The organism is Aureimonas ureilytica DSM 18598 = NBRC 106430, assembly GCF_000382705.1.
GTDB lineage: Bacteria > Pseudomonadota > Alphaproteobacteria > Rhizobiales > Rhizobiaceae > Aureimonas > Aureimonas ureilytica.
This window is the reverse complement of record NZ_ARQE01000005.1, coordinates 114,099-171,217: the sequence shown is the minus strand read 5'-3', so window position 1 is coordinate 171,217 and position 57,119 is coordinate 114,099. Positions and strand designations below refer to the sequence as shown.

Sequence of the window (57,119 nt, the reverse complement as noted above, 5' to 3'; positions counted from 1 at the left end):
GCTCGCCCAGTCCGCCGTCGACGCCTATACGGACGACCAGCGCGTCATCGGCAACACCCAGTTCGCGCAAGCGCGCCAGTTCGGCATCGCCGTGGACAAGGCCTTCTCGGACCTGTCCACGAGCCTGATGCACGAGGCGCAGGAAGCGCGCGCCGGCATTCTCGACCAGTTCGCCTCCGCCGCCCGCGTGTCGGCGCTCGTCACGCTCGCGGCGGTGCTGATCGGCGCGGTGATGACGCTGGTCGTGCTGGCCTCGATCCTGCGCCCCCTGCGCGGCATCGTGGCGGCCGTCACCGCCATCACGCGCGGCGAAACCGACGTCGCGCTGCCGCCGCCCTCGCGCGACGAGCTCGGCCGCGTCACCGAAGCGCTTCAGCTCCTGCGCGAAAGCCTGGCCGAGCGGGCGCGCCTCACCCTCGAGGCGGAGCGGCAGCGCTCCACCCTCTCGGACGCGATCGAGAGCATCGCGCAGGGCTTTGCCCTTTACGGGCCGGACAACCGGCTGCGGGCGACCAATGCGCGCTTCCGCTCCTTCCATCCGGGCTTCGGGGCCATGGCCGCCGCGCACGCCACCTTCGAGGAGGTCGTCGCTCTCGCCGGCCGTGATCTGATCGACACGCAGGACGATCCGGACACCTGGCTCGCCTCGCGCCTGTCCACCCATGGCGCCAAGGAAAGCCGGATCGACCGGTTCCGCGACGGGCGCTGGATGCAGATCACCGAGCGGCCGACCCACGAGGGCGGCTTCACCGTTCTTTATGCCGATATCAGCGAGTTGCGGCAGCGCCAGAGCGAACTGGAGGAAGCGCGCGACGAGGCCGAACGGGCGACGCGCGTGAAGTCCGAATTCCTCGCCAATATGAGCCACGAGCTGCGCACGCCGCTGAACGCCATCATCGGCTACAGCCAGATCCTGCAGGAGGACGCGCGCGACGACGGGCTCGACGCCTTCCTGCCCGATCTCGCCAAGATCGAGTCGGCCGGCAACCATCTTCTCGGCCTCATCAACGGCATTCTCGATCTGTCCAAGATCGAGGCGGGCCGGATGGAGGTCTACGACGAGAGCTTCCCGGTGGAGGCCATGCTGCGCGACGTGGAGTCGCTGATCCGCCCGCTGGCGCGCCAGAACAACAACGAACTCGTGCTGGCGATCGAACCCGATCTCGGCTCGATCGTCTCGGATGCGACCAAGGTCAAGCAGGCGGTCATCAACCTTCTCAGCAACGCCTCGAAGTTCACCAAGGAAGGCACCGTCACGCTTCGCGCCGAGGCGGTGGAGGAGCACGGCAGCCGCTGGCTCCACGTCTCCGTCGCCGATACGGGCATCGGCATGAGCGAGGAGCAGATGGCGCGCCTGTTCCAGGCCTTCAGCCAGGCCGACAATTCCACGACGCGCAAGTTCGGCGGCACGGGGCTCGGCCTTGCGATCAGCCGCTCCTTCGCGCGCATGCTCGGCGGGGACATCACCGTGTCGAGCCGGCCGGGCGAGGGGTCGACCTTCGTCCTGTCCTTGCCCTTCGACCCGGCCGACCGCGACGCCAGGCCCCAGCCGGGCGCCGCGTCCGAGACGACGCGCGCCGGCGGCTCCGGTCTCGTCCTCGTGGTGGACGACGATCCGGCGAGCGCCCACATCATCGGCTCGCATCTGACGCGGGAGGGCTATCGCCTGATCTACGCCTCGGATGGGCGGGAAGCGCTGGAACTCGCCCGGCAGGAGCGGCCCGATATCGTGACGCTCGACATTCTCATGCCGCAGCTCGACGGCTGGAGCACGCTCAGCGCCTTCAAGAACGACCCGGCGCTCGCCGACATTCCCGTCGTGATCGTCAGCGTGTCCAACGAGAAGGCGCTCGGCTTCTCGCTCGGCGCCTCGGCGATGATGACCAAACCCATCGACCGCAACGCGCTCAGCGAAGTGGTGCGCCGGCTGGCGGGACCGAGCGGCGAGGGCACGGTTCTCGTCGTGGAGGACGACGGCGCGACCCGCGAACTGATGGCGCGCGCGGTGGAGCGGCTCGGCCTGTCCGTCGCCCTGACCCTCCACGGCCGCGAGGCGCTGGATTGGCTGGGCGCGCACGAGCCGCCCTCGGCCATTCTCCTCGATCTCCAGATGCCCGAGATGGACGGGTTCGAATTCCTGGCGCGGATGCGCTCCGAGCCGCGCTGGGCGGCGATCCCGGTCGTGGTGGTGACCGCCAAGGAGCTGACGCTGGAGGAGCGCCGCGTGTTGGAAGCGGGCACGCAGCGCATCGTCGCCAAGGGCAAGGCGGCCTATCTGGAACTCACCGACGCACTGCGTCAGGCGCGCTCGGCCGAGGCGCGGGCGCCGGCAGTGGAGGGGGCGGCATGACGCGGATTCTTCTGGTCGAGGACAACGAGCTGAACCGGGACATGCTGTCCCGCCGCCTCCTGCGCGCCGGCTTCGAGGTGACCTTCGCCCATGACGGGCAAGAGGCGGTGGACGGTGTTCCGAAAGACGCGCCGGATCTCGTCCTCATGGATCTCGGCCTGCCGGATTTCGACGGGTGGGAAGCCACGCGCCGCATCCGCGCCGCCGGCTGGACCGGGCCGGTCATCGCGCTCACCGCCCATGCGATGAGCGGCGAGCGCGAGCGGGCGCTGGAGGCGGGCTGCGACGATTTCGACACCAAGCCGGTCGATATCAACCGGCTCCTGGAGAAGATCCGGGCGCTCCTGCCGGGGGCCTAAGGGCTCGTTTCAGCCGCCTCCGATGCGCCGGATCGCGACCATGGTCACGTCGTCGAAGGGCGGCGCGCCGTCGGCAAAGAGCCGTGCCGCGTCCGTCAGTCCTTCCAGCGCCTCCGAAGCCTGCGCGCCCGAAAGCGTTGCGGCGAGCGACAGGATGCGCTCGTTCTCCAGCGCCTCGCCGGCCGGGTTCTGCGTGTCGCCGAGCCCGTCGGTCGCCAGAAGCAGCGTTTCGCCGGGCTCGATCACCATGTCGTGGTCGGCGAAGGGGAAGTCCTCGACGACGCCGAGCGCCGGGTCGGCGGGCGTCACGATCTCCTCCGCCCCGCGCGAGGCGCTGATCCGCAGCGGATAGACATGGCCGGCATTGCAGAAATCGAGCCGGCCGGTTTCCAGATCGAGCAGCCCGACGAAGAGCGTGACGAAGGTCGTGTCCGGGTTGTTCTTGCAAAGCTCTGAATTCAGCAGGCCCGCGATCTGCGAGGGGCGCGGAGGCGCGCCGGCGAGCGCCACATGCTGGAGCAGCCCGGCGCGCAGGAGGCTGCGGGCGCGCGCCATGAAGAGGCCCGCCGGCATGCCCTTGCCGGCGACGTCGCCGATCGCCACGCAGAGCATTCCCGGCCGCACCTCGAAGAGGTCGTAGAGATCGCCGCCGATCTCCAGCGCCGGCTCCATCCGGCCGGCAATGTCCCAGCGCGCGGGGTCGAAATCCGCATGGTCGGGCATCATGCGCAGCTGCAGGATGCGGGCGCGTTCCAGCTCGCCGGTCATGCGCTCGAACTGGCGGCGGTTTTCGGTGCGCAGGTGCCGGCGCTCCAGCGCCGCGCGCACGCGCGCCGCGAGCAGCGCCGGGTTGAAGGGCTTGGGCAGATAGTCCTCCGCGCCAAGCTCGATACATTCCACGACCTTCTCGATCTCGGAGGCGGCCGAGATCATCACCACGGGCATGTCGGCGAGCCGGCCTTCCTCGCGCAAGGCCCGCAGCACCTCGATGCCGCTCATCTCGGGCATCATGACGTCGAGAAGAACGAGGTCGAAACTGTCCTCCCGGATGCGCGCCAGTGCCTCGCGCCCGTCGCCGGCCTCGACCGTGTCGGTGAGCTGCATTCGCTTCAGGCGCCGGATGAGGAGGTCGCGGTTTTCCGCGACGTCGTCCACCACGAGAATGCGGGAAGGGGGAAGGGCCACGGGGACGCTCACATTCTGGCAAGGGCGAAGGCGGGCTTCGGCCGATCGGGTCTTCTCTCGTTATAATGCGCCCGGCGCGGGGGCAAATCGCCCGGTGTCGCGGAATGTCTCAAGAAGCGTCGCCGCGCTCGGCCGCGCGCTCGGGTCCGAGGCGAGACAGCGCGGAAGAATGGCGCCGAGCGGCTCGGGTGCTTGCGTCCAACCCGCCTCGCCCGCGCACCACCCCGCGAGGCGAGCGAGCGACCAGATGTCGGCCGCCGGCCTCGGCGCCGCGCCTGCCCATTGCTCGGGGGAGGCCCAGGCCTCGGCGCCCACCGCCTCGCGCCCAATGATCGGATCGTCCGCCACGAGCCCGGCCGCGCCGAGATCGACCAGCACCGCGCGGGAGCCGCGAAAAAGGATATGGGCGGGCTTCACGTCCTGATGAACGACGCCACGCCCGTGCAGATAGGTCAGGGTCTGCGCGATCCCGGCGAGAAGCGGCACGAGCTTCGCCCAATCCGCGAAGGTTTCGCGCCGGTCGACGAGCGAGGGCGCCAGCCATTCGAACAGGAGCCAATCCTCGCCGCTCGCCAGAAGCGCGGCGAGGCCGGGATGAGCGAGGAGCCGCGCCAAACGCGCTTCGCGCTGGAATCGCAGCCGCGTGAGCGGGTCGGGCGCCGCGCGGTCCAGCCGCTTCAGAAGCGCGACGCGCCCGTCCGAATGCTCGGCGCGGTGAACATGCGTTCCGTTGCGGCTCGACAGGCACGCGCCGACCCGCCAGCCGGGCGGCGGACCGGCGAGATCGGGTGCCGGCCCGTCAGATGGCACCGACGCGGCGCCAGACCGGCAGGTGGTTCGAAAGAAGGATGGCGACGCTGTTCTGCATGCCGGCGCGGACCTCGTCCGGGTCGGTCATCACCTCGCCGTCGCGCCGCAAACTCTCGCCGCGCGCGTGGAGAAGATCGAGGCAGCGCTGCGCCAGCGGTTCGGCTTCAGCGGGCGTGCCGGTCGCCAGCGCCTCGTAGACGAGCATCGGGATGAGGGCGAACTGGACGCCGCTTTCGATGGCGAGCGCGGCGAGCGTGACCGTGGAGCGGCCCTGTTCGATCGCGTTGCGCACGAGGGCGAGGTTCACCGCGCGCACCCGGTCGAGCCCGCTCTGCGTCGGCTGGCGATGCACGGTGACGGCGTTGCGGGTCTCCAGCCCGACTGCCAGAAGCTCCTCGCCGGAGGGGGCGGGCGGGGCGTCCGGTCGGGCGCGAAGCTCGGCGAGCGAGGCGTCGCCCTCGGTCAGGGCCTCTGCCATGAAGGCGTAGAAGGGCGACTTGAACCCGATCTCGCCGCTCGACAGCGTGAGCTTGGGCTGATGCTGCGCTTTCGGCGCGGCGAGCGTCAGGCGCGTGTCGTCCATCATCTGCGCCTTTGCCAGGGGCGCCAGCGCGCGCGCGCCGCGCACGAAGACGTCGCGCCGGAAGATGCGCGGGTTGAAATGGTCCTTCACCATTTCCCGCATGGTCGCCGGGGCGGCGGCGACCAGCGCGCGCTGTTCCTCGCTGAGGAAGATCGGCGGGAAGTTTTCCAGCACCGTCGCGCTGCCGACATAGCTGAGCTTGGCGCGCGCCATGTCGGCGGCGAGATCGGCGTGATAGACCGGCTTCCACGAGCCGTTCAGATATTCGTGCGCGAGATAGGTGAGGCCGCGCTCGCGCTTGGCCATGTTCACCTCCACGAATTCGCCTTCGAGGGCGAGCGAGCCGGCCTTGCGCACGGCATCGGCAAAGCCGAGCGCCTCGAAGACGCGGGCGTCGCTGCGCCCTTCGCGCGTCGCGGCGTAATCGTGCAGGAGGCGCTGAAGCGGCATCTGCCGGCTCCAGCCGGGCTGCGCGTTGTAGGTCACGGCGACGACGCCGCCCGGTCGCAGGAAGCGCGACAGGATATCGACGACTTCGAGCTGATGCTCGCGCGCGATCCAGGTCCAGATACCGTGCAGCGTGATGTAGTCGAATGGCGGCAGCGCGCCTTCGGGAAGGGCCGCGAGTTCCCCGAATGAGCGCTCGGCGAAATGGACGTTGCCAAGACCCGCCCGCCGGGCGGTTTCGCTGGCATAGGCGATATGGGCGGGGTTGAAGTCGAAGGCGTGGACCTCGGCTTCCGGGTGGCAGGCGGCGAGCGTCAGCGCGGTTTCGCCGAGGCCGCAGCCGAGTTCGCAATAGGTGAAGCGCTCGCCCGCGCGGCGCGGCGCGTGGACGCCCTGGATCAGGCAGACGAGATCGAGATGCGCCGGCATCTGCTCGGCATAGAAACCCGGAACATAATCGAGATCGGCGACATAGCCGGAAGCCCAGTCGGTCATTGCGAACCCTTCGCATGGGATAGGAGTGCGGAAGCCGGCGCGATGTCGACGACGCCCGGCGCCCGGCGCGGCCCGCTCGTGCCGATCCAGGTGTTCCAGCCGAGGCGGCTGGCGCCGAGCGCGTTGCGCGGCCCGCCAAGGCGCAGCGGCGGCACGGCGGGCGCCTTCACGGTGAGGCGCTGGACGAAGGAGAGGTCCGGCCCGAGCGAGAAGGCGGCGAGATCGGCGAGGCGCTTCTGCCGCCAGCCGCCGGGGAGAAAACTGTCGAACACGTCGCCGTCGAGCGGGCCGATCAGAAGACGCACGCGGCCCTGCACGCTCCAGCTCTTGCGCCCGACGACGGCGTCGCGGCCGAGGCTGGAAAAGGCGCCGCCGCTAAGACCCGGCCGGCCGAGGCGCGTGCGCTCGGCCGGCACGATCGGCAGCCATTCGCCGACGAACTGCTCCACCCGGATCGGCTGGCCGAAGGCGTTGGAGAGAACCTTCTCCACCGCATGGGCCGAGCGGGTCCGCGGGCCGAGCAGCCCGGCGTGATGGATCATCACGCTGTCGGGCAGGTCGAGCCGCTCGGTGACGGAGCGCATCGCGAGGCCGACCACGGCGCGCATCGCCTCGTCGCTCGTCGCCTTGCCGGTCAGCGGCCGGCGCTCGGCCTCGATCACCGGGCGGTATTTGGCGAAGGCCTCGAACAGAAAGGCGGCGAGCCGGTCGTTGAAGAGGTCGAGAAAGTCGCGAAGCCCGGTGTTGCGCTCGCGCAGCGAGGTCTGCACCATCTCGCTGAAGGCGTGCGGCATCGCCCCGCCCGCCCCGGTGAGGCCGATCACGCCTTGCGTCAGCCGCGCCGGCCCGCCCGGATCGAAACGCACGCGCGTGACTTCCTTGGCGGCGAAGGACAGGCTGGAAGTCGCCTCGATGCGCAGGGCGGCCTCGCGCGGATCGACGCCGCGCCCGACCGCGTCCGGCAGCGCGTGTCCGGCGCGCTCGCGCTCGCGCGCGACGACGCGCTCGGCCAGACGGATCGCCTGAAACAGCTCGAACCCGCCGGGGTCGCGCTCCAGCGCGTCGATCAGAGAAGAACGCGGTCGCCGGCTCGGCTTGGCCATTGGCGCAGAACTCCGGTGCGGCCCTTGATGCGGGCCGTCAGGCGGGAAAAGGAATTGACCGACGTGTAGAGGCCGAGAAAGCGCTCCAGAATGCTGGCCAGGAGAAAGACGCTGGAGCCCGAGAAATTGGCGTCGTCGAAGGTGATCTCGACATCGACGCCCCGGCAGAAGGCGATCTGGTCCGCCCCGCGCAGCCGGGCCGAGCCGAGCCGGGAGGAGACCGAAAGGACGCCGTCGATCAGCGCGCGCGTTTCGGCTGAGTCCTTCACGTCGTAGAGCGTCAGGAGTTCGCGGATGGCGCTCGCGTCCTCGGCTTCCACGAGCGAGAGATGGTTGAGCGCCAGATGCGAGATCAGCCGCCAGCGCCCGGTCTGGCCGAAGAGATTGCGCAAGGTCGGCGTCGGCGGCGTGAGGAGGCGCAGCCGCGCGATGGCGGGCGAGGGTTTGACCATGGACAGGCGCGGCTGCGCCCCGCCGAAGGGCAGCCGCTCGGGCAGGTCCTGGTTGAAGCAGATCGTGTCGACCGAGAGGACCTCGTCGGGCAGGTTCTGCGGATCGAAGAACGGGTCCACCAGCGAGATCTGCGTCTGCGCGCCGGATTGGCCGGCGCCGCGCTCCTGCCGCGAGGCCAGCCACCAGACCTCGTGCGAGCGGTCTTCCGTGCGCCCCTGCGAGGCGTCGGCATGGCTGAGGCTGTAGAAGGGAAAGGCCTCCTGCGGCGCGTCGCGCCCGCCGCCGCTCAGCCACACGCTCTCGACGCTATAGACCTCCATCGCGCCCTGACGCCGGCTGTCGGGCACAACGCGGTACTCGCTCTTGCGATGGTCGAGCCGGATCGGCTCCGCCGGCTGGCGGAAGAGGTTGACGACGGGCGTGCAGCCGAGCGCGAAGGCTTCGGGCGACACGGCGCGCTCGATCGAGGGCGCCGAGCGCTTGAGATACACGAAGACGTCGAGGCGGCGGGCCTCGGGGTCGAGGCGGGCGGCCTCGGGAAGCTCCAGATCCACGAACAGGAACTTCTCGGGAAAGACGAAGAACTCGGTGAGCAGACGATAGCCCGCATGGGCGTTCTCGGGATAAAGCAGCAGCCCTTCGTCCGTGCCGAAACCGACCGGCTGGAGCGCGGAGGCCTCGGCCACGACGGGGGCGGGGTCGCTCGGCCCGTTGGCGAAGGCGACGGCCACCGCGTCGTTCAGGAGAAGCTCGTGCAGCTCGTAGGTCAGCGCCGGCTGGCCACGCAGGAAGACGCGAAGGCGCCCCGGCGCCACCTCGGCGAAGCTGCGCTCGCTGGCGCTCGGCTCCAGCGTCAGGCGCAGGCACGAGACCGCGCCCGCCGCCCCCGGCACGACGGGGGCCTGAAACGGACGGCTTGCTAGGCTCGCGCCCGAGAGGCGGATCGGGTGCAGCTCCACCGGATAGGCCGTGCGGAAGCGGCAGGGCTCGCCTTCCACGGGCTCGGTGTCGAGAAGCGCGCCGGCCTCGACCCGGTAGCTCGCCTGGAGATCGGCCGGCGGCTCGATCTGCAGCACCGACATGGAGGGAACCGGTCGCTGGTAATGGGGATAGAGCATCCCGATCAGCGCGTCGGTCAGTTCGGGAAAGTCGTCATCGAGCTTCTGGCGCACGCGCGCGGTCAGAAAGGCGAAGCTCTCGATCAGCCGGCCGACCGAGGGGTCCTCCACCGCGTCGGCCGAAACGCGCAGCCGCCCGGCGATGCGCGGATGCTCGGCGGCGAAATCGGCCGCCGCGCGGCGGATCGCCAGGAGTTCGCGATTGTAATGCGTCAGGAACGTATCGGACATTTCGCTTCTTCTGCCGCTTACAGGCCGCCGGCTTCGACGCCGGTGATCGACAGGTTGCGCGCCGCCGGATCGACCGCCGTGTCGTAGACGATCGCCTCCGCACCCGCTTCCGTTACCAGAAGGCCCCGGATGCGAAACCGCAAGGTCCGATCGAGCGGATTGTTGGCTTTCGGCATTTCGACGCTCACCTCGCGCAGGCGCGGCTCGAAACGGCGGATCATCTCCTCGAACTGCCGGCGGAAGGTTTCGCGCTGGCTTTCCGAGGCCATGGAGCGGGTCTGCAAATCGCTGAGCCCGTAGGTGAGGAGCGAGGTGCGCAGCTCGTCGAGGCCGGGCGGGGCGGAGACCTGACAGGGGCGGGTGTTGAACAGGGCTTCCAGATCGCGCCGAACGCTGTTGCGCAGCGCCGCGACGCCGGCCGCGCCCTCGCGGCCCGTATCGGGCGTGTCGCCGGCCAGCAGACGGTCGAGCAGCGACAGGCGGATCGGGGGGCGGGAGCGGGTGTTGGACATCGAGGCTCTCAGCGCACGCGCAAGCCGCTCAGCTCCGTGTGGAGGCGGAACGAGGCGACCATCTGGTCGATCTGGAAATGCGGCTTCAGCTGCATCACGCAGGCGAACGAGCCGGGCTTGCCGGGCAGTTCGCGGATTTCCACGCTGGAGCTGTTCAAGGGATATTGCGCCTTCAGCTCGTCCGGCGCGTCGGAATTGCCGGTCACATATTGCTGGAGCCAGCTGCTGAGGCGCGTCTGCAATTCCTCGGCGGTGGTGAAGGCGCCCATCGCGTCGCGCGCGATGACCTTGATGTAATGGGCAAAGCGGCTGACGCAGAGAATGTATTGCAGCATGGCCGAGATGCGCTCGTTGGCGCCGCGCGCATCCGTGCCGCCGCCGGCCGCCGGCGCATGGAGCGAGGGCGCGCCGAGAAAGGCGGAATTCGGCGTGTAGCGGCAGGGGCTGAGCGCCATCAGGCCGATCTCCTCCATCTGCTTCTGCTTGCGGTCGGTCAGCTCCACTTCCAGCGGTCGGCGATAGGCCCGCGCCTCGCCGGTGGAAAAGGGCGCGATCGGCATGTTCTCGACGAGACCCGCGCCGCTTTCGTCCTGCCGTGTGCCGCGAATGTCGGCGAACCAGCTCCAGTCGCGGAAGGCCTGGATCACCACCGCGCCGAAGGCATAGACCGCGTTGCCGAAGAGCCAGTCGTCGATACCGAGGCCGCGCCGGCCTTCCTCGAAGCGGAAGGGCTCGGCCCGCGTGCCGTCCTCGGCATGGCGGCGGCGCATCAGGACGCGCGGCGCGGTGACGGCGAGGAAGCGGCTGTCGTCGCGCGCCTGGAGCGCGCGCCAGCGGGCATAGTCCGCGCCCCGGAAGGGCAGGCCGATATCCTGCGCGAAGGACAGTTCGGAAAAGTCCTCGACGCCGAGAAGCGCCGGGCTCGCTCCGATGATGCAAGGGGCGAAGGCCGCAGCCGCGACGCCGGCGAGCGAGGAGAGCGTGGAAATGTCGTCGGCCGCCGCGCCGCTGCGCGTGCCGTGCCGATGCTGGATCTCGTAGTCGCACAGGACCAGCCCGTAGGGCAGGCCGCCGGGCATGCCGAATTCGTCGCTGTAGAGGCGCTCGAAGAGGAGGCTGCGGTCGAACTCGGCGGCGCGGTTGAAGTCGCGCCCGATCTCGGCCCAGGTGGCCGAGAGGATGCGCACCACGATGCGCTCGTCGGCGCCGGCCGCGTCGAGAAGCTGGTCGAGCCCGAGCCAGGAGGCTTCGAGCGTCTGGAAGTCGGAATGGTGCAGGATCGTCTCGACTTGCGCCGAGAGCATTTCGTCGATCGCCGCGATGTCGCGGTCGATCGAGGCGCGAAGGCCTGCTCCGCCGCGCGTCAGGAGCGGCTCCAGCCGCTCGCCGTACCAGAGCGACAGCGCCTCGGCGGCGTCGTCGCAGGCGAGGAAACGGGCGAGATCGCTCTCGCCCGCCTCATCCGTTTCGAACAGGGCTTCGGTCAACCGAAGCCCCAGAGGCCGCGCGGCGGCGCCGGCTGGCTTCACCTCGCCGGGCGAGGAGGACTGATCCGCCAGCACGCCGCGCCGCCCGTCAGGCCGAAGCCGGGATGCGGGCCACGAGGCGCATGGAGGTGGTGAGTTCCTCCATCTGCAGCCAGGGACGCAGATAGGCGACGGCGTTGTAGGAGCCGGGCGCGCCCGGGACTTCCTTCACGGTCACCTTCGCCTCGGCCAGCGGGAAGCGGGCCTTGGTCTCGGGGCCGGCGGCCGCGTTGCCGTTGACGTAGTTGCCGATCCAGCGGTTCAGCCAGGCCTCGGCGTCGCTCGCTTCCATGAAGGAGCCGACCTTGTCGCGGCCCATGACCTTCAGGTAGTGCGCGATGCGGCCGGTCGCCATGATGTAGGGCAGGCGCGAGGAGATGGCGGCATTGGCCGTCGCCTCGGGCGTGTCGTACTTCTTGGGCTTCTGGGTGGTCTGCGCGCCGAAGAACACGGCATAGTCGGTGTTCTTGTAGTGGCAGAGCGGCAGGAAGCCGAGCTTGGAGAGCTCCGCTTCGCGGCGATCGGTGATGCCGATCTCGGTCGGGCACTGCTGGTCCGTGTCGCCGCTGTCGGAGACGAAGCTAAAGCTCGGCAGGTTCTCGACCTTGCCGCCGCCTTCCGCGCCGCGGATCGCGGTGCACCAGCCGGTCTGGGCGAAGGCGTCGGTGAGGCGCGCGCCGAGCGAGAAGGCGGCGTTCGTCCAGGTGAACTTGTCGGGCGTCATGGCCGTGGTGCGGCCGCTGGCGTCGACGGGAGCTTCCTGGAAGTCGAACTCCTCGACCTGCGTGCCGGCCGCGCCGTAGGGCAGGCGCGACAGGACGCGGGGCATGGCGAGCGTCACGAAGCGGCTGTCCTCGCTTTCGCGGAACGAGCGCCACTTGATGTAGTCGGGCGTCTCGAAGATCTTTTCCAGATCGCGCGGCTTGGAGAGTTCGGTGAAGGATTCCAGGCCGAACATCTGCGGCGAGGCCGCCGCGATGAAGGGCGCGAAAGCCGCCGCCGCGACGTTCGACATGCTCTGCAGCGTGGACAGGTCGTCGGCGCCCGGGCCGAAGTCGTAATTGCCGATCAGCGCGCCGTAGGGCTCGCCGCCCGACAGGCCGAACTCGTTCTCGTAGATCTTCTTGAAGATCATGCTCTGATCGAATTCGGCGGCCTTCGAGAGATCCTTGCCCAGCTCCTTCTTGGAGATGTTGAGCAGGCGGATCTTCAGGTTGGAGCCCGTCTCGGAATTCTTGACGAGGTAGTTCAGCCCGCGCCACGAGCCCTCGAGCTCCTGGAACTCGGGATGATGCATGATCGCCGACAGCTGCTTGGAGATCTTGTCGTCGATCGCCGCGATGGCCTTCTGGAACGTGACGGCGAGGTTCTTGTTGAACGTCACCGTGCCGTTCATGGCCTCCTGCGTCAGGTTGCGCAGAAGGTCCTGGACCTCGTTGGCATCGGTGTTGCGGGTCACGCCGATGGCCTGGTCGAGAAGGCTACCGGAGGTGGCGGTGGCTTCCGCGCCGCCGGCCGACTTCAGCTGGGTCTCGCTCATCACTCGTCTCCCTTGCCCGAATCCGTGCCGAGCTGGCTGGCCAGGGCCTGGATCTGGTCGGTGTTCTTCAGGACTTCCTCGAGCAGGTTCTCCAGCTCTTCGGAGCGGTCGACCTTGGTCATGAGGTCGCGCAGCTTGTTGCGCGCTTCGAGAAGCTTGCGCAGCGGCTCGACCTGCTGAACGATCGCGGCCGGCTCGAAATCGGCCATGGACTTGAACTTCAGGTCCACGGCGAGTTCCGAACCGTCGTCCGACAGCGTGTTGTCGACGCGGAACTGAGCGCCCGGCGTCAGGCGCTGCAGCGTCTCGTCGAAATTGTCGCGGTCGATCTGCGTGAACTTGCGCTCGCGCAGCGGCTTCTGGGGCTCGTAGGACTTGCCGGAGAAGTCGCCGAGCACGCCGACGACGAAGGGCAGTTCCTTGCGGACTTCGGCGCCTTCCGTCTCGACATCGTAGGTGATGTGAACGCGGGGCTTCCGCACCCGGTTCAGTTTATGCTGCAAGCTTTCGGACATAGCCCTCTCCAGTATTGAAGCGATTACCACCCATCGTTCGAGTCCGGCTTGCTTTCGCTATAGCTGCTGCCGCCGCCGCTGTAGGACGGAGCGGCGGAGGCGACCGGTTGAACCTGGGCAATTTCGGTGATGCCGTCGCGGCGCATGCCGGCGGCCAGAATGAAGCGGCTGATATGCGATGCGTCGTTGGAGAGCTCCTCGAGGAGCTCGGGCAACGACATGCGCGCGCGGCGCACCGCCTCGATCAGCGTATAGGAAATCGGCGCCTGCGGCTCGGTGCGCTGGAAATACTCGGCAAGCTGCAGAACGGCGTGCAGCGCCTCCTCGCGATTGGCGAAACCGTTGGTGCGCGGCGCGGCGACGCCGCTCGCCACCACCACCATGCCGGCGGCGGGCGCGTCGCCGGAAGTCACTGTAGGGGGCGGGGCGGCGGCGGCTGCGCTCGCGGCCGAAGCCTTGTCCTGCGCCTTTTCCTGGGCGGCGATCTTCTCGGCGCCGAAATGGCGGATCGAGCCGGCGACATGCTCCAGAAGCTCACGCAGCGGCGTGAAGGACGGCGCGTCGTAGCCGGCCGCCGTGTCGAGCGAGGTGCCAAGCGCGGCCAGCGCCTTCAGCGCCTCCTCGACCGTCTTCAGGAGGTCGTAGAGATCGCGTCCGGGGGTTTCGGCGAGACTCTCGCGGAACTGCTCCAGCGACATTGAACCGCTGGACATCCGCGCCGCCTTGCGGGCCGGATCGGTGATTTTCTCCAGCTCCATCGCCTGATCGTAGTTCCAGATCGAGGCGGTGCGCGTCAGGCCGACGAGCGGCAGGGTGCGAAGGGTCTGGGCGAGCGTGCCGGCCGCGCCCGCGCCGCTGAGCGCCGCGATGGCCGTCAGGCGCCCCTCGTTGCCGTCTTCCTCGTCCGGCAGCGGATGAACCGTCTCCCAGAACCCGTCGACGAGGGCGGTGAGGAGCTGCAACCCGTCGCGCAGGCCGGCAAAGCCCTCGAGGCGCGTCAGCGCCTCGGTGGTCCAGGCAGCGATCTCGAGGTCCTTGGCCTGTTCGGCCAGAAGGTCGAGCCCGCTCTGCTGCACGGTCGCCCAGGTTTCGGGCGGCAGGGCGCCGGCATCCACATTGGCGCGCTCGGCCGCGCGCGAGGCGGAGCGGGCGTCCTTCACGCGGTAGTAGAGCGACTGGCCGGAACTGTCGGCGCGCGGATCGCTCCCCGACGGCGCGTCGTCGCCGAAGGGCCGGGACAGGGTCTCGAGATCGATCACGGCGGGAAGCGACATCAGTTCGGCACTCTGTTGGAGAAGGACCGCGCGCCGCCCGGCTGGCGGCCGTCGCCGCCATTGCCGATATCGACGCCGCGGCGGATCGCATCGCGGAAGAAGCCCTCCGCGCCGGCCGGATCGCCGGCGGCGACCGCAAGGAGGATCGAGGCGGCGACGCCGGTCGGCGCGAGCACGGGGTCGGGCACGACTTCGGGCAGGCCCTCGGGCGCCATGCTGCCGCCCGACCAGAAGGCGGCGAGCGCGGCATAGGCGCCGGGCGTGGCGGACTGCACGCTCTCGGCCGCGCGCAGGCACAGGAAGCGCCGCTCGTCGCTCGTGTCGTAGACCCAGTCCTGCGCCGCCGAATAGGCGGGGTCGGGGTCCGCCGAGGTCGCGCCCGGAATGGCGAGGCCCGTCATGCAGGCCCACCAGACGCCCTCGCGCACCGGCAGCGCGAAGGCCAGAAAGCGAACGGCGTCGGAGAAGTGGCCGCCCCGGTCGAGGAGCGTCAGAAAGCTCTGGGGCGAAAGCGAGGGCGTGAGATAGGCGCAGGCGTCGGCGCTGAGCGCCACGCGTCCGCAGACTTCGGCGGCGGACGCGGCGCTGATCTTGCGAATGGGGGCGAGAGAAAGCGTCATGGTCAGTTGATCTTCACCAGGCCGCCATTGACCTGCGTCATGCCCGAGCCCTTCACGTCGACCATGAGACCGGAGAGCTCGGCCTTGGCGGTGGCCTGCGCCGTGATCATCGGGCCCTTGATGGTCACGCCCTGCGGCGTGACCTCGATCGTGCTCTGCCCGCATTTCAGGGTGATGCCCTGCAACGCCTCGATCGTCACCTTGCCGGCGGTGCAGACCTGCGACAGGTTGCCCGCCTGCAGCTCGACATTCATGTTGCCGCCCTGCAGCGCGATCGAGAGGTTGCCGGACCCCAGTTTCAGACTGTCGTTTCCTTGCGTCAACGTCACGGTTCGATTGCCCTGGCTGATCTCCAGCGTTTCGTTCCCTTGCGAGATCGTTTCGGAGCGATTGCCTTTTGACAAGGTAAACTTATCGTTTCCGTCCGAGATCGTGGTGGTCCGGTCGTTCTTGATCGTGCGGGTCTGGTCGTGACCGACATCGAGCACGTCGTCGTTCTCGACCACGCGCTTGAAGTCCTTCTGGGCGTGGAACAGGACCTGTTCCTTGTCCTTGGTGTCGTCGAAGGACAGTTCGCTGAAGGTCTCGGTGTTGCCCGACTTGGTGGAGCGGGTCCGCAGGCCGCTCTTGTTCATCTCGCCGGGCAGGGCGAAGGGCGGCGTCAGGTCGCCATTGTAGAGCGCGCCGGTGACGAGCGGCTGGTCCGGGTCGCCGTTCAGGAAGTGAACCACGACCTCCATGCCGACACGCGGAACGAACTGCATGCCCCAGCTCTTGCCGGCCCAGCTCTGGGCCACGCGAATGAAGCAGGAGCTCTGCTCGTCCTTCTTGCCGAGCCGGTCCCAATGGAACTGGACGCGCACGCGGCCATGCTTGTCGGTGTAGATTTCCGAATCCGACGGGCCGACCACGGTCGCCGTCTGCGGCCCGTGGGCGCGGGGCTTGGCCGTGTGGATGGCGGGGCGGGCGGTGCGGCCGGCGGGAATGGCGCGGAAGCGGTTGGAATAGGTCGCCTTGCCCTCCTGCTTGGGCCGGCTGTTGAAGAAGGACGGGTCGATCAGGTGATGCTCGACCGAAACGGTGACGAAGCTCTCGCCCGAGAACGCGGCGCCTTCCAGAAGCGTCACGTCGTCATGCGTGTCGCTCTCGATGGAGAACTTCTTTCCCGGAACGAGCGAGGCGGCGGTGGACTGGCCGTCCAGCTCCTCGGTCATCGCGTCGGCGGCGTCCATGTTGCGGCCGCCTTGCGCCTTCTGCTGCGCCTCGACCGCCTCGCCCTCGCCATAGGCGAAATGCTCCCAGCCGCTCCAGGCGCTGGTCAGCGACAGGCTGCTTTCGCTGGAGCCGTCGATCGGCGTCGCGGGGGCGGTGAAGTCGAACTGGCGAAAGGCCCATTTCGTGTCGGCCATCCGGCGGTCGAGCGCGACGGACTGAACGAGGCGCTCGCCCTCGGTGCTGTTCTCCGAATGGCGAAGCGCCGCGCCGGACGCGGCGGCGTATTTCACGGCGCTGTTGGCGACCACCAGCGTGTGGGCGCTCGCCGCGTGCTCGAAATAGAAGAAATAGCCTTCCTCCTCGAAGAGGCGGGAGACGAAGGCGAGGTCGGTTTCGCCGAACTGGACGCAGTAAGGACGCGGCGTCTTGGCGCCGACGATCTCGAAGCGGAAATCGGTGATCTTGCGCTCGCCGAAGATCGCGGTCGCGATGTCGACGACGCTCTGCTCCTGGAAGATGCGGTAGTTCGAGGAATGGCCGAGCACCGAGAGGCTCGGCTCGACATCGATCTCGTAGCGGCGATAGCCGCTGCGCAGGCGCGGGCCGAAGCGCAGGTTTGTCACGATCCCGTGGATGTACCGCGTCTCGGTGGAATAGCGCGCCAGCGTCAGGCCGACGCCCTGGCCCAGAAGATCGGCGGGCGCGAAGGGGCGGCTGCACAGGCCGCGCAGACGGAAGGCGAAGAGCCGCGAAAGAGATTCGCGGCCCTCCATTTCCTCGACCACGAGCACATCCTGGCCGAGCGGCGTTTGAAGCCGCAACCAGCGCTGATCCTGCGACAGGGAAACCGTCGACATGGGGACCTTTCAGGATGACGTCGGGGACGTTGCGAGGACGAAGATCAGGCGCTCTTGCGGGTCGCCATGTCGTAGGTCGTGGTCTGGGCTTCGCCCGTGTTGTCGATCTTGGCGACCGAGTTCTTCATCATGACCTTCGTGAAGTTGAAGGACAGGCTCTCCGTCGGACGGTCGCCACCCGAGGAGATCGAGTAGCCCGAGGTCATCGTGTTGGTGAGCTCGTAGCGCAGGAACTCTTCCTCGCCGTCCTTCTTGGTGCGGGTGAGGGCGATCTCGACCTTCACCGGCTGGCCGTAGAGGGCCTCTTCCAGAAGCTTGTGCGAAACCTTGTCGAGCTGCTTGGTCACGCTGACCTCGCTGACCGAAGCGGCCGAGCTTTCGCGCACGCCGGACGTGCCGTCGGCCGAACCGATGCCACGGCCGACGCCCCACTGCATGCTGCCCAGCTCGATCCACTTCTCGAAGCCGGCGGCGGTGACGTTGCCTTCGAGGTCGTTGTACTTCAGGTAGATAGCCATGAATGCGGTTCCTTCGTTATGAAAAGCAGGATGAGAGAGGCGGGCGACGACGCGGTTATTCAGCCGCGACCGGTTCTTCGACCGGGAGCAGGTCCCCCTCCGCCGCGTCGGCGGGGGTAAAGGTGAAGCTGCCCTGCGGATCGATCGCGATCCGAACGTCGGGCACTTCGCGATCTTCCGAAATCCAGGCGAGGACCTGCGCCGAAAGCTGGGGCAGGAGGCTGCGCGACAGGATGTATTCGATGTTGCGCGCGCCGCTCTCGACCTCGGTGCAGCGGGCCGCGATGGCGGCGACGAGCGCGTCGTCCCACACGAGGCGCGCCTTGTAGGTCTCGGCGAAGCGCTTGGCGATGCGCTTGAGCTGAAGCTCCACGATCTGGCGGATCACGTCGTCGGCGAGCGGGAAATAGGGGATCACCGAGCAGCGGCCGAGGAAGGCCGGCTTGAAGTTCTTCAGAAGCTCGGGGCGCAGCGCCTCGGCCAGATCCTCCGGGCTCGGCCGCGTCGCCGGATTGGCGCAGAGGCGATGGATGAGGTCCGTGCCCGCGTTCGAGGTCAGGATGATGACCGTGTTCTTGAAGTCGATGTCGCGCCCTTCGCCGTCGCGCAGCATGCCCTTGTCGAACACCTGATAGAACACGTCCTGCACGCCCGGATGCGCCTTCTCGACCTCGTCGAGCAGGATCACCGAATAGGGGCGGCGACGAACGGCCTCGGTCAGGACGCCGCCTTCGCCATAGCCGACATAGCCGGGAGGCGAGCCGACGAGCATGGAGACCTTATGCTCTTCCTTGAACTCCGACATGTTGATGACGGTGAGGTTCTGCTCGCCGCCATAAAGGAGTTCGGCGACGGCCAGCGCCGTTTCGGTCTTGCCGACGCCGGACGTGCCGACCATCAGGAAGACGCCGATCGGCTTGCGCGGGTCGGACAGCTTGGCGCGCGAGGTGCGGATCGTCTCGGCGATCGCTTCGAGCGCCTGCGGCTGGCCGATGACGCGCTCTTCGAGGCGCGGCTTGAGGTTCAGGACCGTCTTGATCTCGTTGGAGATCATCCGGCCGACCGGAATGCCCGTCCAGTTGGCGATCACTTCGGCGATGGCCTGGCTGTCGACGGTGACGCGCATCAGGGGGTGCTCGCCCTGGAGCGCGGTCAGCTCGTCGCTCAAGGTCCGCAGCTCGGCGCGCAGCGCGTCCGGATCGGCCGTGTCGCCTTCGGGGCGCTCGGCCTGGCCGAGATCGTCATGGAGCGCGCGCATGCGGTCGACCAGCGTCTTCTCGCGCTCGAACTGGCCTTCGAGCTCCGCGAGGCGCTCCTGCGTCTTGGCGCGGCGCTCCTCCAGCTCGCCCATGCGGGCGGCATGGTCGGCGCCGATGCGGGTTTCACGGCCGAGCACGGCAAGGTCCGTGTCGAGCATCTGGATCTGGCGCCTTGCGTCCTCGATCGCGGCGGGCGTCGAGTTGCTGGCGACGGCCACGCGCCCCGCCGCCGTGTCGAGAAGGCTCACCGCCTTGTCGGGAAGCTGGCGGCTCGGAATGTAGCGGCGCGACATGCGAACCGCGTCTTCCACCGCTTCCGACAGGATGCGCACGCCATGGTGGCGCTCCAGCGTCGGCACGAGGCCGCGCATCATGGCGATCGCCGCCTCGTCGCCGGGCTCCTCGACCTTCACCACCTGGAAGCGGCGGGTGAGGGCAGGGTCGCGCTCGAAATATTTCTTGTACTCGGCCCAGGTCGTGGCCGCGATCGTGCGCATCTCGCCGCGCGCCAGCGCCGGCTTCAGAAGGTTGGCCGCGTCGTTCTGGCCCGCCGCGCCGCCGGCGCCGATCAGCGTATGGGCTTCGTCGATGAACATGATGATCGGCTTGGCCGAGGCCTTCACGCCCTCGATCACGTTCTTCAGGCGGTTTTCGAACTCGCCCTTCATGCCGGCCCCGGCCTGGAGCAGGCCGAGATCGAGCGACAGAAGCTCGACGTCCTTCAGGCTGTCGGGCACGTCGCCCGACGCGATCTTCAGCGCGAAGCCTTCCACGACCGCCGTCTTGCCGACGCCGGCCTCGCCGGTGAGGATCGGGTTGTTCTGGCGGCGGCGCGTCAGGATGTCGATGATCTGACGCGTTTCGGCGTCGCGGCCGAGAACCGGATCGATCTGCCCGTCGCGGGCACGGGCCGTCAGGTTGACGGTGTACTGCTCGAGCGCCGCGCCGGCCGCGCTGGTGGCGGCGCGCGGACGGGCCGTCTCGCCCTTGGCCGCGCCGTCCTGCGGCGCTTCGGAGGAGGAGGCGGTGATCGTGGCGAGCGCGGCCTTCAGGTCCTCGCCCTTGATCTTGGCGAGTTCGCGCGAGGCGTCCCGCGCCACGGCCGACAGCGTGTCGTCGCCCATCAGCGCCGCCAGGATATGGCCGCTGCGAACGCTCGCCTCGCCCGATTCCAGCGAGGCCAGGAGCCAGGCTTCGCGCATCAGGCGGATGATGTTGGGCGCCAGCGACGGCGCGCGGCTGTTGCCGGTCTTGAAGCGGTCGAGGACGCGGGTCAGGTCGGCCTGGAGGCGCGAAACGTCGACGCCGAAATGGCGCAGGATCGCGGCGGCATCCGTGTCGGCGGGCTCGGCCAGCTTGGTCAGCCAGTGCTCGATCTCGACATTGTAGTGCGTGCGCGAAAGGGTCAGACCCACCGCGGCTTCGAGGGATGCGCGGGTGGGCGCGTTGAGGCGCCCCACGAGAACCTGCAGATCGACAGCCAATGGACTCTCCTGGTGCCTGAGCCTGACCGAGGCCTTGCCGGGTTCGTTGGAACCGAGGGGCGAGGCGTCGCGTTACAGGAGAGGTACACCTTAAGTGCGGCCTTGTTCGACCCCACCGGAGCGCCGGTATTTGGCCCTGCGTCTCAGAAGCTTCTGAATTGTCCAATCGTGCCGGATGATTTTCGCGGAGCCAGCCGCACGCCGTGCGCGCGGCCTGACCAAGAGCCGAATCGCGCCCTCAGGCGACCGCCTCGTCCACGCTCGCGAAGACCGGAAACAGGCGCAGGAAGCCGCTCATCTCGAACACGAGGCGGATTCGGCTGTTGAGGCCGGCCAGCGCCAGCGAGCCGCCCGGCACCGGCTTGATCTTCTTGGCGGCGGACAAAAACACCGACAATCCCGTGCTGCTGATATAGTCGACGCCGGTCAGGTCGAGCACCAGCCGCGTGTCGCCGCGCTGGATCACCGCCGACAGATGGCGGTCGAGAAGGGGCGCCGTGCCGCTGTCGAGACGGCCGACGAGAGCCACAACGAGCCGATCGTTGCGCCGAACTTCGGTGATATTCATGATACGATCCCAAAAACTCGCTCTGAACCGACGTCGTCAAGGCTTCGTCAATTCAGTTTCTATGTTCTACTCATCGAACAGCTCTCTTACAAATGCGTTTCATGACCGCTTCGTCCGTTACGCCGCATGCCCGCACGCCCGACGAGCGGCTCGCCGCCGAGATCGCGCGCCTGTTGCGGCCGCAACGTTTCCCCAGCCGGCGCGACCTGGAACTGGCCGGCGTCGCGGGCGAGGGCGCTGGCGCATACGCCTTCTATGATGCGTTCTGGCTGCCGGGCCGCGTTCTGGCGTTGGGGGCCGCGCAGGTCCGGCGCGGCGGCACGGCGGGCGCCTTGCGGGCGAGCGCGCTCCATCGCCTCCTGCGCGCCGCGCTCGCGCTCCAGGTCGAGCCCGCCGAAACGCTCGATCTCGCCGAATCGGCTTACGCTGCGGAATTTCCCGGCGACGACTTCGATCTCGCCTTCGCGACGCTCGATCCGGCGACGGGTCGCTTCGCCGGCTTCGGGCGGGGCCATTATTGCCTGAGCGTCGGCGCACAAGCGTCGGAAGGCGAGGGGCTGCTGCCGGAGGGCTCGGTTCTCTGGCTCGCCGTCGGCGCGCGCACGCTCGGTGCCGTCGCGGCGGAGGCACCCGAATTCGGCATGGACGATCTCGCCGCGCGCCTGCGCGAAGCGAGCGGGCCCGGCGCGGCGCTGGTCGGCGTGACGCTGCGCTCCCTCAAGCGAAAGGGCGCGCACGATTTCGCCATTCCCAACGATCTCGCCGCGATCGCGGGTCTCGTGTCCGACATCGAGGCGACCCTCTCGCGCGAGGAGGTGCCCGACATGGTCGGCGCCGCGCTCGGCCTCGCCTTGGACGAGCTTCTGACCAACACGGTCAGCTACGGCTATCCCGACAACGGCTGGCACGAGATTCTCGTCGATCTCGAAGTGACGCCCGGCTGCGTCGATCTCACCGTGCGCGACGACGGGCGGGCCTTCGATCCGCTCCAGTCGCCCGAGCCGGACCTCTCCGGCGAGATCGAGGATCGCGAGGTCGGCGGGCTCGGAATCCACTTCGTTCGCACGCTGGCGGACGAGCTTTCCTATGCCCGTGAGAGAGGATGGAATGTTTTGAGACTGAGGAAGCGATTCGCCCCCGAGGCGGCGCTTGATTCGTCTGGCGGTTGATTCCACGAGAGTCTAAGCAAAATCCGTCGAGTCCCGCAGCACCGTCTGCGCAAGGTTCCTTTCATGCCGCCAGCCGCCCGAATGACCGATATGGTGCTTCAGGACGCACCGCATTGTCATGCGCCCATCCATCCGGCGGCCCCCGTTCCCGCGCCCGCGCCCCATCCGGCCATGCCCCTGCCGATCGTCATGGGCCAGCCCAATGTCCTGATCGGCGGCCTGCCGGCCGCGCGCCTCACCGACATGACGCAGCCCTGCGTCTTGGCCGGCTGCGCACCGGGCGGGCCGGGCATGTTGTCGCTCGGCTCGGCGACCGTCCTCATCGGCGGCCTGCCGGCGGGCCGCGTGTCGGACCTCACGACCCACCCGGCCTGTGTCGCGCCGATCCCGAGCCCGACCGGCAAGGTTCTGCCGCCCGGCTGCCCCGTCGTGCTCATCGGGGGCTGAATGCGGCTCGCCCATTTCCATGCGCTTCGTCCGGTCTGCCCGGCCTGCCGCCTTCAGGGCACGCTGGCGCCCCTGGCGCTCGCCTGCGTGGAAGAGGAGCGGGACGAGATCGTGTGCTCGGGTGTCCTCGGATGCGAGGCCTGCGGCAACCGCTATCCCATTCTCGACGGGCTGCCGGTTCTGGTGCCCGATCTGCCGCGCTTCCTGTCGGACAATCTCTTCTACCTGACCATGCGCCGCGACCTGACGCCGGGCGTCACGGCGCTCCTGGCCGAGGCGACCGGGCCGGGCGCCGGGATCGACGCGATCCGCCAGCATGTCTCCTCCTATGGCTGGGATCATTGGGCCGATCAGGACCCGGCCGAAGCGGGGGGCGAGCAGGTCGAGCCGGGGCAGGTGTCGCGCGTCCTCTCGCAGCTTCTGGACGGTCTGCCCGCGCCGCTTCCCGATGGCCCCATCCTCGATCTCGGCTGTGGCGCGGGGCGCACCACGGCGGATCTCGCCGAGCGCACCGGGCAACTGGTGCTCGGCGTCGATCTCTCGGTACCGCTCGCGCGCGTCGCATGGGATGCCGTGGTCGGCGGCCATGTCGCCTATGAGCGGCGCCGCGCCGGTCTTCATTTCGAGCGGCGCAGCTTTTCCGTGCGGGCTGAAGGCAAGGCCGACATCTGGATCGCCGATGCGCTCGCGCTGCCCTTCGCGGACGAGAGCTTCGCGCTCGTCACCGCCCTGAACCTTCTGGACTGCCTGCGCGACCCCAAGGCCGCGCTCGCCGAGTTCGGCCGCGTCCTGACGCCGGGCGGCGCCTGCGCGCTCGCCACCCCGTTCGACTGGAGCGGCGCGGCGACGCCGCTCGCGAACTGGCTGGGCGGGCGCGGCGCGCAAGGGGGCGAGGGCGCGCGCTGCGACCTCGCCTTGGACGCGCTCCTCTCGGAAGGGCCGAGTGCGGCCGGCGCGCTTCGTCGCAGCCGCGCGCCGGGCGAGGCGGAATGGCGCATCCGCCTGCACGACCGCTCGGCCATGCAGTATCTGACGCATCTCTCCTGGTCCGCCAAGGGCCAGCCGGGTCTTGCGGCTTGACGGGCCTTGACGCATGGTCAACGCGGCCGAAGGCCGGTGCGCAGGGTGCAAGCCCGCCGCCGGCGGCTGACGGCCGTTCGGCCCGTCCGCCCGGCTCGGGTCTTCGATCCAATCTTCGACATCCGCCGCTTCCGGCGGAAGGGGCCGGGTCTCGGCCCGACAACGATCGCGGCGCGGCAAAGAGCATGCTTCTCACCCTTACCCTCCAGGGACCTTCGCGCCTGATGGGGGCGGCCCGGTCCAGGACCCTCAGCGCCGGCAGCCTGCTGATCGGCCGCTCGCCCGTCTGCGACTGGGTGCTGCCCGATCCCGAGCGCGTCGTGTCCGGCCGCCATTGCCGGATCGACGCCGAGCCGAACCGCTTCGTTCTGACCGATCTCTCCACCAACGGCGTGTTTCTCGGCGAAGCCGGCGAGCCGCTGGGGCCAGGCGGCGTCGCGGAACTGCGGGACGGGCAGGTGCTGCGCCTCGGCGACGCGCGCATTCTGGTCGCCCTGTCGGGCGAGGCGGGCGAGACGGGCGAGGCGCAAGGCGCGCAGGCCGACAGGCTGATCGCCGACGACTGGTTCGCGCCGACAGCGGCGGTCGAGGCGCCGATGCCGATGCCAATCCCCCTACCGGCCACGACCACGCCCGTGATCCCCGATTTCGACGATCTTCTGGTGGAGGAACTGACCGCCCCGCCGATGCCCGCATCGGCGCTGCCGGCGATGCCGTTCGAGCCCTTCGCCTCCGAGCCGGCCGCCCCCTTCCGTCCCGATGCGCCGTCGGGCGCGGAGGTCATGGCGGCGCTCGACGAGGCGCTCGTGTTCTGGGAGCCGGAGGCCGCCGCGCGGCTGCGGGCCGATCTGGCGCGGGCGCTGGCGCGGCGCGGCCTGTCCGGTCCGGCGCTCGGCTCTGGCGAGATCGGCCCTGGCGAGATCGGCCCTGGCGAGATCGGCCCCGGCGAGATCGGGCATGCGTGAGATGGGTCTCAACCGCCGCCACCTCCTCGCCCTCGCGCTTCTTCTTCCCGTCGCGGGTTGCAGCCTCCTGAAGAAGGACGAGCCGCCGCCGGCCAAGGAAATCGAGATCAAGAAGCCCGCCGAGGGCGCCAAGATCGACTTCCTCGCCACCGCTTCGCCGCTCGTCAACCCGGGGCGCGACGGCGTGCCGTCGCCGGTCCAGCTGCGGCTCTACATCCTCTCGGCGCCCGATCTCTTCACCGAAGCGAACTTCTTCGAGCTTTGGGAAAAGGACGAGGCGACGCTGAAGGCGACGATGCTCGGCAAGAAGGAACTCTTCCTCATTCCGGGCGACGTGCAGCGCATTTCCGCGCCGCTTGCGCCCGACGCGCTGGCGGTCGGCGTCACTGTCGGCTTCGAGGATTTCCAGAAGGCCAAATGGCGGGCGATCATTCCGCTTCAGGGCGAGAAGACATTGAAGATCCGCGCCAAGATCGAGAGCGACTCGGTCACGCTCGGTCCGCAGGACGATTGAGAACAAGAGCCTTCGCCCGCGTGGGGACGCGCGACGAGGGAGCGAAGGGGGCTGGAACGTCATGGCATTTGCGAACAGGGTCGTCTGGTCCGAGGGCATGTTCATTCGCGCCCAGCATTTTCAGCAGGACCTGCGCTATGTGGAACGCCTCGTGCGCGGGCGCGCGGCCGGGCTTCGCGGCTATGGCTGGGGGCTGACCGAGCTGAAGCTCAACCACGAGCTTCTTTCCACCGGGCGCTTCGCGGTGGAGCGTGTGGCCGGTGTCTTCGAGGACGGCACGCCCTTCGTCATGCCCGACGACACGGCCCATCCCGAGCCACTGCTTCTGCCGGCTGCCACGCGCAACTGCATCGTCTATCTTTCCGTGCCGATCAGCCAGCCCGGCGGCTTCGAGGCGGCCGGCCCGAACGGCGAGGCGACGACACGCTTTCGCGTCGTGGAGCGGGACGTGCCCGATTCCAATGCCGGCGAAACCGAACTCGCGCCGATCCAGGTCGGCGAGCTGCGCCTGTCCTACACGCTGGAAACCGCCGAGCGCGCGGGCTTCCACCATATCGGCCTCGCGCGCGTCATCGAGGTGCGCTCCGACAACAGCGTCGTTCTCGACAACAACTACGTGCCGCCGCTCCTCGACAGCGCGGCCTCGCCCTATCTCGCCGCCCTTCTGAACGAGGTGGTCGGCCTCCTGAACCATCGCGGCGAGGCGATCGCCGGGCGGCTCGTGGCGGGCGGCGGGGCAGGAACCGTGTCGGACATGACCGATCTCCTGATGCTGCAGGTGGTCAATCGCTGGCAGCCGGTCTTCGAGCATCTGGCGGGAGCCTCCACCGCCCATCCCGAAACCGTCTTCACCGCCGTCGCCTCGCTCGCGGGCGAACTCTCGACCTTCACGAGCGCCGAGCGCCGGCCGCGCCCGCTGCCGGCCTATCGCCACGACCAGCTTCAGCCGACCTTCGCTCCCGTGGTGATGGCGCTGCGGCAGGCGCTGTCGACCGTTCTCGATCAGGGCGCCATGGCGATCCCGCTCACCGAACATCGCTACGGCATCCGCGTCGCGCAGGTGCCCGAGCGCTCCATGTTCGCCAAATACAGCTTCTTCCTGGCGGCCAAGGCCAACATGCCCGCCGACACGCTGGTTCGCGGTCTCGTGGGTCAGGTCAAGATCGGGCCGGTCGAGCAGATCCGCGAGCTCGTCAACACGGCGCTGCCCGGCGTGCCCTTGCGCGGCCTGCCCGTCGCGCCCCGGCAGATCCCCTATCACACCGGCAAGGCCTATTGCGAACTCGACCGCTCCTCGCCCCTGTGGCGGCAGTTCGCGACGTCGAGCGGCATGGCGCTGCATGTAGGCGGCGACTTTCCGGGTCTCGAACTCGAACTCTGGGCGGTGAAGGACTAAGCCGTGCAGACGAGACCGCCCAACCCCTTCGCCGATCCGCTGGCCGGCGACACCGGCTCCGACGCGACGATCCGCCGTCCGCTGCCCGGCGCCGCGCCCTATCCGCCCCAAAGCGGCCAGGGCTCCTTCGGCGCCGCGTCCGACTGGAACGCGCCGAGCCCGGGCTTCTCGCCCTTCGGCGGCGCGCCGCGCTCCGATCCGTTCGGCCAGCCGGGCCCCGGGCGCGATCCCCTCGATTTCGGCCTCGGCGGGCCGGCGCCCTTCGGCGGCGCGCCAGGGTCCTACCGCTCCGATCTCGGGCCGCTGGCCGGCTCGATCCGGCTCGGGCCGGATTCCCATGTCGAGCAGGCTTTCGAGCTGGCGGCGCTCAATCCGCTGGTCGCGGTCGCCTCGCCGCTGCTCTGGCTCGCCGCGCGGCTTAACGAGAGCCTGCCGGTGGACGACGTCGCCCAGTTCCGCGCGCGGGTGATGGAGGACGTCTCGCGCTTCGAGACCAATGCGATGACGCGCGGCGTCGCGCCCCGGCTCGCCCGCGTCGCCCGCTACGCGCTCTGCGCCACGATCGACGACATCATCCTCAACACCGCCTGGGGCGGCCAGTCGGACTGGCCGGCCAAGGGCCTGGTCAGCACCTTCTATCAGGAGACCTGGGGCGGCGAGCGCTTCTTCGATCTGCTCGGCCAGCTCTACGCCCAGCCGGAAGACAATCTCGACGCGCTCGAGCTGATGGCGCTCTGCCTGTCGATCGGGTTCGTCGGCAAATACCGGGTGGGGGAGGGGGGCGCGGCGCATCTGGCGCGGCTGCGCGGCGAGCTTTACCGCACCATCCGCCGCCTGCGCGGGCCGCACGAGCGGCGATTGTCGGCCGGTTTCGCGACGGTGGACGCGCCCTATCGGCCGCCCGCGCGCATGATCTGGTTCTGGGTTCTGTCGGCCGCCGCGATCGCGGCGCTGATCGCGCTCTATCTCGTTCTCGGTTTCCTCCTGTCCTGGCGGGTGGATGCGGCGGCCGAGCGCGTCGCGGCGCTGCCGCCGGCCATGCCCGTCTTCGTCGGCGCGCCGGATGTGCCCGCCGTTCCCGAGCCCTTCGCGCCGGAAGCGCAGACGCAGCTCCAGCGCGTTCAGGCCGCGCTCGGCGCCGACATCGCCAGCGGCGAGGTCGAGGTGGTCGAGGAGAACGGCGACATCGTCGCGCGGCTCCTGCGCGCGTCCTTCCCGACGGGCGGCACGGCGATCGGGGAAACCGAAGCGCCGCTCCTGCGCCGCATCGCCGCCGCCTTGAACCCCGAGCCCGGCCCGATCACCGTCGTCGGCCATACCGACAACGTGCCGATCGCCAATCCCTCGCCGACGCGCAACAACGACACGCTGTCGCGCGACCGCGCCGCGTCCGCCGCGGCCATGCTGCAACGCTTCCTCACCGAGCCCGGCCGCGTCACCTTCCTCGGCCGAGGCGACAGCGCGCCGATCGCCTCCAACGCCACGGCGGAAGGGCGCGCGCGCAACCGCCGCGTCGAGTTCCGCATCCAGGCGGAGGACGCCACGCCGTGACACCGCGCCATCTCGCGGCCTGGATGCTCGGTCTCCTCCTGGCGCTCGGCGCCGGGCTCGTCGTCTGGCGTCTGGCGCCGATCGGCTCCGACGACGCGCGCCTCGTTCTCGCCGCCGCGCCGATCGTCGTCTGGGCGATCCTCCTCCTGTTCTTCGGCGGCGCGCGCACGAGCGCGGGCTCGGCACCCGAGATCCAGGCCGAGCCCGAAGTCGCGCGCGAATGGCGCTCGGCCTTGGCGGCGCGGCGCCTTGCCGGCCCGCATCAGCGCTATCGCCTGCCGCTCTTCGTGCTGATCGGCCCGCCCGGCATGGGCAAGTCGCAGCTTCTGGAGCGCTCCGGACTCGATCTCGACGCGCCGGTGGAAGCCGACGGCGCGCGCTGGTGGATCGGCTCGGAAGCGATCTTCGTGGAGATCGGGAGCGAACCCGCCGCCGTCGAGCGTCTGGCCGCCGCCCTCCATCGCTTCCGGCCGGCCTGTCCGCTGAACGGCGTGATCCTCACCGTCAGCCCCGCCGATCTGACGCTCGCCGATGCGCTGGAGCGCCGCGAGATCGGGGAGGGGCTCGCCGCGAGCCTCGCCGCCCTGGAGGCGCGCCTTCGCTCGCGCCCGCCCGTCTATGTCGTGCTCACCAAGATCGATCTCGCTCCCGGCTTCGTGGAAGGGTTCGAGACGCTGGAGCCGGGCGAGCGGCACCAGCCCTGGGGCTTCTCCTTTCCGCTCTCGCTGCGCGACGGCGCCAAGACGGCCGATGTCGTGGACGCCTTCCATGCCGGCGTGCGCAGCCTCGTGGAGTCGACGCGCAACCGGCTTCTCGATGCGCTGGCGCGGGTGGACGATCCTCTGCGGGGCGGCCGGCTGATCGGCTTCGGCGCGCAGGTCGCCGCGATGGACCCGATCGTGGACACAGTTCTGCGGCCGATCCTTCCCTCCGACGTGCGCCGACGCAAGGGCGCGTTCCTGCGCGGCGTTTATTTGACAAGCTCGCAGCAGGACCCGCTGACGATCGACGCGCTTCTGCCCGATCTCGCCGCGCGCTACGCCATGCCGCGCAGCGGCACGCTCCCCGATATCGACATGGGCGATGCCGAGCACGGGTTCTTCGTGGCCGGAATGCTGCGCGACGCGGTGATCCGCGAGGCGGGGCTCGTCGGCCTCGCGCGGCCGCCCTGGTTCCGCCGTCCCGTGTTCGGGCTTCTCGTGCTCGTCCTGTGCCTGACCCTCTCGCTGCTCGGCGCGACCTGGCTGCGCTTCAGCTACGATCGCGCGCAGGGGCGCATCGAGCGCTTCGAAGCCCAGCTCGCCCGGATCGACGCGACGAAGCTCGCCTCGCGCGAGGCCAATCTCGAAACGCTCGGTGCCGTCGCCGCGACCACCGACCGTCTCGGCCGCCTGGACGAGGGCGAGGGGCTCGGCGCGCCGTTCCAGCCCTTTGCCGGCCACGAGCTTCGGGCCGCGATCGACGCCGCGCATGAGCGGGCGCTGCGCAACAGTCTTGCCCCGCATCTCACCGCGCGCCTCGCGGCCGATCTCGTGGACCGCGACGCCGATCCGTCCGCTCTGGCGCAGAGCCTCAGCGCCGCTTCGTCCGAAGCCGCCGACCATGCAGAGGCGCTCGCCGGCTGGATCGAGAGCACCGCCGCCGCGCTGCCGGACGCTTCCGCTCGCGCGGCCTTCCTGCACGAGGCGCCGCTGGCGCTGGCGCTCGTGCCGGCCCGGCCGGAGCCTGTCTATCTCGACACGGCGCGCCGCATCATCGCCTGGAAGGAAAGCCAGCCATGAGCGCGCCCGGTTCGCGCGGCCGCGTCCGGCGCTTCTTCACCCATCCGCTGACCTGGATCAGTTTCGCCGCGCTCGTGCTCGCCGCGCTGGTCTGGTTCGTCGCGCCGCTGATCTCGGCGGGCGAAACGCGGCCGCTGGCCGACGCCGCGCCGCGCCTCGCGCTGCTTCTCGTGCTGGTGCTCGTCTGGGGCATCGCCGCCGCGCTTCTCGGCTGGCGAAAATCCGGCGCGGACCAGCGGCTGGTCTCGTCGCTGCGGATGCAGGAGGCCGAAGCCTCGGCCAATAGCGAGCGCGATCGCTCCGAAACCGACCGGCGCTTTTCCGTGATCCGCCGCAAGGCCGACGAGACGCTGGCGCGACTGGGGCGGGACGGCGGGCGCGGCCGGATCGGCCGGCGCATCTTCCGCTTGCCCTGGTATCTGGTGATCGGGCCGGAGGGCGCTGGCAAGACGGCGCTGCTTCTCAACGCCGATCTCAGCCTGCCCTTCGGCCCGCCGCAGGGCGCGGGCGGGCCGACCGAGGATGTCGATTTCCTTCTGGCCGAGAACGCCGTCTATCTCGACCTGTCCGGCCGCCTCACCAATGGCGGGCGGGACGCCGCGCTCGAAGCGCAGCTCTGGCTGCGGCTCCTCGATCTCGTGCGGCGCCTGCGCCGACGCCAGCCGGCCTGCGGCATCGTTCTCGTGGTGGACGCGGCGAGCTTTGCCGAACTCGGCGAGGAAGGGCGGCGCGCGCTCGCCAAGACGCTGCGCCGCCGCTTGGACGAGGCGGGCGAGCGGTTTCGCGCGCGCCCTCCCGTCTATCTCGTCTTCTCCAAGATCGATCGGCTCCTCGGCTTTTCCGGCTTCTTCGAGACGGCCGACCGCAGCGAGCGCGAAAGCGCCTGGGGCATGCCCTTCCTCGCCTCGGAGGACGAGCGCGAATTCGCGCCCGCCGAGCGCTTCCGACAGGGCTTTGCCGACCTTGCCAAGCGCGCCGCCGAATGGCGCCTGCCGCGCCTTCAGGAAGAGCCGGACGCCCGCCGCCGCGCTCTGGTCTACGAGTTTCCCGAGCAGTTCGCCGCACTCGGCGATCTCGCCGCGCCCTTCATCCAGATCCTCGCCGTTCCGCATCGCTTCGATCGCCCGCCCTTCCTGCGCGGCGTCTTCTTCGCCTCCGCCCGGCAGGACGCGCCGCCGATCGACCTTCTGGGCCTTGCGGCCGGCGAGAGCTTCGGCGCGCCGTCCGGCCTGCCGCGCCCCGGCGAAGGCGCGCCCGCGCGCTCGAGGCCCTTCTTCCTGCACGAGCTTCTGGCCTCGCTCGCCCCCGGCGAGGCGGTGCGCAGCGGCTTGTCGGCCACCGCGCGCCGGTTCACGCAGCGCTGGCAGGCGATCGCCGCCGTGCTCGTGGTTCTCGGCGCTCTCGGGTTTGCCGCGCATATGATCGCCCGCCACGAGGCGGCCGTCGCCTATGCGCGGGACATCGAGAGCCAGGCCGCCCTCGTCGAGGAGCAATTGTCGGCGACGCGCTTCGGGCCGCGTCTGCCGCCCTTCCGCGACATCCTGCCGATCCTCAACAATCTGCGCGCGCTCGCGGGCCGCGAGCCCGGCGAAGAGGCCGAGCGCGTGGCGGAAGTGCCGGCGCTCGAAGAGGACGCCGAAGCGGCTTACTCCGCCGGGCTCGACCGGCTCTTCGTGCCCTATCTCGCCGCCGGCCTGCAGGCGACGCTGGAGAGCGACGCGACGGGCGCGGCCGATCTCTACCAAGGCTTGAAGCTGACGCTCGCGCTCGGCGGCGAGCGCCCGCTCGCCTCGCTCGACCTGCCGCGCCTGGGCGCATGGCTCGCCCATCTCTGGCTCGGCGGGCACCCGGAAGCCGATCAGGCGGCCTTCGCGGCGCATGTCGTGGCGCTCGGCACCCATGCCGTGACCCCGCGCCCGGCCGACCCGGCGCTGATCGCCGAGACGCGGCGGCGCATCGCCGCCTATACGCTGGCGCAGCTCGCGCTGGATCTCGCCCGCGCACAGCCGGAGGTCGCCGCGCTCGCGCCCTGGCGGCCGAGCGACCACAGCGGCGCGTCCGGCTCGCTCGTCCTGGCGCGGCTCGGCGGCGCCTCGCTCTGGGACGGGCTGCCGGGCTTCTTCACCGCGAGCGCCTTCCGCGCCGTCTCGCTGCCGGCGCTGCGCGCAGGCGCCAGCGAGATCGAGCGCGACGCCTGGGTTCTGGGACCCGGCCAGGGCACCGACGCGCGCGCCATTCTGGAGGGCACGCTCGCGCTCTACAGCGCCGAGGCGATCCGCCTGTGGGACGGGCTCCTGTCCGATCTGACCGTGCGGCCGATGCCGACGGCCGCCGACGGCGCGCGCGTTCTTTCGGTTCTCGTCACGCAGCCATCGCCCGTCACCGAACTCCTCTCGGCGGTGGCCAGGGAAACCGATTTCTCGCCGCCCGCCGCGCCACCCGCCGTCGCGGGCGCGCTCGCCACGGCGCTCGCGCCGGCCGCCGACACGCTCGGCCTCTCGGTTTCGGCCAACCCGGCGCGGGCGATCACCGAGGCCTTCGCCCCGCTGCGGCAGGCGAGTGCCGCGCCGGAAGGCGGCACGTCGCAGGTCGCGGGCGTTCTCGCCGCGTTCGAACCGCTCTATCGCCAGCTCAATCACATCGCCAAAGGCGGCAACGTTCTGGAACTCGGCGCCGAGCCGCAGACGGTGTCGGCGCAGATCGACACGCTGGTGGCCGCGCTTCCGCCCTCGCTCCAGCCCTTCTTCCGGCGGCTGCAATCGGCGGCGATGGACCTGATCCTCGGCGCCTCGGGCGAGCGCCTGCGCGAGGTCTGGAACACGACGGTCCTGCCGGCCTGTCAGGCGGCGACCGCGAACCGCTTTCCCTTCAGCGCGCGCGCGGCCAACGACACGCCCTTCGAGGATTTCAAGGCGATGTTCGGGCCGCAGGGGCAGATCGCGACCTTCCGCGAGAGCTATCTGAAGCCTTTGATCGACACGACCGCGCGGCCCTGGGTCTGGCGGCCGGGCCGGGCCGAGGAACTCTCGCTGAACGACGCGGCGCTGCGCGGTTTCGAGCGCGCCGACGCGATTTCGCAGGCCTTCTTCCCCGGCGGCGACGGGCCGGCCGCGCGTTTCACGCTCCTGCCGGTGCGCCTGGACGCGCGGGTGTCGAGCGCCCGGTTCGACATCGGCGGCCAGACGCTGCGCTATGCCAACGGACCCGCCGTGCCGATGAGCGGGCAATGGCCGCCGGCCGTGCCCAACGCGCCGGCCGTTCTCACCATGACGCCCGAGATCGACGGCGCCGCGAACATGAAGATGGGGGAGGGCCCTTGGGCGCTGTTCCGCCTGCTCGATCAGGCCGACCAGCGCCGGCTGGTGGACGGCAACGCGCTTCTGGCGACCTTCTCGCTTGCCGGACGGGCCTTCACCTTGAAGCTGACGCCGGCCGTGTCCCGCAGCCCGTTCGAACTCAAGCTCACGGAAAGTTTCCGCTGCCCGCAGCTCTGACTGCCCCCTGAACGCCGTCGAGGCCGGGCCGGATCGGCAGGACGGGAGAACGTCTCCTTGACGAAGCGTGGGGCAATCGGGTTCAGGTCGAACCGGACTGGGTGATCGCCGAAAGGCGTTCGTCCCGGATCGAAGCGCCATTGCGACGAGCCTGATGCGGTTTCTGGAACTGACCACCAACGGGATCGCCGCGAGCGAGAGATACGATGCCTGGCGCGAACGGGCCTGGCCAAGTCTCGCCCGGATGATGCGCACCAGCCGGCCGCCGGGCGAGTTCTATTCCCATTCCCGCCTGTTCCGCCTCGGCCGGGTCATCTTCAACGACACGCGCATGGCCGGCCAGTCCTACGAGCGGACTTCGTCGCTCATCCGCTCCGACGGTTTCAACGGGATCAGCATCGCGGTCAATCTGGCCGGGCGCTTTCACGGCGAAACCGCCGCCGGGACCTATCGCGGCGGTCCGGGCAGTGTTCTGTTCGGCGATCTCTCCGCGCCCTTCCGACAATCCTCCACCAATGCGCGCTGCGTCACGCTGGTCTTCGACCGCGAGACGATCGAAGAGCTCGTTCCCCGTTTCGACGGGTTGCATGGCCTCGTTCTGTCCGGCCTCGACGCCGCGCCGCTCGTGAACCAAGTGTCGTCGCTGGTCGACGATCTCTCAGGTCTCGAAGAAGGGCTCGCGGAGAGCACGGGCGAGGCGGTGATCGGCACGTTCCTGTCGGTGCTCGGCTCCACGGGCGCCGTCTCCTTGAGCGAGGAGGCCCATCTCGCGCGCCTTCGCGCGGAGGTCCGGTGGATCATCGAGCAGCGCTATCGCGAGCCCGATCTCGACATCACGCGCATCGCGACGCTGGCCCGCGTGTCGCGCGCGACGCTCTACCGGGCGTTCGCCGATCTGGAGGGCATCTCGGCCTATGTGACGCGGCTGCGCCTGGAGCGGGCCGCCGAAGCGCTTCGCGACGAGACGGACAGGCGGCAGATCGGCGAGATCGCGCTCGCCGTCGGCTTCGATCAGCCCTGCACCTTCAACCGCGCCTTTCGCCGACGCTTCGGCTGCACCCCGCGCGACTGGCGCGCGGACCGGTCGGCCCTGACGTTTTCGCCAAGGTGATCCCTCGAACCGAACCTTGCCGGCCTTCGTTGCAGGAAAAGGCGGGCGCATCGTGACGCCGCCTCGCCCCGCAGGATAAGGACGTGGCGATCCGGCCGCGCCACGACGACGACAGGGAATTGGCCATGACGACCCACGCGCTCTTCGACAACAGCTATGTTCGTCTCGGCTCCGCGTTTCATCGCCCGACCCGGCCGACGCCCGTTGCCGCGCCCCTTCTCCTGAAGCTCAACCGGCCGCTTGCGGCGGAACTCGGGCTCGACATCGCCGAACTCGACGGCGCCGATGGCGCGGCGCTCCTGTCCGGCAACCGCGTCCTTCCCGGCGCCGAGCCGATCGCCGCCGCCTATGCCGGGCACCAGTTCGGCAATTTCGTGCCGCAGCTCGGCGACGGACGCGCGATCCTTCTCGGCGAGGTCGTGGACCGAAACGGTCGGCGGCGCGACATCCAGCTCAAGGGCTCCGGCCCGACCCCCTTTTCGCGCGGGGGTGACGGGCGCGCGGCGATCGGCCCGGTCCTGCGCGAATATCTCGTCAGCGAAGCCATGGCGGCCTTGGGCGTTCCAACCACCCGCGCGCTCGCGGCCGTCGCGACGGGCGAACCCGTGTATCGCGAGGTGACGCTGCCGGGCGCGATCCTAACGCGCGTCGCCTCCAGCCATATTCGCGTCGGCACGTTTCAGTTCTTCGCCGCGCGCGGCGACGAGGCCTCGATCACTCGCCTCGCGGATTACGTCATCGAGCGGCATTATCCGGACGCGGCAGGCGCGCCCAACCCCTATCGCGCGCTTCTGGAGGGCGTCTGCGCCCGTCAGGCGGCGCTGGTGGCGCACTGGATGCGGATCGGCTTCATCCATGGCGTGATGAACACCGACAACATGTCGATCGCGGGCGAGACGATCGACTACGGCCCCTGCGCCTTCATGGACGCCTACGACCCGGCGACGGTGTTCTCCTCGATCGACCGGACCGGGCGCTACGCCTATGCCAACCAGCCGCGCATCGCACAGTGGAACCTGGCGCGCCTCGCCGAAACGCTGCTCGCCCCGCTCGACCCGGATGAGAGCCGCGCAGTGGAGATCGCGCATGAAATCCTCACCGGCTTTGCCGAGACGTTCCAGACGGCGCAGCTCGACGGGTTCCGGCGCAAGATCGGACTGCGCCGCGCGCGCGAGGAGGATGCGGCTCTCATCGGCGATCTTCTGGCTCATATGGCCGAGGAGCGCGCGGACTTCACCCTGACCTTCCGGGGGCTCGGCGCGGCGGCCGAAAGCGCCGAGGCCGACACGGCGCTGCGCGCGCTTTTCACCAACCCGGCCGCCTTCGACGCCTGGGTGCAGCGCTGGCGCGCCCGGCTGGCCTTCGAAGAGGAAACGCCGGCGGAGCGCCGCGCCGCGATGGATGCGGTGAACCCCGCGCTGATCCCGCGCAATCACCTCGTAGAAGCCGCGCTTTCGGCCGCGCGAGACGGCGATCTCGCGCCCTTCGAGCGGCTGAACGCGGCGCTCGCCGACCCGTGTCATGTCGATCCGGGCGACGCCGATCTCGCGGCCCTGCCGCCGATGCCCGAGGCCGCCTATCGGACCTTCTGCGGAACCTGAGGCCGGCAAGGCCGGGCCGGACGCCCGGTCTCGGCCCGGCCGTTCGTTTTGCCTCATGCGGGACATTGTGAGCCCGCGTGATGAGGGTTAAGCAAAGGTTGCATTGCCAGTCGGGAGGACCTGCATGAAGACCCTAGCGATCTCGTCGCGCACCATTTGCGGCATCGAGGAACTGCCCGTTCACAGCAAGTCGGGCGTCACGCACGTCCTGTCGATCCTCGATCCCGGCCATCCCGATATCCATCATTTCGAGGCCTTTTCGAAGCACCTGCGCACCACGCTTCGGTTTCACGACATCATCGACCCGCTGCCGGGGCAGATCATGCCGGCCAAGGAGCATGTCGCCGCCATCCTCGCCTTCGGCGCGTCGCTGGACAAGGGCGCGGTGGAAGGCACGGCCGGCCATCTTCTCGTTCATTGCCACATGGGCATCTCGCGCTCCACGGCGGCGATGATCACCCTGATGGCGCAGGGCGATCCGAAGGCGAGCGAGGAAGAGCTGTTCGAGCGCCTTCGCCAGATCCGCGGCAAGGCCTGGCCGAACTCGGTGATGATCGCCCTGGCCGACGAGAAGCTCGACCGGGGCGGGCGGCTGGTGGCGGCGCTGCGCCGCCACTACGCGCACCAGCTCGCCCAAAAGCCGGAATACGCGCAGTGGATGCGCGATCTCGGGCGCGGCCGCGAAGTCGAGATGGCAGAAGCGGCCTGAAGCTTGGGCGCTCGCGCCTGCTTTGGGCGAGGCTTGATCAGGCCGGGGACGTCTCGGCCTGCGCGCCCTCCTCGGGAAGAAGCCATCCGGTGAGTTCGTAGATCACGCCGGAGGGCTCGAAGCGCATGTCCGCGTGGCCGCCGAAATAGCCGGGCACGACGCGTTCGGTCAGCCGGGAGCCGAAGCCCCGCCGCTGCGGCGGGGTGACGGGCGGTCCGCCCCGTTCGCGCCATTCGAAGACAAACCCGCCTTCTTGGGTCACGCTCCAGGAGATCGCGACCGTTCCGGTCTCGACGGAAAGCGCGCCGTATTTCGTGGCGTTGGTGGCGAGTTCGTGGATCGCGAGCGCGAGGCCGAGCGCATGGCGCGCTTCGACCTCGACATTGGGTCCCGTCACGGTGATCCGGTCCCGGCCATCCACCAGGGGCGCGACCGCCGCCTTGACCACATCGGCGAGAGCGGAGGCGGCCCAGTCGGTCGCGGTCAGCACGTCCTGCGCGCGGGCCAGCGCCTGGATGCGGGCGGCCGCCATCGCCGCCGCTTCCTTCGGGTCGGTCGCGTTCTTCAGGCTCTGCGACACCACGGCCTGCACCATGGCCAGCGTGTTCTTCATCCGGTGCGAAAGCTCCCGCTGCAGCAGCAATTGCTGCCTTTGCCGGGCCTTCAGTTCCTGAACATGCGCGCTCTGCTGCTCCAGCAAACGCTGATTGACGGCCCGCTCGGCTTCGAGGTCTTCGAGCGCCTCATGCATGACATGGATCAGCACGATATCGACGCCGACCACGAAGACGTAGAATGCGAGGGCGATCAGAACCGAAGGGCCGACCGCGAAGGTCGCATGCGGTGCGATGAACCAGTACCAAGCGGAAAAGCCGCTGAGGACGGCGCAGAGAAGGCCCGGCCAGACACCTGCGAAGAAGGTCGTGAGGATCACGGCCGGAAAGAAGGTGAGGTAGGGAAAGCCCGCCGGGAGCGAGGTGTCGGTGGCAAAACGCGTCGCCAGAGCCACCGCGAAGGCCACGAGCGACAAGCCCCAAGCGCGCGCCGGCGACGAACGAACCCATGTCGCGATAGTGAACATCATTCCGGCGACCCCCGGCATCTCTTGCCAAAGGCCCTCTAGCGCGTGTCGCGGCGCGGCGCCATTGCGACGGGGCGACCTCGAGGCGCATCGTGCGTTTTCTCTCGACGCCGGCGAAAGGAGCGGGCGTCCGCGAAGGCCGGGAACCGCCCGATAGGCCCGCTGGAAAAGGCCGCCCGCAAAGGAAGGGGCGGCCCGAAGGGCGGGTCAGAAGAAGCCGAGCTTCTTGGGCGAATAGCTGACGAGCATGTTCTTGGTCTGCTGGTAGTGATCCAGCATCATCTTGTGCGTTTCGCGCCCGATGCCGGACTGCTTGTAGCCGCCGAAGGCCGCATGGGCGGGATAGGCATGGTAGCAATTGGTCCAGACGCGGCCCGCCTTGATGGCGCGGCCCATGCGATAGGCGCGCGTGCCGTCGCGCGTCCACACGCCGGCGCCGAGGCCGTAGAGCGTGTCGTTGGCGATGGCGAGCGCTTCGGCGTCGTCCCGGAAGGTCGCGACCGAGACGACCGGCCCGAAGATTTCCTCCTGAAAGACGCGCATCCGGTTGTTGCCGTGAAGGACGGTCGGCTGCACGTAATAGCCCTCCAGTCCGCCGATCTCGGCCCGCGCGCCGCCGGTCAGAACCTTGGCCCCTTCGGCGCGGCCGATGTCGAAATAGGAGAGGATCTTCTCCATCTGCTCGGCCGAGGCCTGCGCGCCGACCATGGTCGCGGGGTCGAGCGGATCGCCCTGCACCATGGCCTCGACGCGCTTCACGGCGCGCTCCATGAAGCGGTCGTAGATGGACTCGTGAACGAGGGTCCGGCTCGGGCAGGTGCAGACCTCGCCCTGGTTCAGGGCGAACATGGCGAAGCCTTCGAGCGCCTTGTCGAAGAACTCGTCATCCTCGGCCGCGACGTCGGCGAAGAAGATGTTGGGGCTCTTGCCGCCGAGCTCCAGCGTCACCGGAATGAGATTGGCCGAGGCATATTCCATGATGAGCCGGCCGGTGGAGGTCTCGCCGGTGAAGGCGATCTTGGCGATGCGCTTGGACTGGGCGAGCGGCTTGCCGGCTTCCAGGCCGAACCCGTTCACCACATTGACGACGCCGGGCGGCAGGAGATCGCCGATCAGCTCCATGAGGACGAGGATCGAGGCCGGGGTCTGCTCGGCGGGTTTCAGCACCACGCAATTGCCCGCCGCCAGCGCCGGCGCGAGCTTCCACACCGCCATCAGCAGCGGGAAGTTCCAGGGGATGATCTGGCCGACCACGCCGAGCGGCTCGTGGAAATGATAGGCGACCGTGTCGTGGTCGATCTCCGAGAGCGAGCCTTCCTGCGAGCGCAGGCAGCCCGCGAAATAGCGGAAATGGTCGATCGCGAGCGGCAGGTCGGCGGCGCGCGTTTCGCGGATCGGCTTGCCGTTGTCCCAGGTCTCGGCGGTGGCGAGGAGGTCGAGATTTTCCTCCATCCGGTCGGCGATGCGCAGGAGCATCAGGGAGCGCTCCGCCACGCTGGTGCGGCCCCAGCTGTCCGCCGCCGCATGCGCGGCGTCCAGCGCGCGCTCGATATCCTCCGCGCCGCTGCGGGCGACCTCGCAGAGAATACGACCGTCGACCGGCGAGCGGTTCTCGAAGGTGCGCCCGTCGGCGGCCTCCGTCCAGCGGCCGCCGACGAAATTGCCGTAGCGCGCCTTGAACGGGGCCGAGCGGGTGGTGATGGGTAGCTGGATCGTCATGGAACCTCCTCATTCCTCGCGATGAGCAGGATCGAGGGTCGGCCTCGCGGCGGGCCGTCGCAAGCACGGGATGGACCGGGACGCCGCGATGTGATGAACTTTCGCAACGGTCCATGCAGCATTCGATGCAGCGCGCGACAGTAAAACCAGCCGGTGTCGCAACTTGCGACAGTCGGGGGAGGGGAAGGCGTCATGGAGAGCGGCGACATGATCTCGGCGCGGCAGGCGTTCTTCCACGAAGGACAATTGCCGAGTGCTGCGGTGCGGCAGCCCGTCTTGCGATCCTGGTTGCGTTGCAGCGATCTCGGCCTTGCCGAACAGCGCCCGCCCGCGCTTCAACCTCTGACCGACAGTGAGCTGCGCCTTCTGCATCAGCGCCACGACGCGCTGCGGCGCCTGTGCCGCCCGGAGCTGGAAATGCTGGCGGGCGAGGCGCGAGACACGATGAGCGTCGCCATCCTCACCGATGGCGACGGCATGATCCTCGATACGATCGGCGATGCGGGCTTCGCCTCGCGCGCGGCGGCCGTGGCCCTGCGCCCTGGCGTTTCCTGGAAGGAAGCGAGCACGGGCACCAACGCGATCGGCACGGCGCTGGCCGAGCGGCGCGCCATCGCGGTCAACGGCGCCGAACATTTCTTTCCCGACCACCGCGTTCTCAGCTGCGCGGCGACACCGATCACCGATCCGCGCGGCGCCCTGATCGGCGCGCTCGATCTCACCGGCCCGTCCAGCCATGGCCATGGCCACGCGCTGGGGCTGATCCGGCTGGCGGTGGACCAGATCGAGCACCGCCTGTTCCGCCGTCACTTTCAGGACTGCCGCCTCCTGCGCTTCCACAGCGATCCGGCCATGCTCGGCACCAGCCGGGAGGGCATTCTGGTGTTTCGCGAGGAGCGGCTGGTGGCCGGCAACCGGCGCGGCCTGTCGCTCGCGGGCCTGTCCTGGGACGCGCTGGACGACGCCCTGTTCGAGACCATCCTCACCGTCGATGGCACGGCCCGCGAGGGCCTGCGCCTGCGCCTGCCATCGGGTGCGACGGCGCTCGGCCAGTGGGACGCCGACCACGCCCTGCCGCGCGCGGGCGATCTCGACCTCGGCGCCCGGTCCGCGTCCGAGCCGGGCGCGGCGACGATGGAAGCGCGCGAGGCCGAAGCGATCGGCGCGGCGCTCGCCGCCAATAGTGGCAATGTCAGCCGCGCGGCCCGCCAGCTCGGCATTCACCGCAGCACGATCCATCGCTATCGCAAGCGCGGGCTCGTCTGACGGGGGCGAGGGGCGCGACCCTTCTCCTCGATCGGGAACGCTTTGCCTCCGGCGCGTCTTGCTCTCTTACGAAGACAGGAGAGCACCATGTCCAACATACCGACCAGCGACCGCAGACAAGAGGACGAGATCGTCGCCGAACAGTTCGAAGGGCTCGACAACGACCTGATGGATGTCGGCAAGGTCACGGACGGGCCGGCAGAAGTAAGCCAGACGGACGAGGGGGGCGGAAAGCCGCGCGATGAGAACACCACCCCTTGAAACCGCCGCGTCGCTCACCCATATCGAGTTCAACAGCGCGTCCCGTCAAAGGTTGAGGCGCTGTGGAGACCCTGCGGATCGTCCGACCACGGATGTACTGGCGTTCTGATGAAGCAGGGTCGATCTCGAAAGAGACGCTGGAGCCGTTGGGTGAAATCCCCAGCGGCTTTTTCGTGTCGGGGGTTCAGCGCGAACGAACGGGCTGAGGTGCTTTTCCCCTTGGCCGTTACGGGTCGGAGCCGCGTCGACGCCTCGCCGCGCCCCGCTCCTTTCTGAACGGCTGAGCTTATTTCTGCTGTGCAGGCTGCGCTGCCTGCGAGGCCTGGGCCGCCTGTTGCTTGGCGTCCTTGCGGGCCTCGACCTTGGCGCGGTGATGACCGATCGCGCATCCGACCGCCGCGCCCGCGACGGAATGGCCCTTGCCGACGAAATGCCCGCCGACCGCGCCCACCGCCGCGCCCTTGAGGCAGCCTGCGGCATAGGACGGAGCGGCGGTGACGGTGAGAAGGGCGAAGAGGGCGAGGGCGGCTGTCTTGCGCATGGTGACCTCCGAGACTGGACCTGAGACGGGCCGCAATGGGCCGACGGCGAGACGCCTCCGAGCTTTTCGGGAAGCCGTCAGGTTCATTCGACCGCCCGTATAACTCGCGCCCGAGCCTCGCAGTTCCCGAAAAGTTGATCGCACGAACGGGCGGCGGCCTCCTCGAAGCCTCCGCCCATTTCAGAATTCACACAGTGCCATCGGCCGGGAGATCAGAGCCCGCCCGGCATTCCCGGCACGGCTGGGCCCGGCCGCGTCGGGTCGGGCTCCCCGGCCGGGTTCGGCTCGACCGGCCTGGTCGGCATATCCTCGCCGATCCCCGGTCCCACATCGGGACGCCCGATCGCGTCGTCGTCGCCGGTGCCCGGCAGAACGGGCGTCGGCAGATCCTGGCCCGGCTGGTTGATCGTTCTGGACATGCATCCTCCTGTGTCGCTTCAAAGGAGGACGCCGGAACGCCTTCCGGGGTTCCGGCCGAAGGGCGCTCTGACGCATGGTCAACGGACCGTGCCAGCCGCCGAATGCCAGCCGCGCGAGCGAAGGAGGGCTACGCCTTCAAATAGTCCTTGAGCGCGGCTTCGACGCCGTGTTCCCTGATGAAGCGAAGCTTCTGCGCGAAGAGCGCGACGAACGCCTCGTGGTGAACGAGATCGCCATAGACGTCCGAAAGGCCGATGAAGGCTTTGGGGTCGTCGCTCGCGGCTTGTGCGGCGGGGCGGATCTTGTCCATGTTGGGGTCGACGAGCGGCATGTCCCGCCCGGTTTCGGACTGGCCCGCGAGCGCGCGGCACCAGAGCGCCGAGACGAGCGCCAGACCGGAAATGTCATGGCCCGCCGCGAGCCCGTCGCGGATCAGCGGCACGATGAATTTCGGCTGCCGGTTCGAACCGTCCAGCGCCAGGCGCGCGACGGTGTCGCCGACCTTGGGGTTCGCGAAGCGCCGGACGATCAGCTTGCGATAGTCCTCGAGCACCACGCCGGGCACCGGCGGAACGAAGGGAATGATCTCCTCCTTGTTCAGCTTCTCCAGGAACGCCTCGATCAGCGGATGCGCCATGGCGTCATGGACGAAGTGAATGTCGAGGAGAATGGCCGGATAGGCGATCGCGGCATGGCTGCCGTTGAGGATGCGGATTTTCATGTTCTCGTAGGGCGCAACGTCCTCCACGAAGGTGACGCCCGCCTTTTCGAAGGCGGGGCGACCGGTCGGAAACGTGTCCTCGATCACCCACTGCCGGAATTCCTCGCAATAAACGGGCGCCTGGTCGACGACGCCGAACTCGGTTTCCAGCGCCTCGATCTGCGCGGGGATCGTGGCCGGCGTGATGCGATCCACCATGGAATTGGGGAAGGCGACCTTGGACCTGATCCAGTTCGCGAAGTCGGGATCGGACAGCTGCGCGACGCCCGCCACGGCGTCGCGCGTGACCTTGCCGTTATGGGGAATGTTGTCGCAGCACATGATGCTGAACGGGGCGACGCCATCAGCGCGGCGGCGCTTCAGGCCGGCGGCGATCAGGCCGAACACCGTGCTCGGCTTGTCCGGGTTCGCGCCGTCGGCGGCGATCGCCGGATGGGCCGGGTCGAAATGGCCCGTGGAATCGATGAAATAGCCGCCCTCGGTGATCGTGAGGGACACGATGCGGATCGCCGGGTCGGCGAGCTTGGCGATGATCGCCTCGCCGTCGCCGACCGGCAGATACTCGACCATCGGGCCGATCACCCGAGCCGAGGTATGGTTGTTGTCCTGTTCCACGACGGTGGTCAGGAGATCCTGCGCGACCAGACGATCGCGCATGGCGGCTTCGGAAGGGAGAACGCCGGCGCCGACGATGCCCCAGTCCAGCGCCTCGCCCTGGTTGAAGAGATCGTCGAGATACAGCGCCTGATGCGCCCGGTGGAAGTTTCCGACGCCGAAATGAAGGATGCCCGGCCGCAGCTGCGAGCGGTCATAGGCCGGGCGGTTCACGGTCTCGGGCAAGGACGAGAGAGTGGCGTTGGACAGCTTCACGCTCATCGGGCGAACTCCTGGAAGGGTGACGGGTCGAGAAGCGGATGCGATGCATCACGCTTTCGGGTCGGTGATCGAAATCGTCGAAAAACGGCGCGGGGCGGGACCGGGACGGGCGCCTCGCCGTCTCCGGCCATAACGACGCGAGGGTTCCTTTGCCGGCGTCCGCCGGGAGGCGAATGGGGCGGGTAGACGGGGAGGGCGATCCCGGAGCGCGGCGGCGGGGCCGACGCTCCGGGGGCTCGAACCCTCAGGCCTTGACCGCGAGCCCTTGCGCGTCGAACCGGTGCAGATGCGCCGTATCGGGCGTCAGCCAGACCGGATCGCCATGGCGAACGCGATAATCGCCCGGCACGCGCGCGGTGACGCTTTCGCCCGAATCCATCTTCACATGGACAAACGTGTCGGAGCCGAGATGCTCGGAGACGCCCGCCGTGCCCTTCAGCGGGCCGTCCGTGGTGGAGAGCGTCAGATGTTCCGGGCGCACGCCGATCGTCGCCGCGCCATGCTGCGCCGCATGGGCGCCGCCGAGGAAGTTCATCTTCGGCGAGCCGATGAAGCCGGCGACGAACATGTTGCGCGGGTTGCTGTAGAGTTCGAGCGGCGAGCCGACCTGCTCGATATTGCCCCGGTTCAGCACCACGATCTTGTCGGCCATGGTCATGGCCTCGACCTGATCGTGGGTCACGTAGATCATCGTGGTCTTGAGCTGGGCGTGCAGTTCGGAAATCTCGAGCCGCATGTTGACGCGCAGCGCCGCGTCGAGGTTCGACAGGGGCTCGTCGAAGAGGAAGCCCTTCGGCGAGCGCACGATGGCCCGGCCGATGGCGACGCGCTGGCGCTGGCCGCCCGACAGGTCGCGCGGCTTGCGCTGGAGATAGTCGGTGAGGTTCAAGGTGGCGGCCGCGGCCTTCACCTTGCGCTCGATCACGTCCTTCGGCTCGCCCGCCATCTTCAGCGGGAAGCCGATATTGGCGCCGACCGACATGTGCGGATAAAGCGCGTAGGACTGGAACACCATGGCGAGGCCCCGGCCCGCCGGCGGCACGTTGGTCACGTCCCGTCCGTCGATCGAGATCGTGCCGCCCGACGTGTCCTCGAGCCCCGCGATGAGGCGGAGCAGCGTGGACTTGCCGCAGCCCGAGGGGCCGACGAAGACGACGAACTCGCCGTCCTGAATGTCGAGATGGATGCCGGGAATGATGACCGCGTCGCCGAAGCGCTTGCTGACATTCTGAAGCTGGATCGATGCCATGTGGTCTGAACCCTTACTTGACGGCGCCGAAGGTCAGACCGCGAACGAGCTGCTTCTGCGAGAACCAACCGATGATGAGGATCGGCGCGATCGCGAGCGTCGAGGCGGCCGAAAGCTTCGCGTAGAAATTGCCCTGCGGGCTGGAGAAGGAGGCGATGAAGGCGCTGAGCGGCGCGGCGTTCGTCGTGGTGAGAAGCAGCGTCCAGAAGGCCTCGTTCCAGGCGAGGATGACGTTGAGGAGAATGGTCGAGGCGATGCCGGGCACGGCCATCGGGGCGAGGACCCGGAAGAGCTCCTGGCGCAGGTTGGCGCCGTCCATGCGGGCCGCCTCGAGGATTTCGCCGGGGATTTCCTTGAAGTAGGTGTAGAGCATCCAGACCACGATCGGCAGGTTGATCAGCGCCAGGATGACGATCATTCCGATGCGGCTGTCGAGAAGGCCGAGCGTGCGGAACAGGATGGTGATCGGCACCAGCGCGCCGACCGCCGGCATCATCTTGGTGGACAGCATCCAGAGGAGGACGTCCTTGGTGCGCTTGGTCGGCGAGAAGGCCATGGCCCAGGCGGCGGGGATCGCGAAGAGAAGGCCGAGCAGCGTCGAGCCGAGCGACAGGTAGATCGAGTTCATCAGGAACGAGAAGTAGTTCCGCTGTTCCTGAATGGCGGTGTAGTTCTCCGTCGTCCAGTTGAAGAAGACGAATTTCGGCGGGATCGCGATGGCTTCGATCTCGGGCTTGAACGAGGTCAGGATCGTCCAGAGGATCGGGAAGAAGATCAGGAAGCCGACGGTCCAGGCGAGGATCGTCACGAGAATCTTGCGGCGGGGTGAGACGGCGCGCGCCATGGATCAGGCCTCCAGATTCTTGCCGACGAGGCGGACGAGGAAGAGCGACACGATATTGGCGAGGATGACGGCGACGATCGCGCCGGCGGAGGCCGTTCCGACATCGCCTTCCAGCGAGATGATCGAGGCGATCAGGAAGGGGAGGTTGGAGGAGGCTTCGCCACCGCCGGTGGTCACGAAGATTTCGGCATAGACCGAGAGAAGGAAGATCGTCTGGATCAGGATCACCACGGTGATCGCGCGCTTCATGTGCGGCAGCGTGATGTAGAAGAAGGAGGCGATCGGCCCGGCGCCGTCCATTTCGGCGGCTTCCTTCTGCTCTTCCGAGAGCGATTGCAGCGCGGTCAGGAGGATCAGGGTCGCGAAGGGCAGCCACTGCCAGGCGACGATGATGATGATCGACAGAAGCGGATAGTCGGTCAGCCAGTTGATCGGCTGCAGCCCGACGGAGGTGAGAGCCCAGGCGACGACGCCGTTCACCGGGTTCATGATCATGTTCTTCCAGACCAGCGCCGCCACGGTCGGCATGACGAAGAAGGGCGCGAGCACGAGAAGCCGCACCACCGTCTGCCCGTAGAAGACCTGATCGAGAAGAAGAGCGATCAGCACGCCGCCGATCATGGTGATCGCCAGAACCCCCGCGACGAGGATCAGCGTGTTCTGGAAGGCGCTGATGAAGCGCGGATCGGACAGGAAGTAGCTGTAGTTCTCGATGCCGACAAAGGGCGTCAGCGGGTCGTAATAGGTATAGCGCAGCGTGGAGAAGTAGAGCGTCAGAGCGAGCGGCACGATCATCCAGATGAAGAGTGCCACGACCGAGGGCATCATCATCCAGCGTGCGACGGATTTCGTGTGCGTTGTCGCCATAGTTCCCTCCCCATGCGACGTGCCCGCGTTCTATGCGCGGACTTCAATCGGAAAATGCGCGACCGAGACGGCGCGCCGCGCGAGCGGCGAGCCTTGATGGGTGAATGGGTCCGAGCGGTCGGACGCAGGTCAGGCCGCCGGCCGGCGCGAAGCCGGCCGGGGCGTGGGGCCTTGGGCCTACTTGATGTAGCCGGCGCGCGTCATTTCGCGGGTCGCCTGGGCCTGCGCGGCGGCGAGCGCCTGATCCACCGTGACCGAACCCGAGAGGGCGGACGCCATCTGCTGGCCGACGGCCGTGCCGAGACCCTGGAACTCGGGAATGGCGGCGAACTGCAGGCCGACATAGGGCTTGTTTTCGGTGATCGCCGGATTGGCCTTGTCGATCGAGTTCAGCGTCTGCTGCGCGAAGGGCGCGGCCTTCAGATACTCGGCGTTCTTGTAGAGCGACTGGCGCGTGCCGGGAGGCACGTTGGCGAGGCCCTTTTCCTTGGCGACGAGATCGAGATAGGCCTTGGAGGTCGCCCAGGAGACGAAGGTCTCGGCGGCTTCCTTCTTCTGCGACGAAGCGGGGATGGCGAGCGACCAGGCCCAGAGCCAGTTCGCGCCCTCATTGGGGCAGTTGTCGATGCCGCAGGGGGCCGGGGCGAAGCCCACCTTGTCGGGCACCTGGCTCTGCTTGGGGTCCGTCACGAAGGAAGCGGCGACCGTGGCATCCATCCACATGCCGCACTTGCCCTGGCCGAACAGCGAGAGCGTCTCGTTGAAGCCGTTGGACGCCGCGCCCGGAGGGCCGTATTTGGTCATGAGATCGACATAGAGGGAGACGGCCTTCTTCCAGCCCTCGCTCTCGAACTGCGGCTTCCAGCCGGCGTCGAAATAATTGGCGCCGAAGGAGCGGGCCATGTTGCCGAGGAAGGCCATGTTCTCGCCCCAGCCGGCCTTGCCGCGCAGGCAGATGCCGTAAACGCCGGCCGACTTGTCGGTCATCTTCTCCGCGGCTTCCGCGATGAAGGCCCAGGTCGGCTTTTCCGGCATGGTCAGGCCGGCCTTCTCCAGAAGGTCCTTGCGGTACATGGTCATCACGCTCTCGGCGTAGAACGGAGCCGCATAGAGCTTGCCGTCGGTCGAGAGCGCCGAGCGGATCGGCGGCAGGAGGTCGTCGGCATCGTAGTCCGGGCCGAGCGCCTCGAGCGGCGCGAGCCAGCCCTTGCCGGACCAGATCGGAACCTCGTAGGTGCCGATCGTCATGATGTCGAACTGGCCGCCCTTGGTGGCGATGTCGGTGGTGACGCGCTGGCGCAGCACGTTCTCCTCGAGCGTCACCCAGTTCACCTGGATATCCGGGTGAGCCTTGGTGAACTCGCCCGTCAGGCTCTGCATGACGATCATGTCATTGTTGTTGACGGTGCCGATCGTGAGCGTTTCCGCGTTCGCCGATCCCGCCAGCGCAAGCGTGGAGACCGCGGCCGCCAGTACGTGCCGAAAACCCATGTTGTCCTCCCAAAGACCCCTGAGCAATTGATCAGGTCGAGAGCAATTGTTCAGGATGTTGAACGGACTGTCAAGCGTCGCTCCGTTCCCGCGCTTTGTCGCCGCGACATGTCCACGCTCCTTCGACGCGTGCTGCAGGGCAGCATTCGGCCTGCCCCGCTGTGGAGGCGGGGTTGGCTGCAGAGGGCGTCGGCTGGGGGATGGTTTTGCAGGGAGGGGAGGTCGCAAGGCGTGTCGGGCGGAGAAACGAAGCTCGTCTCGCGCGACGGTGCTCGGCTTGTCGGCGTGGCGTTCCGCCGGGCCATGTCAGGCGCAGGTTTCCATGCCGGCCGGGAGCGGCGCGCCCGGCATGTCGCGCCGTTTCTTCGGCGAACGCTCTTTGCGTCGAGGGAGGTTACCGCCCGAGGAGAGACCGCGCGGTTCGCTCGTCCGTGATGACGCCGTTGACGAGGCGGCCGAGCGCAGCCGCGAGCGCCGGCTTCTTGGCGGGACCCATCGCGACGGCGATCACTTCGCAGCGGTCGACCGAGGGGATCGGCACGCTGGCGACGCGGGCGTTGAAGGCGCAGTCGAGGATCGTGCCCCCGGCATCGTAGAGCCAGCCGCAGATTTCTCCCACGGCTCCGGCCTTCTGCACCTCCGTCACTTCGTCCGGCGTGATGTAGCCGTCGAGCACGAGCGGCGCCTGCGGCCCGACATCGCCGATGCCGACAAAGGCGCTTTGCGCGTCCATCGCCAGTTGCAGCGTCGAGCGCACGCCGCTCAACTCGTGAAGGAGCGTGCGCTCCTTGGGCGAGGAAGCGACCACGGGCACCGGCATGGGATAGTGCGGCGCCTGAACTTTGTCGGCCATGGAGAAGACGACGTTGTAGACCGAGGCAGACCCGTCCAGCCCGACATTGCCCGCCAGCGACACGATGCGATGCTGCGGGCAATGCATGGAGGGCATGCGCTTGACCGCCTCCTTCAAGGTTCGCCCGGTGCCGACCGCCAGCACGGTCGGTTCGCCGACCGACAGGCGCCGCTCCATCTCGCTGGCGCAGGCCTCGGCGATGCCGAGAACGGTGGACGCGGAGGTCGGGTCGCTCAGCGTCACCTCGGCGAAGGACAGGCCGAATTTCGCCTTCAACTCGTCCGCCAGTTCCATGCAGGAGCTGATCGGATGGTCGATCCGCATCTTGACCAGCCCCGCGCTCATGGAGAGCGACACGAGCCGCTGGACGCTCGGGCGGGAGAGCTTCAGGATCTGCGCGATCTCTTCCTGCGTCTTGCCGGCGACGTAGTAGAGCCATCCCGCTTTCGCGGCGATATCCAAGCGCGATGTCTCTTCGCCCAATGAGCGCCCCATTCCATGCCCTCCATTCCGCCGGAGAGGTATGCTTCAATGGGCCGCCCTGGCAAGATAGGAAGCCCGCGTCGCGCGGTGCGATCGAAAGGGCGTCGATCGAACGCCGATCCGATCTCGGCATGTCCCGGCAGCGAGGCGGGCCGGATGACGCGCCGCCGGCTCGCAAAGCCGCCCTCGTCCAGGACGCGTCAGGCACCCAGGCGTTTGCCGTCCGCGCCAAACGCATGGAGCGCGGCGCTGGGGGCGAAGACCGCGACCCGCTCGCCCATGTCGAGCCGCGTGCGGCCGGGAACGCGGAAGGTGAGGGGCGTCGCGCTGTTCTCGATCGTGCCATGGACATAGCTTTCCGCTCCGACCAGCTCGACGGCGGTGACGACGACATTCGCCGAGAACCCGTCCGTTCCCTCGCCGAGAACGAAGGCTTCGGGGCGAACGCCGAGCGTGTACGGCCCGTCGCCCGTCGGCGCGAAGCGGGGAACCGCGAGCGGGCCGCCCCCGGCGCCGCCAGATGATGCGAGAAGGTTCATGCCGGGCGAGCCGACGAAGCCCGCGACGAACAGGCTGGCCGGCCGCTCGTAGAGATCGATCGGCGCGCCGACCTGCTCGACGAGGCCGCCGTTCAGGACGACGAGGCGATCGGCCAGCGTCATCGCCTCCATCTGGTCGTGCGTGACATAGACGCTGGTCGTGTCGAGCGCGCGCTGGAGGCGGCGGATTTCGACGCGCATCTGCACGCGCAGCTTGGCGTCGAGATTGGACAAGGGCTCGTCGAACAGGAAGGCCGCGGGCTCGCGCACGATGGCCCGGCCCATGGCGACGCGCTGGCGCTGGCCGCCCGAGAGCTGGCCGGGCTTGCGGTCGAGGAAGGCGGCGATCTCCAGAGACTTCGCCGCGTCCGCGACGCGCCGCTCGATCTCGGCCGCCTTCATGCCCCGGTTCTTCAGCCCGTAGGACAGATTCTGGCGCACCGTCATGTGCGGGTAGAGCGCGTAGTTCTGGAACACCATGGCGATGTTCCGATCGGCGGGCTCGACATCGTTGACCACGCGATCCCCGATGCGGATCGTGCCCGATGTGATGGATTCGAGGCCCGCGATCATGCGCAGCAGCGTGGACTTGCCGCAGCCCGACGGGCCGACCAGCACGAGCAATTCGCCGTCTCGGATATCGAGCGAGACGCCGCGCACGGCCTCCGTCTCGCCATAGCGCTTGCGGACGTCGTCGAGGGTGATGGAGGCCATGGGGTTACTTCTCGGACTCGACCAGTCCCTTGACGAACCAGCGCTGCATGAGCACCACGACAAGGACCGGGGGAAGGATGGCGAAGATCGCGGTGACCATGACGAGGTTCCACGGAGTTTCGGCGTCGGCGAAGGAGACCATCTTCTTCAACGCAATGACGATCGTGTTCATCGAATTGTCGTTCGTGATCAGAAGCGGCCAGAGATACTGCGTCCAGCCATAGATGAAGAGGATCACGAAGAGCGCCGCGATATTGGTCTTAGAGAGCGGGATCAGGATGTCGCGCAGGAAGCGCAGCGGACCCGCCGCGTCGATGCGCGCGGCCTCCACCAGCTCGGCCGGGATCGTCATGAAGAACTGGCGGAACAGGAAGGTGGCCGTGGCCGAGGCCATGAGCGGCAGCGTGAGGCCCGTATAGGTGTCGATCAGGCCGAGATCGACGATCACCTTGTAGGTCGGCAGGATGCGCACTTCCACCGGCAGCATCAGCGTGATGAAGATCAGCCAGAAGGCCACCATCCGGCCGGGAAAGCGGAAATAGACGATGGCGAAGGCCGAGAGGATCGAGATCACGATCTTGCCGACCGCGATGGCGGTCGCCACCACGGCGGTGTTCCACAGGAGCCGCGCGATGCTGACGCCGCCGATCTGACTGACGCCCGAAAACAGCGCCGTGCCGTAATTGTCGGCGAACTCTCCGCCGGGCGTCAGCGGCAGGGGCGGCGAGAGAATGGTCTGGAGCGTCTGCGTCGAGGCGACGAACGTATAGTAGATCGGGAAGGCGACGATGAGGACGCCGAGGATCAGGACGAGATGGGCGAAAGCCCGGGCGAGGGGGCGCTGTTCGACCATCAGGCGTAATGAACCTTGCGCTCGACGAAACGGAACTGGACGGCGGTGAGGGCGATCACGATCGCCATGAGGATCACGGACTGGGCCGCCGAGGAGCCGAGGTCGAGATTCACGAAGCCGTCGTTATAGACCTTGTAGACCAGCGTTTCGGTCGCCTTGGCGGGCCCGCCGCCCGTCACGGCATGGATGATGCCGAACGTGTCGAAAAAGGCGTAGACGCAGTTCACCACCAGAAGAAAGAAACTGGTCGGCGCGATCAGCGGGAAGACGATCGTCCAGAAGCGCTTGGGGCCGCGCGCGCCGTCGATGGCGGCGGCCTCGATCAGGGAGCGGGGCACGGACTGGAGCGCCGCGACGAAGAACAGGAAATTGTAGCTGATCTGCTTCCAGGCTGCCGCGACCACCACCATGACCATGGCCTGATCGCCGTTGAGGAGCGGGTCCCAATTGTAGCCGGTGGCCCGCAGCATATAGGCGAAGGTGCCCATGGTCGGGCTGAACATGAAGAGCCAGAGAAGGCCCGCGACGGCGGGCGCCACCGCATAGGGCCAGATCAGGAGCGTGCGGTAGATGCCCTTGCCACGCACGACCGTCTCGGCCGCCGAGGCGAGAAAGAGCGACAGGCCCATGGCGAGCGCCGCCGTCGCGAAGCTGAAGACCAGCGTCACCCGAAGCGAATGCAGATAGTTCGGATCGGACAGCACGGCCTGGAAGTTCGCGAGCCCGACGAATTCGGTGGCGAGCCCGAAGGCGTCCTCGCGCAGGGTCGACTGGTAGAGCGCCTGCGCGCTCGGCCAGTAGAAGAAGACCAGCGTCAGCGCGATCTGCGGTGCGAGCAGGAGATAGGGCAGCACCTTGTTGGGAAAGACGACGCGAGGAGAGGCCATCTTGTAAGCCTTGGGTCTCTGGAGATGGGGTGACGACCCGGCAGCGCGGGGTCGCTAAGGGATGGTTCGCCCTTCGCAGGAATGCTTGGGAACGGGCGACGCGAGGCCGCATCGACCCCCTGGCCCGAAGCATCGGGGGACAAGCGCCGGCGGGTGGACCCCACCGGCGGGCGGGCGGACCCGGCCGACGCTCGTGCCGTTTCTTAACGTGTGGCCGAGGCGATCGCGGCGTCGGCGCGCTGCTTGGCCTTGGTGAGCGCGGTCTTGGCGTCCTGGCTGCCGTTCAGCATGGCCTCGAACTCCTCGTTCTCGATGTCGCGCACCTGCGGCAGGTTGATGAGGCGCACGCCCTTGGAGTTCTCGGTCGGTGCCTTGCCCATCATCTGGCTGATCGGCGTTTCACGACCCGGGTTCTTCTCGTAGAAGCCGCTCGCCTTGGTGGCCTCGTAGGCCGCCAGCGTCACCGGAAGATAGCCCGACTTCTGATGCAGGCGGGACTGGATGTCGGTCTGCGACAGGAAGTTGAAGAACTGAGCGATGCCCTTGTACTCGGCGTCGCTCTTGCCGCCGAAGACCCAGAGGCTCGCGCCGCCGGGCGTCGTGTTCTGCGGGGCGTTGACCCCCTTCGTGTCGTAGGGAAGCTGGCCGATGCCGTAGTTCATGCCCGACTTCACGACGTCGCCGAGGCCGCCCGAGGACTCGGTCAGGATGCCGCATTCGCCCGACAGGAAGAGCTGCTTGGCCTCCGAGGTCCGGCCGCCGTAGCGGAAGACGCCTTCCTTGGCGAGATCGGCGATCGCCTGGAAATGGTCGACATAGATCGGCGCGTCGATCGCCAGTTCCACCTTGCCGCCGGCAAGACCATTCTCGCCGCTCGCATAGGACACATTGTTCCAGGCCGCGAAATTCTCCAGGTGAATCCAGGTCAGCCAGGTCGAGGTGTAGCCGCAGGGCGCGGCGCCGCTTTCCTTGATCTTGCGCGCGGCCGCGAAGACATCGTCCCAGGTCTTGGGCGGGTTGTTGGCATCCAGGCCCGCCTTCTGGAACGTATCCTTGTTGTAGTAGAGGATCGGCGAGGAGGAATTGTAGGGGAAGGACAGCATCGTCCCGTCGGGCTTGGAATAGTAGTTCACGATGCCCGGCAGATATTGCGACTTGTCGAACGTGTAGCCGCCCTGTTCCAGCACCTCGGCCACCGGCTTGATCGCGCCGCTCGCGCCCATCATCACGCCCGTGCCGACGTCGAAGACCTGGATGATGGCCGGCGTCTGCTTGGCGCGGAAGGCGGCGATGCCGGCGTTCAGCGTTTCGGGATAGGTGCCCTTGAAGACGGGCTTGATGACATAGTCGCTTTGGCTGGCGTTGAACTCCTTGGCGAGTTCTTCCACCACTTCGTTGTTGGCGCCGTTCATGGCGTGCCACCATTGAAGCTCGGTCGCGGCAAAGGCCGACGACGAGGTGAAGGCGACGCCCATGGTCAGGGCAAGCGTCAGCGCGCGTGCGGTCATATCAGTCCTCCCCAGGCGCCGGCGGCCTCGATCCCCAAGCGGGCGGCCACGGATCGCCAATTCATGTCTCCGGCGGTCTCGCGCCGCCTTTTCGATCTTCGAGACAAGCCATGCGCAGGTCTGGACGTCAACCTGACAATCAGTCGTCCATCATATGATCTGTTGAAGAGGCGATCAGCCGACCTTCGTGGGAGCGGGGCGCGGGCGATCCTCGGGATCGCGATCCCCATCGGCGGGGCGGCAAGGAACGCCGGCTTGATAAGGTCGCCTTCCCAAGGACGCGATCATCTGCGACGTTGAAGCACCCTCCGCCGGACCCCGTTCCCGCGCGAGTCGCCACTCCCTTTCTCCGCTGCGTCACAGGACCCGCCCGTCCGCATTTCGCCCTTTCCGTTCCTCTCCAATCCTTCAAGAATGCGCCATGCAGTCCGTACTCGTCATGATCAATCTCGCAGGCGCCGTGGCCCTGCTTCTGTTCGGGCTGTCGGAGGTCAAACAGGGCGTTCTCCAGGCCTTCGGCGGGCGGCTCCGAGCGGTTCTCGCGGCGGGCACGCAGCAGTCCTGGCGGGCGCTCCTGTCGGGGATCGGCGCGACCCTGGCGCTCCAGAGTTCGACGGCGACCGGCCTGATGACGGCTTCCTTCGTGGAACGCGGGCTCGTCGATCCGCGCATGGCGCAGGTCGTGCTTCTCGGCGCCAATATCGGCACGGCGCTGACGGCCTGGATCGTGGCGGCCGGCATCGAATGGCTGTCGCCGGTCCTCCTCCTCGTCGGCTTCGCGCTGCGCCGCAATGGCGTCGGCCCCCGGCAGGGGGCGGGCATTGCCCTGATGGGCGTCGGGCTCCTTCTCCTGTCGCTGCATCTCCTCAGCCTCGCCACCGAGCCGATGCGCGCTTCGCCGGCGCTCGGGGCCTTTATCGGGCTTCTCGACGATGCCTGGCCGGTCGCCCTGCTTCTGTCGGCCGCGCTGGCTCTCGCGGCGGCGAGCAGTCTGGCCGTGGTAATTCTCGTCACCGCGCTCGGCGCGGCCGGCATCCTGTCGGACGGGTTGATCGTGGTTCTCGTGCTCGGAGCCAATCTCGGGGGTGCGATCCCGCCGCTTCTGGCGACTTCGCGCGAGCCCGTCGCGGCCCGGCGCGTGGTTCTCGGCAATCTCGTCGCGCGGGCCTGCGGTGTCCTCGCCATCCTGCCGCTGGCCGACCATGTCGGCGCCGCGCTGTCGGGCCTCGGCCTCGGCGCGGCCAACCTGCCGGTGGATGTCCACCTCCTGTTCAATCTCGTGCTCGCCCTCGTGTTCTGGCCGCTGGCCGGACCGCTCGCCGACCAGATGCGGCGCCTCCTGCCCGACGCGCCGCAGGAGCGGAACGCGCCGAAATTCCTCGACCCGGAGGAGCTTTCGACGCCGGTCGTGGCCCTCGCCAGCGCGACGCGCGAGGTTCTGGGCGTCGGCGATCTCGTGGAGACCATGCTGTGCGACGTGCAGGAGGCCTTCCGGCGGCGCGACCTGACGCTCCTGCGCGGCATTGCGCCCCTCGAAAAGGACGTCGACCGGCTGCAACAGGCGGTGAAGATCTACATCGCCCAAATCGCGGAGGGCGAGGCCGGGGACAAGGCGCACGGGCGCTCGGCCGAGATCGTCGATTACGCGATCAATCTCGAGCATATCGGCGACATCGTCGAGAAGGGCCTCGTCCATGAGGTCCACAAGATGGTCAGTTTCGACCTCTGGTTCTCGGACGAAGGCTTTCGCGAACTCGACGCCTTCATGGACACGACGATCGAGAACCTGCGCATGGCGCAGTCCATCTTCGTGACGCGCGACCTCGACCTGTCGCGCCGGCTGATGGACGCCAAGCTGACGGTCCGGCAGATCGAGAAGCGCTCGGCCGCGCGGCATTTCCAGCGCCTGCGCGAGAACAAGCGGGCGAGCATCGAGACGAGTTCGCTTCATTTGGACATGCTGCGCGACCTCAAGCGCATCAACGCCCATATTGTCTCGGTCGCCCATCCGATCATGAGCGCCGAGGGTCTTCTGGTGGAAAGCCGGGTGCGGCACGAGGCGAGCAGCCGTTCGGTCGACACGACCCCGGTCTGATCTCGACCGAAGGCCCCCGCCGGGCCGTGCGGCGGAGGTGAGCTTGGCGCTAAGCCGCGTCGCCGGCGACGATGCGCAGAAGATCGGCCCTTGTGCCCGGCGAGCCCGCGACGACGGGGCCGCCATCCATCAGGCCGCTCCACTCTGTGGGATCGACGATCCAGCCGCCCGCTTCTTCCACGAGAAGAAAGCCGGCATAGCAGTCCCAGGCGTTCATATGCGGCTCCCAATAGGCTGCCAGACGCCCGGCCGCGACATAGGCCAGCATCAGCGCGCCCGAGCCGTTGCGGATGAACATGCCGCCTTCGGCGAGAAGCTGCTCCACGACGCGCGAGACGGTGGCGGCGGGAACGCGGTGATTGGCGCCGAGCCCCAGAACGCCGTTCTGGAGCGTTGCGCTTTCCAGAACATGGATCGGCTGGCCGTTCATCGTCGCGCCCGCGCCGCGCCGCGCCGAATACAGCTCGTCCGTCGTCGGCGCGTAGATGACGCCCGCGACGATCCGCTCGCTCTGCATGACCGCGATCGACACGCACCAGGCCGGAATGCCGAACACGAAGGGGCTCGTGCCGTCGATCGGGTCCATCACCCAGCGAAAGCCGGATGTGCCTTCCTGAAGCCCGTATTCCTCGCCGAGAAGGCCATCATCGGGGAAACTCGCCGCGATGCGCTCGCGCAGCAAGGTCTCTACCTCCTTGTCGGCGATCGAGACGACATCCTGCCCGTTCATCTTCTGGTCGACCGTCAGGCGCGAGCGGTCGCGGAAATAGGAAAGCGCAACGCGCCCGCCCTCCCGCGCGATGGCTTCGGCCAGCGTCTGTCGTGCGCGGATGGCGCTGTCGTTTGTCTCTGTCATGTCGGTCATGATGTCTCTCAAGCCGGGATCAGCGCGACGCCGCGCTCGTGCAGGCCGATGCCGATGGCGCTGGAAACGGGGCGCACGGTCTCGATGGCGGTATCCACCACGAAAAGGCGGCCGAGCGCAGTTTCCACCTCGTATTCGATGTGATC

At 68.4% G+C, this 57,119-nt stretch carries 48 protein-coding genes (2 of these 48 cut by a window edge); 17 read left to right on the top strand and 31 right to left on the bottom strand.

Annotation, left to right across the window (positions count from 1 at the left end; translation table 11 throughout):
- Positions 1-2,350, top strand: the 3' portion of a protein-coding gene (locus tag B146_RS0112880) for a hybrid sensor histidine kinase/response regulator (protein WP_162141945.1). It extends 392 nt beyond the left edge of the window; the window shows 2,350 of its 2,742 coding nt (coding positions 393-2,742); its start codon lies beyond the left edge, outside the window; it ends in the stop codon at positions 2,348-2,350.
- Positions 2,347-2,709, top strand: a complete 363-nt coding sequence (locus tag B146_RS0112875; RefSeq protein ID WP_019996858.1) for a response regulator — start codon at positions 2,347-2,349, stop codon at positions 2,707-2,709. The genes B146_RS0112880 and B146_RS0112875 overlap by 4 nt, the downstream gene beginning before the upstream one ends.
- Before the next feature lie 9 nt (positions 2,710-2,718).
- Here B146_RS0112875 and B146_RS0112870 read toward each other — a convergent pair whose 3' ends face one another.
- The 15 genes from B146_RS0112870 to B146_RS0112800 form a co-directional block, all read right to left on the bottom strand.
- A complete protein-coding gene (locus tag B146_RS0112870; protein ID WP_019996857.1) occupies positions 2,719-3,894 on the bottom strand; it encodes a PP2C family protein-serine/threonine phosphatase in 1,176 nt (391 codons plus the stop codon).
- A gap of 60 nt (positions 3,895-3,954) precedes the next feature.
- Entirely contained in the window at positions 3,955-4,704 is a 750-nt protein-coding gene (locus tag B146_RS27770; RefSeq protein WP_019996856.1) for a protein kinase domain-containing protein, read from the bottom strand.
- Entirely contained in the window at positions 4,694-6,229 is a 1,536-nt protein-coding gene (locus tag B146_RS0112860; RefSeq protein WP_019996855.1) for a class I SAM-dependent methyltransferase, read from the bottom strand. Before B146_RS0112860 ends, B146_RS27770 begins: the two co-directional genes overlap by 11 nt.
- Positions 6,226-7,332, bottom strand: coding sequence for a type VI secretion system baseplate subunit TssG (gene tssG, locus B146_RS0112855; protein WP_019996854.1), 1,107 nt, complete (start codon positions 7,330-7,332; stop codon positions 6,226-6,228). Before tssG ends, B146_RS0112860 begins: the two co-directional genes overlap by 4 nt.
- Positions 7,296-9,134 (bottom strand): type VI secretion system baseplate subunit TssF, encoded by a 1,839-nt coding sequence (tssF, locus tag B146_RS0112850; protein WP_019996853.1) that lies wholly within the window; start codon positions 9,132-9,134, stop codon positions 7,296-7,298. The genes tssG and tssF overlap by 37 nt, the downstream gene beginning before the upstream one ends.
- A gap of 17 nt (positions 9,135-9,151) precedes the next feature.
- Positions 9,152-9,646, bottom strand: coding sequence for a type VI secretion system baseplate subunit TssE (gene tssE / locus B146_RS0112845; protein ID WP_019996852.1), 495 nt, complete (start codon positions 9,644-9,646; stop codon positions 9,152-9,154).
- Positions 9,647-9,654: 8 nt separating this feature from the next.
- Complete coding sequence (tssC, locus tag B146_RS0112840) at positions 9,655-11,208, bottom strand: type VI secretion system contractile sheath large subunit (protein ID WP_019996851.1); 1,554 nt, start codon at positions 11,206-11,208, stop codon at positions 9,655-9,657.
- Positions 11,209-11,221: 13 nt separating this feature from the next.
- The gene (tssC, locus tag B146_RS0112835) at positions 11,222-12,715 is read right to left on the bottom strand and encodes a type VI secretion system contractile sheath large subunit (protein ID WP_407638557.1); all 1,494 of its coding nucleotides are present in this window, start codon (positions 12,713-12,715) and stop codon (positions 11,222-11,224) included.
- Positions 12,712-13,227, bottom strand: a complete 516-nt coding sequence (tssB, locus tag B146_RS0112830) for a type VI secretion system contractile sheath small subunit (protein WP_019996849.1) — start codon at positions 13,225-13,227, stop codon at positions 12,712-12,714. Before tssB ends, tssC (B146_RS0112835) begins: the two co-directional genes overlap by 4 nt.
- A gap of 23 nt (positions 13,228-13,250) precedes the next feature.
- Positions 13,251-14,501, bottom strand: a complete 1,251-nt coding sequence (tssA, locus tag B146_RS25955; RefSeq protein ID WP_019996848.1) for a type VI secretion system protein TssA — start codon at positions 14,499-14,501, stop codon at positions 13,251-13,253.
- The gene (locus tag B146_RS25950; protein WP_019996847.1) at positions 14,501-15,121 is read right to left on the bottom strand and encodes a DUF6931 family protein; all 621 of its coding nucleotides are present in this window, start codon (positions 15,119-15,121) and stop codon (positions 14,501-14,503) included. The genes tssA and B146_RS25950 overlap by 1 nt, the downstream gene beginning before the upstream one ends.
- A gap of 2 nt (positions 15,122-15,123) precedes the next feature.
- Complete coding sequence (locus B146_RS0112815; protein ID WP_019996846.1) at positions 15,124-17,193, bottom strand: type VI secretion system Vgr family protein; 2,070 nt, start codon at positions 17,191-17,193, stop codon at positions 15,124-15,126.
- Between the two features lie 44 nt (positions 17,194-17,237).
- Complete coding sequence (locus B146_RS0112810) at positions 17,238-17,711, bottom strand: Hcp family type VI secretion system effector (protein WP_019996845.1); 474 nt, start codon at positions 17,709-17,711, stop codon at positions 17,238-17,240.
- 55 nt (positions 17,712-17,766) lie between these two features.
- Entirely contained in the window at positions 17,767-20,454 is a 2,688-nt protein-coding gene (gene tssH / locus B146_RS0112805) for a type VI secretion system ATPase TssH (protein WP_019996844.1), read from the bottom strand.
- Positions 20,455-20,692: 238 nt separating this feature from the next.
- A complete protein-coding gene (locus B146_RS0112800) occupies positions 20,693-21,022 on the bottom strand; it encodes an STAS domain-containing protein (RefSeq protein ID WP_019996843.1) in 330 nt (109 codons plus the stop codon).
- A 101-nt stretch (positions 21,023-21,123) separates the two neighbouring features.
- Between B146_RS0112800 and B146_RS27765 the strand changes: the two genes are divergently transcribed.
- From B146_RS27765 to B146_RS0112740, 12 genes are all read left to right on the top strand, one after another.
- Positions 21,124-22,191 (top strand): ATP-binding protein, encoded by a 1,068-nt coding sequence (locus B146_RS27765; RefSeq protein WP_162141944.1) that lies wholly within the window; start codon positions 21,124-21,126, stop codon positions 22,189-22,191.
- A gap of 63 nt (positions 22,192-22,254) precedes the next feature.
- Complete coding sequence (locus B146_RS0112790; protein WP_026358573.1) at positions 22,255-22,638, top strand: PAAR domain-containing protein; 384 nt, start codon at positions 22,255-22,257, stop codon at positions 22,636-22,638.
- Positions 22,639-23,718: a methyltransferase domain-containing protein gene (locus tag B146_RS25940; protein WP_019996840.1), complete on the top strand. Its 1,080-nt coding sequence runs from the start codon at positions 22,639-22,641 to the stop codon at positions 23,716-23,718.
- Positions 23,719-23,903: 185 nt separating this feature from the next.
- On the top strand, positions 23,904-24,683 hold the full coding sequence (locus B146_RS0112780) for a type VI secretion system-associated FHA domain protein (protein WP_019996839.1): 780 nt from the start codon (positions 23,904-23,906) through the stop codon (positions 24,681-24,683).
- Positions 24,676-25,197, top strand: a complete 522-nt coding sequence (tssJ, locus tag B146_RS27760) for a type VI secretion system lipoprotein TssJ (protein ID WP_019996838.1) — start codon at positions 24,676-24,678, stop codon at positions 25,195-25,197. The genes B146_RS0112780 and tssJ overlap by 8 nt, the downstream gene beginning before the upstream one ends.
- 61 nt (positions 25,198-25,258) lie before the next feature.
- Entirely contained in the window at positions 25,259-26,593 is a 1,335-nt protein-coding gene (tssK, locus tag B146_RS0112770; RefSeq protein WP_019996837.1) for a type VI secretion system baseplate subunit TssK, read from the top strand.
- A 3-nt stretch (positions 26,594-26,596) separates the two neighbouring features.
- On the top strand, positions 26,597-28,144 hold the full coding sequence (gene icmH, locus B146_RS30080; protein WP_019996836.1) for a type IVB secretion system protein IcmH/DotU: 1,548 nt from the start codon (positions 26,597-26,599) through the stop codon (positions 28,142-28,144).
- Positions 28,141-29,925, top strand: coding sequence for a type VI secretion protein IcmF/TssM N-terminal domain-containing protein (locus tag B146_RS0112760; RefSeq protein ID WP_019996835.1), 1,785 nt, complete (start codon positions 28,141-28,143; stop codon positions 29,923-29,925). Before icmH ends, B146_RS0112760 begins: the two co-directional genes overlap by 4 nt.
- On the top strand, positions 29,922-33,419 hold the full coding sequence (gene tssM, locus B146_RS0112755; RefSeq protein WP_019996834.1) for a type VI secretion system membrane subunit TssM: 3,498 nt from the start codon (positions 29,922-29,924) through the stop codon (positions 33,417-33,419). The genes B146_RS0112760 and tssM overlap by 4 nt, the downstream gene beginning before the upstream one ends.
- Before the next feature lie 154 nt (positions 33,420-33,573).
- Complete coding sequence (locus B146_RS0112750; protein ID WP_019996833.1) at positions 33,574-34,530, top strand: AraC family transcriptional regulator; 957 nt, start codon at positions 33,574-33,576, stop codon at positions 34,528-34,530.
- Positions 34,531-34,655: 125 nt separating this feature from the next.
- Entirely contained in the window at positions 34,656-36,131 is a 1,476-nt protein-coding gene (locus B146_RS0112745) for a protein adenylyltransferase SelO (protein ID WP_026358572.1), read from the top strand.
- A gap of 124 nt (positions 36,132-36,255) precedes the next feature.
- Positions 36,256-36,840 carry a tyrosine phosphatase family protein gene (locus tag B146_RS0112740; protein WP_019996831.1) on the top strand — a complete coding sequence of 195 codons (585 nt, stop codon included), beginning with the start codon at positions 36,256-36,258 and terminating at the stop codon, positions 36,838-36,840.
- 37 nt (positions 36,841-36,877) lie between these two features.
- On the opposite strand, the gene B146_RS25925 is transcribed toward B146_RS0112740, so the two are convergent.
- Both B146_RS25925 and adh read right to left on the bottom strand, forming a co-directional pair.
- Entirely contained in the window at positions 36,878-37,924 is a 1,047-nt protein-coding gene (locus B146_RS25925) for a sensor histidine kinase (RefSeq protein ID WP_019996830.1), read from the bottom strand.
- A gap of 204 nt (positions 37,925-38,128) precedes the next feature.
- Complete coding sequence (adh, locus tag B146_RS0112730; protein WP_019996829.1) at positions 38,129-39,640, bottom strand: aldehyde dehydrogenase; 1,512 nt, start codon at positions 39,638-39,640, stop codon at positions 38,129-38,131.
- Between the two features lie 192 nt (positions 39,641-39,832).
- On the opposite strand from adh, the gene B146_RS0112725 reads away from it, so the two are divergent.
- Both B146_RS0112725 and B146_RS29010 read left to right on the top strand, forming a co-directional pair.
- Positions 39,833-40,906, top strand: a complete 1,074-nt coding sequence (locus B146_RS0112725; protein WP_019996828.1) for a sigma-54-dependent Fis family transcriptional regulator — start codon at positions 39,833-39,835, stop codon at positions 40,904-40,906.
- Positions 40,907-40,993: 87 nt separating this feature from the next.
- Positions 40,994-41,167, top strand: a complete 174-nt coding sequence (locus tag B146_RS29010; RefSeq protein WP_019996827.1) for a hypothetical protein — start codon at positions 40,994-40,996, stop codon at positions 41,165-41,167.
- A gap of 286 nt (positions 41,168-41,453) precedes the next feature.
- Here the strand turns inward: B146_RS29010 and B146_RS0112715 are convergent, their stop codons facing one another.
- From B146_RS0112715 to ugpB, 12 genes are all read right to left on the bottom strand, one after another.
- On the bottom strand, positions 41,454-41,708 hold the full coding sequence (locus B146_RS0112715) for a hypothetical protein (protein WP_019996826.1): 255 nt from the start codon (positions 41,706-41,708) through the stop codon (positions 41,454-41,456).
- 212 nt (positions 41,709-41,920) lie between these two features.
- A complete protein-coding gene (locus B146_RS0112710) occupies positions 41,921-42,127 on the bottom strand; it encodes a hypothetical protein (protein ID WP_019996825.1) in 207 nt (68 codons plus the stop codon).
- A 128-nt stretch (positions 42,128-42,255) separates the two neighbouring features.
- On the bottom strand, positions 42,256-43,725 hold the full coding sequence (locus B146_RS0112705) for a mannitol dehydrogenase family protein (RefSeq protein WP_019996824.1): 1,470 nt from the start codon (positions 43,723-43,725) through the stop codon (positions 42,256-42,258).
- 244 nt (positions 43,726-43,969) lie between these two features.
- Complete coding sequence (locus B146_RS0112700) at positions 43,970-44,974, bottom strand: ABC transporter ATP-binding protein (protein WP_019996823.1); 1,005 nt, start codon at positions 44,972-44,974, stop codon at positions 43,970-43,972.
- A 13-nt stretch (positions 44,975-44,987) separates the two neighbouring features.
- Positions 44,988-45,818 carry a carbohydrate ABC transporter permease gene (locus B146_RS0112695; protein ID WP_019996822.1) on the bottom strand — a complete coding sequence of 277 codons (831 nt, stop codon included), beginning with the start codon at positions 45,816-45,818 and terminating at the stop codon, positions 44,988-44,990.
- A 3-nt stretch (positions 45,819-45,821) separates the two neighbouring features.
- The gene (locus B146_RS0112690) at positions 45,822-46,685 is read right to left on the bottom strand and encodes a carbohydrate ABC transporter permease (protein WP_019996821.1); all 864 of its coding nucleotides are present in this window, start codon (positions 46,683-46,685) and stop codon (positions 45,822-45,824) included.
- A gap of 177 nt (positions 46,686-46,862) precedes the next feature.
- Positions 46,863-48,176 (bottom strand): ABC transporter substrate-binding protein, encoded by a 1,314-nt coding sequence (locus B146_RS0112685; protein WP_019996820.1) that lies wholly within the window; start codon positions 48,174-48,176, stop codon positions 46,863-46,865.
- A gap of 394 nt (positions 48,177-48,570) precedes the next feature.
- On the bottom strand, positions 48,571-49,524 hold the full coding sequence (locus B146_RS0112680) for a sugar-binding transcriptional regulator (protein WP_026358571.1): 954 nt from the start codon (positions 49,522-49,524) through the stop codon (positions 48,571-48,573).
- A 188-nt stretch (positions 49,525-49,712) separates the two neighbouring features.
- Positions 49,713-50,765, bottom strand: coding sequence for a sn-glycerol-3-phosphate ABC transporter ATP-binding protein UgpC (ugpC, locus tag B146_RS0112675; protein WP_019996818.1), 1,053 nt, complete (start codon positions 50,763-50,765; stop codon positions 49,713-49,715).
- A 4-nt stretch (positions 50,766-50,769) separates the two neighbouring features.
- Positions 50,770-51,618, bottom strand: coding sequence for a sn-glycerol-3-phosphate ABC transporter permease UgpE (ugpE, locus tag B146_RS0112670; RefSeq protein ID WP_019996817.1), 849 nt, complete (start codon positions 51,616-51,618; stop codon positions 50,770-50,772).
- The gene (gene ugpA, locus B146_RS0112665; RefSeq protein ID WP_019996816.1) at positions 51,618-52,505 is read right to left on the bottom strand and encodes a sn-glycerol-3-phosphate ABC transporter permease UgpA; all 888 of its coding nucleotides are present in this window, start codon (positions 52,503-52,505) and stop codon (positions 51,618-51,620) included. The genes ugpE and ugpA overlap by 1 nt, the downstream gene beginning before the upstream one ends.
- A 203-nt stretch (positions 52,506-52,708) precedes the next feature.
- Entirely contained in the window at positions 52,709-54,013 is a 1,305-nt protein-coding gene (gene ugpB / locus B146_RS0112660) for a sn-glycerol-3-phosphate ABC transporter substrate-binding protein UgpB (RefSeq protein ID WP_019996815.1), read from the bottom strand.
- A 421-nt stretch (positions 54,014-54,434) separates the two neighbouring features.
- Here ugpB and B146_RS0112655 point away from each other — a divergent pair, with 421 nt between their 5' ends.
- Positions 54,435-56,108: a Na/Pi cotransporter family protein gene (locus tag B146_RS0112655; protein ID WP_019996814.1), complete on the top strand. Its 1,674-nt coding sequence runs from the start codon at positions 54,435-54,437 to the stop codon at positions 56,106-56,108.
- Positions 56,109-56,157: 49 nt separating this feature from the next.
- Here the strand turns inward: B146_RS0112655 and B146_RS0112650 are convergent, their stop codons facing one another.
- Both B146_RS0112650 and B146_RS0112645 read right to left on the bottom strand, forming a co-directional pair.
- Positions 56,158-56,973, bottom strand: coding sequence for an inositol monophosphatase family protein (locus tag B146_RS0112650; protein WP_019996813.1), 816 nt, complete (start codon positions 56,971-56,973; stop codon positions 56,158-56,160).
- Positions 56,974-56,981: 8 nt separating this feature from the next.
- On the bottom strand, positions 56,982-57,119 hold the 3' end of the coding sequence (locus tag B146_RS0112645) for an ABC transporter ATP-binding protein (protein ID WP_019996812.1). The gene runs 927 nt beyond the window's last position; the window shows 138 of its 1,065 coding nt (coding positions 928-1,065); the start codon falls outside the window, past its right edge — the gene reads right to left on this strand; the stop codon is at positions 56,982-56,984.

Excerpts from the sequence above, each read along its gene's own strand:
- ugpC (WP_019996818.1), bottom strand. The coding sequence starts at position 50,765 with ATGGCCTCCATCACCCTCGACGACGTCCGCAAGCGCTATGGCGAGACG.
- B146_RS25950 (WP_019996847.1), bottom strand. The coding sequence starts at position 15,121 with ATGACGCTTTCTCTCGCCCCCATTCGCAAGATCAGCGCCGCGTCCGCC.
- tssE (WP_019996852.1), bottom strand. The coding sequence starts at position 9,646 with ATGTCCAACACCCGCTCCCGCCCCCCGATCCGCCTGTCGCTGCTCGAC.
- B146_RS0112710 (WP_019996825.1), bottom strand. The coding sequence starts at position 42,127 with ATGTCCAGAACGATCAACCAGCCGGGCCAGGATCTGCCGACGCCCGTT.
- tssM (WP_019996834.1), top strand. The coding sequence starts at position 29,922 with ATGAGCGCGCCCGGTTCGCGCGGCCGCGTCCGGCGCTTCTTCACCCAT.
- B146_RS0112745 (WP_026358572.1), top strand. The coding sequence starts at position 34,656 with ATGACGACCCACGCGCTCTTCGACAACAGCTATGTTCGTCTCGGCTCC.
- B146_RS0112815 (WP_019996846.1), bottom strand. The coding sequence starts at position 17,193 with ATGTCGACGGTTTCCCTGTCGCAGGATCAGCGCTGGTTGCGGCTTCAA.
- B146_RS0112725 (WP_019996828.1), top strand. The coding sequence starts at position 39,833 with ATGGAGAGCGGCGACATGATCTCGGCGCGGCAGGCGTTCTTCCACGAA.
- ugpA (WP_019996816.1), bottom strand. The coding sequence starts at position 52,505 with ATGGCCTCTCCTCGCGTCGTCTTTCCCAACAAGGTGCTGCCCTATCTC.
- B146_RS0112655 (WP_019996814.1), top strand. The coding sequence starts at position 54,435 with ATGCAGTCCGTACTCGTCATGATCAATCTCGCAGGCGCCGTGGCCCTG.
- tssK (WP_019996837.1), top strand. The coding sequence starts at position 25,259 with ATGGCATTTGCGAACAGGGTCGTCTGGTCCGAGGGCATGTTCATTCGC.
- ugpE (WP_019996817.1), bottom strand. The coding sequence starts at position 51,618 with ATGGTCGAACAGCGCCCCCTCGCCCGGGCTTTCGCCCATCTCGTCCTG.
- B146_RS0112810 (WP_019996845.1), bottom strand. The coding sequence starts at position 17,711 with ATGGCTATCTACCTGAAGTACAACGACCTCGAAGGCAACGTCACCGCC.
- B146_RS0112875 (WP_019996858.1), top strand. The coding sequence starts at position 2,347 with ATGACGCGGATTCTTCTGGTCGAGGACAACGAGCTGAACCGGGACATG.
- B146_RS27765 (WP_162141944.1), top strand. The coding sequence starts at position 21,124 with ATGACCGCTTCGTCCGTTACGCCGCATGCCCGCACGCCCGACGAGCGG.
- tssA (WP_019996848.1), bottom strand. The coding sequence starts at position 14,501 with ATGTCGCTTCCCGCCGTGATCGATCTCGAGACCCTGTCCCGGCCCTTC.
- B146_RS0112780 (WP_019996839.1), top strand. The coding sequence starts at position 23,904 with ATGCTTCTCACCCTTACCCTCCAGGGACCTTCGCGCCTGATGGGGGCG.
- B146_RS0112715 (WP_019996826.1), bottom strand. The coding sequence starts at position 41,708 with ATGCGCAAGACAGCCGCCCTCGCCCTCTTCGCCCTTCTCACCGTCACC.
- B146_RS0112705 (WP_019996824.1), bottom strand. The coding sequence starts at position 43,725 with ATGAGCGTGAAGCTGTCCAACGCCACTCTCTCGTCCTTGCCCGAGACC.
- B146_RS0112790 (WP_026358573.1), top strand. The coding sequence starts at position 22,255 with ATGCCGCCAGCCGCCCGAATGACCGATATGGTGCTTCAGGACGCACCG.
- tssG (WP_019996854.1), bottom strand. The coding sequence starts at position 7,332 with ATGGCCAAGCCGAGCCGGCGACCGCGTTCTTCTCTGATCGACGCGCTG.
- B146_RS25940 (WP_019996840.1), top strand. The coding sequence starts at position 22,639 with ATGCGGCTCGCCCATTTCCATGCGCTTCGTCCGGTCTGCCCGGCCTGC.
- B146_RS0112650 (WP_019996813.1), bottom strand. The coding sequence starts at position 56,973 with ATGACCGACATGACAGAGACAAACGACAGCGCCATCCGCGCACGACAG.
- B146_RS0112700 (WP_019996823.1), bottom strand. The coding sequence starts at position 44,974 with ATGGCATCGATCCAGCTTCAGAATGTCAGCAAGCGCTTCGGCGACGCG.
- tssF (WP_019996853.1), bottom strand. The coding sequence starts at position 9,134 with ATGTCCGATACGTTCCTGACGCATTACAATCGCGAACTCCTGGCGATC.
- B146_RS0112800 (WP_019996843.1), bottom strand. The coding sequence starts at position 21,022 with ATGAATATCACCGAAGTTCGGCGCAACGATCGGCTCGTTGTGGCTCTC.
- B146_RS0112750 (WP_019996833.1), top strand. The coding sequence starts at position 33,574 with ATGCGGTTTCTGGAACTGACCACCAACGGGATCGCCGCGAGCGAGAGA.
- B146_RS0112690 (WP_019996821.1), bottom strand. The coding sequence starts at position 46,685 with ATGGCGACAACGCACACGAAATCCGTCGCACGCTGGATGATGATGCCC.
- B146_RS0112685 (WP_019996820.1), bottom strand. The coding sequence starts at position 48,176 with ATGGGTTTTCGGCACGTACTGGCGGCCGCGGTCTCCACGCTTGCGCTG.
- B146_RS0112860 (WP_019996855.1), bottom strand. The coding sequence starts at position 6,229 with ATGACCGACTGGGCTTCCGGCTATGTCGCCGATCTCGATTATGTTCCG.
- B146_RS29010 (WP_019996827.1), top strand. The coding sequence starts at position 40,994 with ATGTCCAACATACCGACCAGCGACCGCAGACAAGAGGACGAGATCGTC.
- tssJ (WP_019996838.1), top strand. The coding sequence starts at position 24,676 with ATGCGTGAGATGGGTCTCAACCGCCGCCACCTCCTCGCCCTCGCGCTT.
- tssB (WP_019996849.1), bottom strand. The coding sequence starts at position 13,227 with ATGTCCGAAAGCTTGCAGCATAAACTGAACCGGGTGCGGAAGCCCCGC.
- B146_RS0112740 (WP_019996831.1), top strand. The coding sequence starts at position 36,256 with ATGAAGACCCTAGCGATCTCGTCGCGCACCATTTGCGGCATCGAGGAA.
- ugpB (WP_019996815.1), bottom strand. The coding sequence starts at position 54,013 with ATGACCGCACGCGCGCTGACGCTTGCCCTGACCATGGGCGTCGCCTTC.
- B146_RS0112680 (WP_026358571.1), bottom strand. The coding sequence starts at position 49,524 with ATGGGGCGCTCATTGGGCGAAGAGACATCGCGCTTGGATATCGCCGCG.
- B146_RS0112695 (WP_019996822.1), bottom strand. The coding sequence starts at position 45,818 with ATGGCGCGCGCCGTCTCACCCCGCCGCAAGATTCTCGTGACGATCCTC.
- B146_RS25925 (WP_019996830.1), bottom strand. The coding sequence starts at position 37,924 with ATGATGTTCACTATCGCGACATGGGTTCGTTCGTCGCCGGCGCGCGCT.
- adh (WP_019996829.1), bottom strand. The coding sequence starts at position 39,640 with ATGACGATCCAGCTACCCATCACCACCCGCTCGGCCCCGTTCAAGGCG.